This is a genomic window from Micromonospora sp. NPDC050980 (assembly GCF_040653835.1).
Lineage (GTDB): Bacteria > Actinomycetota > Actinomycetes > Mycobacteriales > Micromonosporaceae > Micromonospora.
On sequence record NZ_JBFAGS010000013.1, the window covers coordinates 1 to 57,151 of the forward strand.

A 57,151-nucleotide genomic window follows, 5' to 3' on the forward strand; every position below is an offset into this window, starting at 1 on the left:
CGACGCCGCGCAGACCGTGCAGGTCTCCGCCTACCCCGACGCCTACGCCCAGTGGGAGCAGCAGGCCACCGACCTCGTCCACCAGCACTGGAACAGCTGAGAACCACACCGAAGGCCGGCACCCCGAAGCACGGGAGTGCCGGCCTTTCGGCGTTTCGGGGTATTCACGAGGCGTGCCGGTCTTTCCGCCGCACGTCACGCTGGGGACAATCGGGTGATGGATCATCCCCCCGAGCTCACCGTCGAGGCGCCCCGGGTCTGGGACCGGCCGGTCGTCTCCGTACCGGTGCTGATCTGCCTGTCCCTGGTCGGTGGCCAACTGCCGTCGTTCTCGACCGCGGCGAACCTCTACATTCTCGGCGCCGGCGGAGGGCTGATCTGGGTCGGCCTGAGCAACCGGGTTCCCCGGCGGCCAGCGCCGCGCCGGCTGCCGTCGGCCGCGCTGTGGTGGCTGGTGCCGGTCACCGTCTTCGGGGTCTTCGAGGGGGCGACCTTCGTGCTCTCCGTCGGCGACGACTTTCCCACGTTCTCCCGGCTGGCCGATCCGCTGCTCGAGGACCACATGGCCCGCTCGGCGGCCTGGTTCGCCTGGCTGGCCGCGTTCTGGGGACTGGTCCGCCGGTGATGCGCGCGCTGGCCGTCGGCGGCTTCCTGACCGCCCTGCTGCTGTTCGTGGCCGTCGAGTGGGCGGCTCGCCGGGAGGGTTCGCGGATCCCGTCCCTGGCCGACGTCTGTGCCTTCGTCATGCGATACGAGGTGGGGCCGGTGCCGGTGGGCCGAATCGGTCTGTTCGGCTTCTGGTGGTGGCTGGGCTGGCACTTTCTCGCCCGCTGAGACGCCGCCGAAAAGGGGTTCCCCTGTCCGCATTGCGGGAACCGTGGGCAGTATCTGGAAAGTGAACGTTAATTTGGGTGAGTGATCGGCGCTTCCCGGCGCTGGTCACGGGCGGTGGCACCGCACCCGGTGCCATCTCCCTCCAGGGTCAGATCGACCCGGGCTCACGCTGCCAGGCGAGCCGCTCCGGTGATCCCGGACCGCTGCCGGGCGCGCAGCAGGCCGACGACTCCGGTCGCGGCGCGGCGGTCGTCGCGTCGTCGAACAGGAGAGCGCCGGGTGCCCGTAGGGCCGCCGCTCCCCGGTGGCCCACACCCTGGAAGGACACACCATGCCGAGCAAGCGCAAGCCGCAGAACGACACCACCACCGACGAGGCGCGCGAGCAGATGCGTCGCGCGCTGCAGACCTCGATGGACACCCGTCAGTGACGCGGGCCGTCCGGCGGTGACGCCGGCCGGTCGGGGCGTTCGCAGCATCGTGAGCGACCCCACCGCCCGCGTCACCGCCGCACCGGCCGTCCAGGCCGGCGCGGCTACCTACTGGCTCGCCGCCGACCCCAGCCGGACCGAGCAGGCATCCCGTCGGCCGGGGTCGGTGACGTCGCCGCGCCGCGCAGCAACGGCGCTACCGTCACCCGATGCGCCGCATCCTCGTCGCCGGCAGCTCGGGCGCCGGCAAGAGCACGTTCGCCGGTGAGCTGGCCCGGCGACTCGACCTACCCCTGATTCACCTCGACCGTCACTACTGGCGGCCCGGCTGGGTCGCCCCTACCGGCGACGAGTTCCGCGCCGAGGTGGCCGCGCTGGCGGCCCGCCCGGCCTGGGTGATGGACGGCAACTACGCCAGCACCCTCGATCTCCGGCTGCCCCGCGCGGACCTGCTGGTGCTCTGCGACCCGCACCGGCTGCGGTGCCTGGTCCGGGTGCTGCGCCGCCGTTGGGCCCACCGCGCCGCGCCCCGGCCCGATCGTCCCGACGGCTGCCCGGAGCGCGTCGACCTCGACCTCCTGCGCTACGTCTGGCGCTACCCGCGTCACTCCCGTCCCCGGGTGCTCGGCGCCGTCGCCGCCCACGCCCCGACGCTGCCGGTGCGCCGGCTGCGCGGCCGGCGCGACGTGGCGCGCTTCCTGACGGGGCTGGGTAAGCAGCCCTAGGGGTTGCGGCCCTTACTGGCCGCGTGCCAGGATCGGCGCGATGAGCAGCCTCGCCACCCCCGCCACCGCCGTCTCGCCACGGCGGATCGCCGCGCTCGCGCTCCCCGCCCTGGTGGTGCTGGCCGCGGAGCCGCTCTACGTCCTCGTCGACACCGCGGTGGTCGGCCACCTCGGCCGGGTGCCGCTCGCCGCGCTCGCCGTCGGCGGCACGGTCATGACGCTCACCGCGTGGATCGGCACCGTCGTGGCGTACGGCACCACGGGGCGATCGGCCCGCCGGTTCGGCGCGGGCGACCGGGCCGCCGCGGTGGCCGAGGGCGTCCAGGCGTCCTGGCTCGCGCTGACCGCCGGCCTGCTGGTGGCGGTCGCCATCGGCGTCGGCGGGGGCGCGCTGGCGCGTACCCTCGCCGGCGGTCCGGGCGAGGTGGCCGACGCCGCCGCCGGGTGGCTGCGGATCGCGGCGCTCGGCGCGCCCGGCCTGCTGCTCGCCGCCGCCGGCAACGGCTGGCTGCGGGGCATCCAGGACACCCGCCGGCCGCTGCTGTTCGTGCTCGGCCCCAACCTGCTCTCCGCGGTGCTCTGCCCACTGCTCGTCTACCCGGCCGGGCTCGGTCTGGTCGGCTCCGCCGTGGCCAACGCGGTCGCGCAGACGCTCTCCGGCGGGCTCTTCGCCGCCGCGCTGGTGCGCGAGCGGGTCGCCCTGCGGCCCCGGCCGTTCGTGATCGGGCGGCAACTGGTGCTCGGTCGGGACCTGCTCGTGCGCGGCGTCGCCTTCCAGGCGAGCTTCCTGTCGGCGACCGCGGTGGCGGCCCGCTTCGGCGCCGCCGCGGTCGGAGCGCACCAGATCGCCGTACAACTCTGGTTCTTCACCGCACTGGTGCTGGACGCCCTCGCGATCGCCGCGCAGGCGCTGGTCGGCGCCGCGCTCGGCGGCGGCGACGCGGCCGGCGCGCGGTTCCTCGCCCGCCGCGTCGCAGTGCTCGGCGGCCTGTGCGGCGTGGCGTTCGCGGTGCTGATCGCCGCCGGCGCCGCCGCCGTGCCGTCGTTGTTCAGCTCCGACCCGCTGGTACGCGAGCAGGCAATGGTGGCGTGGCCCTGGCTGGTGGCGCTGCAACCGATCGGCGGCGTGGTGTTCGCCCTCGACGGGGTGCTGATCGGCGCCGGCGACGTGCGCTACCTGCGCAACCTCACCATCGTGGCCGCGTTCGGCGGGTTCCTGCCGGCGATCTGGCTGGCCTACGGCCTCGACCTCGGGCTGGGTGGCATCTGGGCCGGGCTGACGCTGTTCGTGGTGCTGCGGCTGATCGCGCTGCTGCTGCGGCTGCGCTCCGGCGCCTGGGTGGTGATCGGCGCGGTCCGCTGACGCCCGTCAGCAGGGCTGGTACGACCCTGGGCCGCCCATCCACGGCTCGACGACGAAGAAGCCTTCCCCCAGCCGGGCGCAGTCGGCGTTGCTGGTGGTCGCCTCCGCGGAGACGAGCCAGAGGCCGCGCTCGGCCGCGGGCAGTCCCTTCGGCCGGGGGACCTCCCACACCACCCGGTCCCGGATGGTGGCGATTCCGGCCCGACCCGGCGTCGTCCTAGGCACGTCGAAGGCGTACATCCAGACGTATTCCGTCAACCCGGGCGCGGTGCGGCCCGGTCGGCGGAGCGGTGCTCATGGCGTTCCCTGTCGGTCGTGCGGGAAGGGACGGGGTCGTGCGGGAAGGGACGGGTCGCGCGGTGCGGGGTCAGCAGGTGTCCGGCAGGTCGAGGGTCTTGTCCGGGTCGAAGACCGCGTCCGGGTCCGGGTCCGGCTCGGCGGGACCGCCGAACGACGGCCGGCCGAGCCCGAGCAGGCCCTTGTCCCAGGCCGCGCAGTCGATGTTCAAGGCGTACGAGTCGGCCTTCCTGATCCACAGTCCGGTGGAGTTCGGGCGCACGTCGTCGGGGTGCGGCACGCTCCACACCACCGTGTCGTGCACCACCACCACATCGGCGGCCGGCACCGCGCTCTCGGTGCGGAAGGCGTACGCCCAGACGAAGTTGGAGGTGATCTCCAGGATCCGGATGCCGTGGGGGTCCCTGGTGGTCCGGTAGCTGATCCGCCCCTTGACCCGGGGCTGGTCGGCGGTGAGCCGGGCGCCCGGGGCGAGCCGGGTGGCGTAGCTGCCCGCAGTGCCGGCGCGGAAGTCCTCCCGCAGGTCGTTCCGGGCGTCGGGCGCGAGTTGGCGGACCAACCGCTCCGGGTCCTGCGCGGCGAGGAACGCGCGGTCCAGCCGCCCGGTCACCAGGGCCTTGCGCACCCTGGCCAGCGCGTCGGTCACCTGCTTGGCGGTGAACGGGCCGGTGCGCTTCGCCCGGGGCAGCGCGATCCCGGCCGTGCCCGGCGGGAAACCGGCGGCCGGGGTGCCGTCGAACGGGCCGGCGGCCGGTGGCGGCGACGCCGAGGTGACGGCCTGTTCCCCGCTCGGCGGGCTGATCGTCGGGTGGGCCACCGGGGCCGCCCGCCGGCGCTGGAAGCCCTGGTAGCCGGCCGTGCCGACCAGCCCGAAGCAGGCGAGCAGCGCCAGAGCGACCGCGCCACCGAGCAGCTTGCCCGAGTGCCGCCCCAGGGCGATGCGCCAGCGTACGAGGCGGCCGGGCTCGGCTTCCGGAGCGGCCTGGCGGAGCCAATCGGGGACCCGCCCGAGGGCGTCCGCGGACAACGGGTCGGCGGAGTCGGGCTGGGGGGTGGGGCGGTGGTCGGTCATCTGGCTTCCCGGGGCGGCGGGACAAGGGCGCATGATCTTGGCATCGGAGCGGGGCGGGGCGGTATCCCCCGCAGGGTTGATCACCGCCGTCTGGCAGGCTTGGCGGTCGTGAGCGCAGACGGTCTGATCGTGGTCGACAAGCCCGGCGGCATGACGTCGCACGACGTGGTGGCCCGCATCCGGCGGTTGGCCCGGACCCGCCGGGTGGGGCACGGCGGCACGCTGGACCCGATGGCCACCGGAGTCCTGGTGATCGGCGTCGGGCGGGCGACCCGGCTGCTCACCTACGTGATCGGCGCGGGCAAGAGCTACGCCGCCACGATCCGGCTCGGTCAGGCCACGGTCACCGACGACGCCGAGGGTGACGTGGTCGCGAGCACGCCGGCCGGCACGGTCACCGACGACGCGGTGCGTATTGTGCTGGCCGCGCTCACCGGCGAGATCGACCAGGTGCCGAGTGCGGTCAGCGCCATCAAGATCAACGGTGAGCGGGCGTACAAGCGGGTCCGGGACGGGGAGGCGGTCGAGCTGCCGGCCCGCCGGGTCACCGTGTCCCGGCTGGACGTGCGGGAGATCCGCCGGGACCTGCCCGACGTGGTGGACGTGGACGTGGACGTGACCTGCTCGTCCGGGACGTACATCCGGGCCCTCGCCCGGGACGCGGGCCTCGCGCTCGGCGTCGGCGGCCACCTCACCGCGCTGCGCCGCACCGCGGTCGGCGGTTTCGACCTGACCGAGGCGGCCACCCTGGCGCAGCTCGAAGAACGCGCGCCGGAGGTGGTGAACCTGCCGCTGGACGCCGCCGCCGAGCGGTTCTTCCCGCGCCGGGACGCGACCGAGGCGCAGGCGCGCACGCTGTCGCACGGCGGCCCGCTCGACCCGGCCGGGATCGCCGGGCCGTACGCGGTCTTCGACCCGGCCGGCGGGTTGATCGCTATCGTCAGCGAGCGGGACGGGCGGGCCCGCGCGGAGATCGTCCTGGCCCCGGCCTGACGGCGCGCGGGCGGACAGGGGAGGAACGGCATGCAGCGGTGGCGGGGGTACGAGGCGGCGCCCGGCGGCTGGGGACGCTCGGTGGTCACCATCGGCGTCTTCGACGGCGTGCACCAGGGGCACCAGGCGACCATCGGCCACACCGTGACGCGGGCCCGCGAGCTGGGCGTCAAGTCGGTGGTGGTGACGTTCGACCCGCACCCGGCCGAGGTGGTGCGACCCGGCTCGCACCCGGCGGTGCTCACCGAACCGGCCCGCAAGGCGGAGCTGATCGAGGCGCTCGGCGTGGACGTGCTCTGCGTGGTGCCGTTCACCGTCGAGTTCTCCCGGCTGCCGGCCGAGGCGTTCGTGCACGACATCCTGGTCGAGCACCTGCACGCCGCGCTGGTGGTGGTCGGCGACAACTTCCGGTTCGGGCACCGGGCCGCCGGCGACGTGGCCCTGCTGGAGCGGCTCGGCCGCACCTTCGGCTTCGGCGTGGAGGGCGCGCCGCTGGTCGCCGAGGCGGGCACGGTCTTCTCGTCCACGTACATCCGGTCCTGCGTCGACGCGGGCGACGTGCGCGCGGCGGCGGCGGCGCTGGGCCGTCCGCACCGGGTCGAGGGCGTGGTGGTCCGCGGTGACCAGCGCGGACGTGAGCTGGGTTACCCCACCGCCAACCTGCTGACCCACCGCTACGCCGCGGTGCCCGCCGACGGGGTGTACGCGGCCCGGCTGGTGCGCCGGGGCGGCGAACCGCTCGCGGCGGCGGTCTCGATCGGCACGAACCCGACGTTCTCCGGGCGGGAGCGCCGGGTGGAGGCGTACGCGCTGGACTTCAGCGGCGACCTGTACGGCGAGCGGCTGGCCCTGGACTTCGTGGCGCACCTGCGCGAGCAGCGGACGTACGACGCGATCGAGCCGCTGGTCGCCCAGATCGCCGAGGACGTGGAGCGGACCCGCCGGGCGGTGTCCTGACCGCACGCCAGCCGTCCCGGGGCGGGGCTGGTAGGCTGGCCGTGACGTCGGCTGACCGACGGGGGCCTCGCGTGCCTGCACGACGCCGCGGGTGCGAGGAACCGGGTTGTCGCACCGGTCACCACGACCGCTCCGACAGACCTCACCGAACGACCCACGAAACAGGGAGAACATGGCGCTCGACCAGGAAGCCAAGGCCAAGATCCGCCAGGAGTACGCGACCGCCGAGGGCGACACCGGTTCGCCGGAGGTGCAGGTCGCGGTCCTGACCAAGCGGATCGCGGAGCTCACCGAGCACCTGAAGGTGCACAAGCACGACCACCACAGCCGCCGTGGGCTGCTGCTGCTGGTCGGCCGGCGCCGCCGGCTGCTCAACTACGTCCAGAAGAAGGACATCAACCGCTACCGGTCGCTCATCGAGCGGCTCGGCCTGCGCCGATGACCTGACGGGGGAGTGGCCGCTGCGCCGCTCCCCCGTTCCGGTACCACCAGAAGAACCCGGCCGCGCGACGACCCGAGAGGGAGCCGGTCAGCACCGGTCTCCGGTAGTGGCCCCCGGGAATCCCGGCGACAAGCCGGCCCACCCGGGCGCTTCGATCGAAGACCGGCCGCCTGAGCAGTTCCCGTGTCGTCGGCCGACGACGCGAAGGAGCACCACAGCACATGACCGAGACCAACCTCGGCACCGAATCCCGCACCGCCGTGATCGACAACGGGTCCTTCGGCACCCGTGAGATCACCTTCTCCACCGGCCGGCTGGCCCGGCAGGCCGCCGGCTCCGTCGTCGCCCAACTCGGCGAGACGGTCGTCCTCTCCGCCACCACCGCCGGCAAGCAGCCGCGCGAGTCGTTCGACTTCTTCCCGCTGACCGTCGACGTCGAGGAGCGGATGTACGCCGCGGGCCGCATCCCCGGCTCGTTCTTCCGCCGCGAGGGTCGGCCCAGCGAGGACGCCATCCTCACCTGCCGGCTGATCGACCGGCCGCTGCGCCCGTCGTTCGTCAAGGGCCTGCGCAACGAGGTCCAGGTCGTCGAGACCGTGCTGGCGCTCGACCCGCAGCACCCGTACGACGTGGTGGCCATCAACGCCGCCTCGATGTCGACCAAGCTCTCCGGCCTGCCGTTCTCCGGCCCGATCGGGGCGACCCGGGTCGCGCACGTGGACGGCCAGTGGGTCGCCTTCCCGACCCTGGAGGAGCTGGCCCGCGCCACCTTCGACATGGTCGTGGCCGGCCGCGCCCTGGCCGACGGCGAGGTCGCGATCATGATGGTCGAGGCCGAGGCCACCCCGAACGCGGTGACCCTGATCTCCGGCGGCGCCACCGCGCCGACCGAGGAGATCGTGGCGAGCGGCCTGGAGGCCGCCAAGCCGGCCATCCGTGAGCTGTGCCGGGCGCAGAGCGAGCTGGCCGAGGTGGCCGCCAAGCCGGTCAGCGAGTTCCCGGTCTTCCTGGACTATCAGGACGACGCGTACGACGCGGTGGCCGACGTGGCCCGCGCCGAGGTCGCCGAGGCCCTGAAGATCGCCGGCAAGGCCGACCGCGAGGAGGCCCTGGACCGGATCAAGGCCAAGGTCGCCGAGGAACTGACCGGCCGCTTCGAGGGCCGCGAGAAGGAGCTGTCCGCCGCCTTCCGCTCGCTGACCAAGTCCGAGGTCCGCAACCGGGTGCTGCGCGAGCAGGTCCGCATCGACGGCCGCGGCCCGCGTGACATCCGCCCGCTGACCGCCGAGGTCGGCGTGCTGCCGCGGGTGCACGGCTCGGCGCTGTTCGAGCGCGGCGAGACCCAGATCCTGGGCGTCACCACGCTGAACATGCTGCGCATGGAGCAGATGGTGGACACGCTCTCCCCGGAGAACCGCAAGCGCTACATGCACAACTACAACTTCCCGCCGTACTCCACCGGCGAGACCGGCCGGGTCGGCTCGCCGAAGCGGCGCGAGATCGGTCACGGCGCGCTGGCCGAGCGGGCGCTGATCCCGGTGCTGCCGTCGCGCGAGGAGTTCCCGTACGCCATCCGGCAGGTCTCCGAGGCGCTCGGCTCCAACGGCTCCACCTCGATGGGTTCGGTCTGCGCCTCGACGCTGGGCCTGCTCTCGGCCGGTGTGCCGCTGAAGGCGCCGGTCGCCGGCATCGCCATGGGCCTCATCTCCGACGAGGTCGACGGCAAGACGCAATACGTCACGCTCACCGACATCCTCGGCGCCGAGGACGCGTTCGGCGACATGGACTTCAAGGTCGCCGGCACCCGTGACTTCGTCACCGCGTTGCAGCTCGACACGAAGCTCGACGGCATCCCGTCGGACGTGCTGGCCGCCGCGCTCCAGCAGGCGCACGAGGCCCGGCAGACGATCCTCGACGTGATGCAGCGGGCCATCGAGGCGCCGGCCGAGATGTCGGACTACGCGCCGCGGGTCACCACCGTCAAGATCCCGGTCGACAAGATCGGCATGGTGATCGGCCCGAAGGGCCAGACCATCAACGCCATCCAGGACGAGACCGGCGCCGAGATCTCCATCGAGGACGACGGCACCATCTACGTCGGCGCGACGAACGGCCCGTCGGCCCAGGCCGCGGTGGACCGGATCAACGGCATCGCCAACCCGACCCTGCCGAAGGTGGGGGAGCGGTTCCTCGGCACCGTGGTGAAGACGGCCGCGTTCGGCGCCTTCATCTCGCTCCTGCCCGGCCGCGACGGCCTGCTGCACATCTCCAAGGTGGGCGACGGCAAGCGGGTCGAGAAGGTCGAGGACTTCCTCAACGTCGGCGACAAGGTCGAGGTCGAGATCGCGGACATCGACGCCCGCGGCAAGATCTACCTGGACAAGATCCGTCCGGAGGGCGCCGAGGCACCGGCCGCCGGTGAGGCCGCCGGCGGCGAGCGTCCGGCCGGCCGGGACCGCGGCGGCGACCGTGGCCCGCGCGGTGACCGTGGCGGCGACCGTGGCGGCGAGCGCCGCTCGGAGGGTGGCGAGGGCGGCGACCGGCCGCGTCGCCGCACCCGGCACAGCTGATCACCGACCGGCCCGGGTGACGCACGCGCGTCGCCCGGGCCGGCCCACGGCTCCAGGTCGCGCTGCGGACTGGGGCCGTCGTTCGTCCCACCCACCCTTCGTGGCACGGAGAGCAGGTCTGTCGTGAGTTCGTCCTCCCCGGCACGGGCGGTCACCCGCACCCTCAGCGACGACCCGCTCGGCGGCACCGTCCGCCGCACCGTGCTGCCCAGCGGGCTTCGGGTGCTCACCGAGGCGATCCCGGCGATGCGCAGCGTCTCGTTCGGCATCTGGGTGGCGGTCGGCTCCCGGGACGAGAACGGGCCGCAGGCCGGCGCCGCGCACTTCCTGGAACACCTGCTCTTCAAGGGCACGAAGAAGCGCAGCGCGCTGGAGATCTCGGCCGAGATCGAGGCGGTGGGCGGCGAGACCAACGCGTTCACCACCAAGGAATACACCTGCTACTACGCGCGGGTGCTGGACGAGGACCTGCCGCTGGCCATCGACGTCATGTGCGACGCGGTCGCCGACTCGGTGCTGGCCGCCGCCGACGTGGAGACCGAGCGCGGGGTCATCCTCGAAGAGATCGCCATGCACGACGACGAGCCCGGCGACGAGGTGCACGACCTGTTCGCCCGCGCGGTCTACGGCGACCACCCGCTGGGCCGGCTGATCTCCGGCACCGAGGAGACGGTCACGCCGATGACCCGGCGGCAGATCCAGGGCTTCTACCGCAGCCGGTACACCGCGCCGCAGATCGTCATCGCCGCCGCCGGCAACCTCGACCACGCCGCCGTGGTCAAGCTGGTCCGGCAGGCGCTGCGCGGCACCCCGCTGGACACCGACCCGGCCGCGCCGGCGCCGCACCGCCCGCGGACCCCGGCGGTACGCACGCAGCCGGCCGCCACCCTGGTCGAGCCGAAGGAGACCGAGCAGGCGCACGTGCTGCTCGGCTGCCCGGCCATCGACCGCACCGACGACCGGCGCTTCGCCCTGGGCGTGCTCAACAACGTGCTCGGTGGCGGCATGTCCAGCCGGCTGTTCCAGGAGATCCGGGAGCAGCGCGGGCTCGCCTACTCGGTCTACTCCTACGCCAGCCAGTACGCCGACAGCGGCGTGTTCGCCGTCTACGCCGGCTGCGCGCCCGGCAAGGTGGACGAGGTGCTGGCCCTGACCCGCGCCGAGCTGGCCCGGGTGGCGACCGACGGCGTCACCGAGGCCGAACTGGCGCGGGGCAAGGGGATGAGCAAGGGCTCCTTCGTGCTGGGGCTGGAGGACACCGGGTCGCGGATGAGCCGGCTGGCCAAGGGCGAGCTGCTCTACGGCAACCTGATGCCCGTCGACGAGCTGCTGGCCCGGGTGGACGCGGTGACCCTGGCCGACGTGAACGGCCTGGCGGCCGAGCTGTTGGCCCGGCCGATGTCGCTGGCCGTGGTCGGCCCGTTCGACTCCGGCGCTTTCACCGTCGGTCGCTGACCGGTCCGCCCGGTGGGGCGCGTCCCGATTGGGATAGGTTGTGCCCCGTGACTGACGTGCGGGAGAAGGACCCGGCCGAGGTGGCCCGGGTCGGCGTGCTGGGTGCCCGGGGCCGGATGGGCATGGAGGTCTGCAAGGCGGTCGACGCCGCGTCCGACCTGGCACTGGTCGCGGCCGTCGACCAGGGCGACGCCCTCGACGCGGTCGCCGACGCCGGCGTGGTGGTCGACTTCACCACCCCCGACGCCGTCATGGACAACCTGCGCTGGTGTGTCGAGCGGGGCATCCACGCCGTGGTGGGCACCACCGGCTTCACCGAGCGGCGGCTGGACCAGGTGCGGGAGTGGCTGGCCGGCCGGCCCGGCGTGGGCGTGGTGATCGCCCCCAACTTCGGCATCGGCGCGGTGCTGATGATGCAGTTCGCGGCCCGCGCGGCCCGGCACTTCGAGTCCGTCGAGATCGTCGAGCAGCACCACCCGCGCAAGCTGGACGCGCCCAGCGGCACCGCCACCCACACCGCCCGGCTGATCGCGGCGGCCCGGGCCGTGGCCGGGCTCGGCCCCGCGCCGGACGCCACCCGCGACGAGGTGGCCGGCGCCCGCGGCGCCGACATCGACGGGGTACGCGTGCACGCGGTGCGCGCCACCGGTCTGGTCGCCCACCAGGAGGTGCTGTTCGGCACCACCGGCGAGACGCTCACCATCCGGCACGACTCGTACGACCGGGCCTCGTTCATGCCCGGCGTGCTGCTGGCGGTGCGCGAGGTCGGCCGCCGGCCCGGTCTGACCGTCGGCCTGGACGCCCTGCTCGACTGACTGTGCGTAAGGAGGGGCCCCCTGTTAACGCATTCTGCATAACAGGGGGCCCCTCCTAACACGTCCGCGACCGGGCTCGGCGGTCCGTAGGTGCGCAACGGCGGTCAAGCGGCACCGGCCACGCCGGGTGCAGGCTGGGCGCATGAACCGGAACGACGGACTCACCATCCTCCTCGACGTCCTCCAAGCGGCGCTCGACGATCCGTCGGCGGGCCCGGCGGGGCTGGCCGCCCGGGCGCACCTGTCCCGGTTCCACTTCGACCGGCTGGTCGCCGCGGCCACCGGCGAGCCGCCGGGCGCGCTGCGCCGGCGACTGCTCCTGGAACGGGCGGCGCACCGGCTCGTCACCAGCGACCGGACCGTCCTCGACATCGCCGTCGAGGCCGGATACGGCTCGCACGAGGCGTTCACCCGCGCCTTCCAGCGGTCGTACGGTTTCGTCCCGACCGCGGTCCGGCGGCGCCGGCCGCTGACCTTCCGCGAGCTGGAGCTGCCCTGCCCCAGCGGCGTCCACTTCCAACCGCCCGGTGGCCTGCGGCTGCCGGCCGCGCGTCAGGAGACCACGATGAACGTTCTCCAACACCTCGTCGACCACCACGTCGAGACACTCACCGCGATCATCGACCGCGCCGGCGGCCTCGACGAGCGGGTGCTCGACCAGCCTGTCACCGTGTCCGTGGAGACGATCGACGAGCAGCCGACCCTCCGCTCGCTGATCAACGCCATGGTCACGCAGGAGGAGCACTGGCTGTCCGCCCTGCGCGGTGGCGACTGGCCCGACGAGAGCGACCGGTCGGTGCGCGGTCTCGCCGCCCGGCACGCCGTCGCCGGGCGGGACTGGCGGGCGTTCGTGGCCCGGACGCTGGCCGCCGGCTCCCTGGCGGACACCTTCGTCGACACCACCTGCGCGCCCCCGACCACCCACACGCTCGGCGGCACCATCGGCCACGTGATCACCTTCGCCGCCGTGCGCCGGACCCTGGCCATCGGGGCCCTGCGCAGCGCCGGTGTCACCGACCTTGGCGCCGGCGACCCTCGCCCGTACCTCGACCACGCCGCCCGCGCGTAAGGAGGGGTCCCCTGTTAACGCATTCCGCATAACAGGGGGCCCCGCCTAACCCGCCTGCCGCCCCGGCTCGGTGAAATGGATGGTCGGCGGGTGGGGGTGGTCCTAGGCTGGCGGTCATGATCGACTCTGGAGAGCGTGACCGCCTCGGTCGCCGGGTGACCCTGCGCCCGGTGGGCGACGACAACTGGCGGCCGGTGGCCGACGTGGCGCCGCGCGACGACCAGCGCGCCTTCGTGGCGGCGCTGGCCGCCCGCTACCTGCTGCTGACCGCGCACTCGGACGTCTGGAACTCGCTGGCCGTCTACGCCGGCGAGAACGTGGTCGGGCACGTCATGTGGGGTGTGGACGACGACGGCTCCCGCTGGATCGGCGGCATGGTGATCGACGCCGCCGAGCAGGGCCGGGGCCTGGGTCGCGCCACGGTGCGCACGCTCACCGGCTGGCTCGCCGAGGCCGGTCACCCGATCCGCCTGAGCTACCACCCCGACAACACCGCGGCGGCAGCCCTCTACATCTCCCTCGGCTTCCACCCCACGGGAGCCATGGAGGACGACGAACTGGTAGCCGAACTCCTCCCGTCCTGACCCGTGATCAAGGAGTTTGCGTCAACCCTGGGCCGCCGGGACGGCACAAACTCCTTGATCGACCGCAGTGGGGGAGATCCACAAGGCCGCCAACTTCATCATCGACGCATCGGTGCGGGGGAGAGGGGGGTGCGGGGGGTGGGGATGTGGGCGGGCTTGAGGGCGGGGGGGAGGTCCTTCAGGGTGGGGTGGCCGGCGTGGTCGACCGCCGCGGTGACCGGGGTGCCGGCGATGCGCAGGTTGGCGGCGCTCAGCGCGCCCAGTTCCGGGCCGGCCAGCGGACGCAGGTCGACTCGGCCGTTCGGCACGTCGGGATAGACACCCAGACCGGCCTGGAGCAGCAGCACGGACGCCGCCGCGGACCACGCCTGCGGACGGCAGGCGGCCGGGTAGGGCACCGGCCGGCCCAGCGTCGCCCGGTCGTCGCCGCCGTACAGCTCGGGCAGCCGGTAGTCGAACGCCTCGGCGGCGGCGAGCAGACCGTCGGCGAGGCGTAGCGCCGCTTTCCGGTGCCCGTCGCGGGCCAGCCCGGCGAGCACGATCGCGGTGTCGTGCGCCCAGATCGAACCGCAGTGGTACGACAGCGGGCTGAACCCGGCGTCGTCGGCGGACATGGTGCGCAACCCGAAGCCGCCGGCCATCGCCTCGGTCGACAGCAGCGCCGCGACCTGGGCCGACTCGTCGTCCGACAGCAGTCCGGTGCCGAGCAGGTGGCCGATGTTGCTGGTCAGTGAGTTCACCGGACGCTTGTCGCGGTCCAGGGCCAGCGCGGGCTGCGGGCCGTGGCGGCCGTCGACCCAGAACGTGGACCGGAACCGTTCGGCGAGACGCTCGGCGTGGCCGCGCCAGCGATCGGCGCCCGGGCGGCCGAACGCGTCCAGCAGGTCCGCTCCGTCCGTCGCGGCCCGGTACGCGTACCCCTGCACCTCGGCCAGCACGATCGGCGGCGCGGCCAGCCGGCCGTCGTGGAAGCGCACCGCGTCGCCGGAGTCCTTCCAGCCCTGGTTGGCCAGGCCGTGGCCGGTGGTGTCGACGTACTCGACGAAGCCGTCACCGTCGGCGTCGGCGTGCTCGCCGAGCCAGCGCAGCGCCGCCTCCAGGTGCGGCAGCAGCGGCTCGATCTGGTCGGCGGGCAATCCCCAGCGCCAGGCGTCGTGCAGCAGGCTGACCCAGAGCATCGTCGCGTCGACGGTGCCGTAGTAGGCCGGCGGCAGCCGGAGCCCCTCGTTCGGGGCGAACTCGTGCCGGCGCAACTCGTGCAGGATCTTGCCGGGCTGTTCGCCGGTGGCCGGGTCGACCCGGCTGCCCTGCCGGCGGGCCAGCACCCGCAACGTGCCGGCGGCCAGCTCGGTGCCGAGCGGCAGCATCATCCGAGCGGCCCAGAGGCTGTCCCGGCCGAACAGGGTGAGGAACCAGGGCACGCCGGCGCCGAGGAAGACGTCCTGCGGGTGGGCCGGTTCGGCCAGCCGCAGCCCGCGCAGGTCGGCCAGGGAGCGGTCGAGCAGCCGCACCAGGCGGCGGTCGTCGGCGTCGACCCGTGGCTCGGCCCAGCCGGCGTCCGGCGGTGCGGCGGTCACCACCGCTCGCGGGTCGGTGACGGCGAGCCGCCAGCGCAGCGTGGCCGGGCTGCCGGGGGTGACGCTGACCGGCCAGCTCAGCCGCGGCGCGGCGGCCCGCTCGCCGGTGGCGTCGACGGTGGCGTCCTCGCCGGTCACGGTGACGGTCAGCCCGTCGGCGACCCACCGCACCCGGCCCGGCCCACCGGACTCGGCGGCCAGCGGCGTGCCCGGCTGGCCGACCTTCACCTGTTCGATCGGGGCGAGGTCGCAGGCCAGGTCGACGGTGACGGTGGCGCGCACCGGGTCGGCGGCGGTGGAGGACACCACGATCTCCTCGGTGAGACCACGCGGGCCGGCCTGCCGGGTGCGCTCGACCCGGACGGTCGGGTCGGGAACGGCGTCACCGAGCCAGCGGGCCAGGCCGACGAAGCGGGCACCGTGCGGGCCGGCGGCGCCATGCCCGATCGGCTCCGGCTCCCGTTCGTCGAGGCGCAGCTCGGCGCGGGAAAGCACCCGGGCGTCGGCGTGGAAGACGCCCTGCACGCCGTGCGCCCGGAGCTGACCGGCCGCGTCGCCCAACGTGCTCGTGGGGGCGTGCGCCACGCCGACCAGGTCGTGCAGCAGCGGTTGCAGGTGGCGATCGGTCACGGGTGACTCCTGGTGCTGATCGGGTGGCCGCGGACGTCTTGACAGATGGCCGCGACCGGGTGCACAGTGCGAAACATTCCAGAAACTTTGAACGATCTAATCCTGCCCCATCAGCATTGGATCGTTCAAGGCGGCGAGAGGGATTTCGTGGGAGAAAAGGTAACCATTGCCACGGTGGCGCGGCATGCCCAGGTAAGCCGGCAGACCGTCTCCAACGTGCTCAACGCGCCACACATCGTGCGCGAGGACACCCGGCGGCGGGTGCACGAGGCGATCACCGCGCTCGGCTACCGGGCCAACCAGGCCGCACGGCAGATGCGGACCGGGCGGTCCCGGCTCATCGCGGTCCGCATCGAACCCACCCGCGACGGCATCAACGGCTCGGTCCTCGACCGCTTCCTGCACGGCCTCACCGAGACCGCCGACGCCTCCGGCTACCGGGTCCTGCTCTACACCGCCCGCGGCGACGAGCAGGAGATCGCCACCTACGACGACCTGCTCGGCGCGTACGACCTGGACGCGTTCGTGCTCACCGGCACCAAGCACGGCGACCCGCGCACCGCGTGGCTGGCCGAGCGGCAGGTGCCGTTCGTGACCTTCGGCCGGCCCTGGGACACCCCCGAGGCGCACCCCTGGGTGGACGTCGACGGCGCCGCCGGCACCGCCCAGGCCACCCGGCACCTGCTCGCCGCCGGCCACCGGCGGATCGCCTTCGTCGGCTGGCCCGCCGGCTCGGGCGTCGGCGACGACCGGCGCGCCGGCTGGCGTACCACGATGGCGGAGGTCGGCCTGCACGACGCCGCACCGGACCGCGAAACCGAGGACGGCATCGCCGAGGGGCAGCGTGAGGCGCGCGCGCTGCTCGCCCTCGACGCGCCGCCGACCGCGGTGCTCTGCGTCAGTGACTCGCTCGCCCTCGGCGCCTGGCAGGCCGCCCGCGACGCGGCGGCCGACCTCGCCGTCATCGGCTTCGACGACACCCCGGTGGCCGCCGCGGTCGGGCTGAGCAGCGTCAGCCAACCGCTCGGCGAGGCCGCCGCCCGCTGCGTCGAGCTGCTCACCGGGCTGCTCGACGGGCAGCGACGCGACCCCCGACTGCTGCTGAACCCTTCGCTGGTGCTCCGGCACTCGGCGTGACCCCATCCCCCACCAGGAGAAACAGATGACACCTCGCACGCTCACCAGGGCCGCGGTGGCCGGCCTCGCCGCCGTGGCGCTGCTCGGCTCCGCCGCCTGCGGCAGCGGCTTCGACGACTCGGCCGACACCGAGCAGTCCAGCGGCCCGGCCAGCCTCCAGATCCTGATCGGCTCCTCCGGCGACGCCGAGACCACGGCCGTCAAGGACGCCGCCGCCAAGTGGGCCGGCTCCTCCGGCAACAGCGCCACCGTCACCCCGGCGCAGGACCTCACCCAGCAGCTCGGGCAGGCGCTCGCCGGCGGCACCCCGCCGGACGTGTTCTACGTTGACGCGGCCCGCTTCGCCGACTACGCCAGCGTCGGCGCCCTGGAACCGTACGGCGACAAGATCAGCAACTCCGACGACTTCTACGAGAGCCTGCGCACCACGTTCACCTACGACGGCAAGCTCTACTGCGCGCCGAAGGACTTCTCCACCCTGGCGCTCCAGATCAACACCGACCTCTGGGCGAAGGCCGGCCTGACCGACGCGGACGTGCCCACCACCTGGGACCAGCTCACCGCCGTCAGCCAGAAGATCAAGGCGAAGGGCCAGGTGGCGCTCGCGCTCGGCGACACCCGGGACCGCATCGGCGCGTTCCTGGTGCAGAACGGCGGCTGGCTGATGAGCGACGACGGCAAGCAGCCGACCGCGGACACCCCGGAGAACGTCCAGGCCCTCCAGTACGTCAAGTCGCTGCTCACCAACGGCTACGCGAAGTACCCGAAGCAGCTCGACTCCGGCTGGGCCGGTGAGGCGTTCGGCAAGGGCAAGGCCGTGATGACGATCGAGGGCAACTGGATCAAGGGTGCCCTGCAGAACGACTTCCCCAACGTGAAGTACAAGGTCGCCCCGCTGCCGGCCGGCCCGGCGGGCAAGGGCACGCTCTCCTTCACCCAGTGCTGGGGCGTCGCCGCCAAGTCCAAGTACAAGGAGCAGGCGATCAAGTTCGTCGAGGCGATGACCGCCGGCGATCAGCAGATGGCCTTCGCCAAGGCGTTCGGCGTGATGCCGTCCCGCCAGTCGGTGCGCGACCAGTACACCAGCGCCTTCCCGGCGGACCAGCCGTTCATCGACGGCGTCGAGTACGCCCAGGGCCCGGTGAACGCCCCCAAGATGGACAGCGTGCTGCGTGACCTGGAGGCCGGCCTGCAGGGCCTGGCCACCGGCGACCCGAAGACGATCCTGGCCAACTTCGACAAGAACGCCAAGGCGGCGCTCGGCGGCTGAGGTGTGAGGAGGGGCCCCCTATTAACAGACGGGTGTTAACAAGGGGCCCCTCCTTCCACCTCCCCCGAGCGAAGGAGGAGGGAATGGCAACGGACACGCTCACCACGCCCGGCACCGCGTCGGCCCGCCCACCACGCCGCCACCGGGGCGGCATCCGCGGCAACGAGAACGTCGCCGGCTGGCTCTTCGTCGCGCCGGTGATCGTGATCCTCGGGCTCTTCCTGCTGCTGCCGATCCTGATGGCGCTCTGGGTGAGCCTCACCGGCTGGAACGGCCAGGGCAGCCCGTTCACCGGCGACGTGCCGTTCGTCGGCGGGGACAACTACAGTCGGCTGTTCGCCGAGGACGGCCTCGCCCGCCGCGACTTCATGACCGCCATCCGCAACAACGTCTACTACGTCGGGATCGTGGTGCCGGTGCAGACCGCGCTCGCGCTCGGTCTCGCCCTGGTGGTCAACAACCGGCTGCTCCGGGGGAAGGGCTTCTTCCGCAGCGCGTTCTACTTCCCCTCGGTCACCAGCTCGGTCGCGATCAGCGTGGTGTTCCTCTTCCTGTTCGCCAACTCCGGCGCGGTCAACCGGCTGCTCGGCCTGCTCGGCATCACCGGGCCGGAGTGGTTCGCCGACGGCCGGGGCGTGCTGCACCTGCTGCTCGGCGCGTTCGGCGTCGACAGCGCGCCGGCGGCGCTGGCCTCCGGCGGCCCGTTCGGGCTGAGCTGGTGGGAGTGGCTCTCCGGGCCGAGCGTCGCGATGACGTCGATCATCTGCCTGGTCATCTGGACCACCTCGGGCACGTTCATGCTGATGTATCTGGCCGCGTTGCAGAACGTGCCGGTGGCGCTCGACGAGGCCAGCACGCTCGACGGGGCGAGCCGCTGGCAGCGGTTCCGGTACGTCACCCTCCCGCTGCTCAAGCCCACCACGTTCCTGGTGGTCACGCTCGGACTGATCGGCTCCTGGCAGGTCTTCGACCAGGTGTACGTGATGAGCCAGGGCAACCCGGCCAAGACGACGCTCACTCCGGCGTACCTGTCGTACCGCACCGCGTTCCGGGACTTCGACTACGGCTCCGGCGCGGCCATCTCGTTCGTGCTGTTCCTGATCATCATCCTGCTCACCCTGTTCCAGCGCCGGCTGATGGCCGACCGGGACGGCCCCCGGCGTGGCCGGTGGTGGCGGCGACGCGTACCGGAGGGGTCCTGACATGGCCGTGCTGACCGACCGGCCGGCGCCCGTCGCGCGCCGCGCCGACCGCGGGCCGCGGGCCCGGGTCAACCGCCTCCTGGGGTACGCCGTCCTGGTCTTCTTCGGGCTGGTCTACCTCTACCCGTTCGTGATCCAGCTCGGCAACTCGCTCAAGACCGAGCCGGACGCGGCGGCCAACCCGCTTTCGCCGTGGCCCGACCCGCTCACCCTGGCCGGCTTCGAGCGGATCTTCGCCGGCACCAACTTCCCGCTCTGGCTCGGCAACTCGCTGCTGGTCACCGTGCTGGTCACGCTCGGCCGGGTGTTCTTCGACTCGCTCGCCGGCTACGCGCTGGCCCGGCTGCGGTTCCGGGGGCGGGCCGGGCTGTTCGCCGCCGTCATCGCGGTGATGGCGGTGCCCGGCGTGGTGCTGCTGATCCCGAAGTTCCTGGTGCTCAACCAGCTCGGCCTCTACGACAGCTACGCCGGCCTGGTCGTGCCGCTGCTCGCCGACGCGGCCGGCGTCTTCATCATGAAGCAGTTCTTCGAGTCGGTGCCGGTCAGCGTGGAGGAGGCGGCCCGGATCGACGGCGCCGGGGTCTTCCGGACGTTCTGGTCGGTGGTGCTGCCGATGGCCCGGCCGGCCCTGATCACGTTGACCATCCTGTCGTTCCAGGGCTCCTGGAACGAGTTCCCGCACAGCCTCGTCTCGGTGCAGGACCCGGACCTGTTCACGCTGCCCCGCGGCCTGGCCGACCTGGTCAGCGGCTCACTCGGCTCGGGCACCCAGTATCCGCTGAAGCTCGGCGCGGCGCTGCTGGCCACCATCCCGGTCGCGGTGCTCTTCGTGATCTTCCAGCGCTACTTCGTGCGCGGCGCCAACGACGGCGCGGACAAGGGGTGACCGGCGGCCGGGCGGAAACTCAACGCTGCGCCGGCACGACTTCCGGTGGCACCGCCACGTGCAGCCGGAGCTGGGGGACCAGCATGTCGTCCACGTCCAGCGCCCGGGTCGCGCCGTCCGGCTCCCAGCCGGTCGAGGCGAGGAACGCGCGGGTCGCCGCGTCCGCGTCGAACGCCCACGCCAGCGCGCGGTCGAAGCCGTCCGCGCGCCAGTGCTCCACCGCGGCGGCGAGCAGTCGGCTGCCGTGCCCGCGCCGGCCCCAGCGGGGCTCGACAAGCAGGTCGGTCACCGCCGCCACGCCCGCCGTGAGCGCGTCCGCCGGCTCGCCCGGGGCGAGTGCCTCGGCGTCGGCCGGACCGGAGGCGGCGAACCCCACCAGATAGGATTGCGCGGCCTGTTCGACGGCGACCAGCACCCGGTGCGCGCCCGAGGGCGGCTCCTGCACCGCCGCGGCCCACCGCCGGGCGAGGTACGCCTCGTCCAGGTTGTCGAGCACGTGCCGGGGCAGGATCCGGCGGTACGCGACCCGCCAGGTCGCGAGCTGGATGCGGGCGATCTCGGCGACGTCCTCGGGACGCGCGGGGCGGACGTAGCCTTCAGCCATGGCACGTGAGCCTACGCAGGGCGAGGAGGGTGACGGTGGCGCAGGGTGCCGGGCGGACGGCCGCGCAGGTCGTCGCCGTGGCGGCGCTCGCCGCGGCGGTCACCGTGTTCCTCGCCGTGGCGGCGGTGCGGCACGGCTTCTTCGACCTTCAGGTCTACTACGGCGCGCTGACCTACTGGGCGCGTGACGGCGGGGAGATCTACGACTTCCTCCGGCCCAACACCCAGTACGGCTTCACCTACCCGCCGTTCGCCGCGCTGCTCATGCTGCCCATGGCGTACCTGCCGTGGGGTGTGGTGATCGCGGTGAGCGTGACGGCGACGGTGCTGGCCAGCGCCGTGGTGATCTGGTGGCTGCTGGACCCGGTCGCCCGCCGCGCCGGCTGGACCCGCTGGTTCACCCTCGCCGTCGCGCTCTGCCTGGCCGCCGCGTACGAGCCGATGCGCGAGACGGTCAACTTCGGCCAGGTCAACATGCTGCTGCTGTTCCTGGTGGCGGCGGACCTGCTCCGGCTGCTGCCGGCGGGCAGCCGCTGGGCCGGCGTGGGCATCGGCCTGGCCACCGCGATCAAGCTGACCCCGGGCATCTTCATCGTCTATCTGCTGGTGACCGGCCGCTGGCGGGCCGCCGCCACCGCGGTCGGCTCGGCCGCCGCCGCCACGCTGGTGGCCGCCGCGCTCTTCCCGGACGCGTCCCGGGAGTTCTGGACCGCGGCGCTGTGGAACACCGACCGGGTCGGTGAGCTGGCGTTCGTCTCCAACCAGTCGCTGCGCGGGGTGGTGGCGCGGCTCGACCCGGAGCACCCGAGCACCCTGGCCTGGCTGGTGCTCGTGCTGGCCACGCTCGTCGGGTGGGGCTGGCGGTGCCGGGCCGCGAGGGCCGCCGGTGACGAGGCCGCCGGCCTGGCCCTGACCGGTGCGGTGATGTGCCTGGTCAGCCCCGTCACCTGGGTGCACCACCTGGTCTGGTTGCTGCCGGGCCTGATCCTGCTGGTCGACCACGGCACGGCGGCGCCCGCGCGGAGCCGCCGGCGCCGCGTGCTGCTGGCCGCCGCGCTGATCGGGTACGCGCTGCTGTGCAGCCGCATCGTCTGGGCCTGGGAGAAGGACTTCACCGGGGTGGACGGCTTCCTCGGCAGCAACACCTACGTCTGGATCAGCCTGGCGCTGCTGCTGGGCCTGCCGATCCGGGGCGGGGCGACGCCCACCGGCGGCGGCCGGGGGGCCGTGGACCGGCCGGACGGGTCAGCCGGTTCCGTCGTCGAGCCGGGCGGTGTAGCGCAGTTCGCGCAGGACGACCGGGTCGAGCCCGCCGTGCCGCGGCACCGGGTAGGTCGACTCTTCGCCGTCCGGTGAGTGCCCGGCCCGCTCGTAGAAGCGGCGGGCCCGGGCGTTGTCGGCGAGCACCCAGAGCCGATATTCCGTCCACCCCCGCTCGGCCAGGCCGGCCCGGGCCGCCGTGAGCAGCGCCCGGCCGGCGCCCGAGCCCCACTGCGCCGGCTCCAGGTAGATGGCCAGCAGCTCGCCGTACGCCGGGTCGAGGTCGCCGCGGTCCTGGTTGTTCCGGTAGGGCCCGAACGTGGCGAAGCCGGCGATCACGCCATGTGCCTCGGCGACCAGCGTGGTGAACGGGTGTTCCGGGTCGGCGGTGCCGAGGTCGCGGCGGCGCTGCGCCCAGGCGGCCGGGTTGAGCCGGCGCAGCACCTCGTCCGGCATGATCCCGGCGTAGCCGGCCTGCCAGCCGTGGATGTGCACGAGGGCGATCGCCTCGGCGTCGCCCGGCTCCTCCCGGCGGATGGTGAGCACCTGTCCGTTGTATGCCCCGACGGGCGGAGGGTCCAGCCGCCGCACCGTCGACGTCGTAGGTGTGGATTAGGGTCGCCGACGATGGCCGCACCGGAATCGCTCTCGCTCGCCCAGGCCCGCCGGATCGCCCTGGCCGCCCAGGGCTTCGCCGACCCGGCGCCTGCCGGCGTGCCCACCCGCCGGCACCTGCGCCGGGTGCTGGACCGGGTCGGGCTGATCCAGATGGACTCGGTGAACGTGCTCCAACGCGCGCACTACCTGCCGCTCTACAGTCGGCTCGGGCCCTACCCGACCGCCCTGCTCGACACCGCCGCCTACCGTCGCCCCCGCGAGCTGTTCGAATACTGGGCGCACGAGGCGTCGCTGGTCCCGGTCAAGCTGCACCCGGCGCTGCGCTGGCGGATGGCCAAGGCGCGCGACGAGGCATGGGGCGGGATGCGCCGGATCGCCCGGGAGCAGCCCGAGCTGGTGGCGTGGGTGCGCGACGAGGTGGCCGCCCGGGGCCCGCTCACCGCGGCCGAGATCGAGCACGACGCGCCCCGGGAGACCGGCAACTGGGGCTGGAACTGGTCGGCCGTGAAACGGGCGTTGGAGTTCCTGTTCTGGGCCGGCGAGGTCACCGCGGCGGACCGCACCAACTCCTTCGCCCGCCGCTACGACCTGCCCGAGCGGGTCCTGCCGGCCGCCGTGCTGGACGCGCCCACCCCGACCGACGCGCAGGCGCACCGCACGCTTGTCGCGATCGCGGCCCGGTCGCTCGGCGTGGCCGCCGAGCCGGAGCTGCGCGATTACTTCCGGCTGCCGGTGGCCGGCGCCCGGCAGGCGGTCGCCGAGCTGGTCGAGGCCGGCGAGCTGACAGCGGTCACGGTCCAGGGCTGGCGGCAGCCGGCCTACCTGCACGCCGAGGCCCGGTTGCCTCGCTGGGTGCGGGGCAACACCCTGGTCAGCCCGTTCGACCCGTTGGTCTGGGAGCGGGCCCGCGCCGAGCGGCTCTTCGGCTTCAGCTACCGGATCGAGATCTACGTGCCGGCGCCGCAACGGGTCCACGGCTACTACGTGCTGCCGTTCCGCCAGGGCGAGCGTTTCACCGCACGGGTCGATCTCAAGGCCGACCGGAAGGCCGGCCTGCTGCTGGTGCCGGCCGTCTGGGCCGAGCCGGGCGTCGACCCGGGGGAGACCGCGATGGCGCTCGCCGCCGAGCTCTACCGGCTCGCCGGCTGGCTCGGCCTGGACGCGGTCGCCCCGCCCGCCGCCGGCGACCTCGCGGCCCCGCTGGCCGCCGCGCTGGTGGGCGTGGCGGGTGTACGGTGAGCGCGTGACGAGCGTTGACCGGCCTGCCCCCACCGCGTCCGAACCGCACGCCGACCCGCACGCGCACGCCGACCCGCACGCGCACGCCGACCCGCACGCGCACGCCGACCCGGTTCGGCGCGGTGAGCCGCACCCGCCCGCCGCGGCGGCCGGGCCCGACGGGGGCCCGTGGCCGGCCGGGGTGGCCTACCAGCCGGTCGAGCCGGACCGGTTCACCGCGATGGTGCTGCGCCTGCACGCCCGCGCCCCGCGTTGGGCGGTGCCGTTGGCCGCGCTGGGCTGTGTCGGTCTCGGCTTGACATACGCGTTGATCAGCGATCCCACCCGGAGCGACCCGGACGCCCGGCCGACCTGCCTGCTCAAGCTCACCACCGGGCTTGACTGCCCGGGCTGCGGCGGCACCCGCGCCCTCTGGTACGTCCTGCACGGGGACCTGCCGGCCGCCGCCCGGCACCACTTCCTGTTCGTTTTCGCGCTGCCGTTCCTGGCCTGGCTCTTCGTCGCCTGGGCCGGCAACCGGGCGTTCGGCTGGCGGCTGCCCGAGTTGCAGTTCAGCCCGAAGGTGATCGGCGGCTTCCTGGCCGCCTGGGTGGCCTTCTCCGTGGTCCGCAACCTGCCCTGGGCGCCGTTCCCCTCGCTCTACGTCTGACGGCTCCGCCCATCCCGCCTGCCGTGGTGGCGGGGCGGAGGCGTCCGGTCGGCGGACCATTGCTTCGCGACGCCTTTCGGGCTGAGTCGTTCCTGATATCGGCTACACCGCGCGCCACTGGCGTCCCGGGACCTGCTGCCACGATCCGACCGCCACGAAAGGTCTTGGTGCGTGGCGGCCCCGGGTCGTTCCACACCAAGATCCCGGAGCCGGAGCCGGTGATGTCACGAACGACTCAGCTCCAAAGGCGCGCCGGCGGGTAGTGCCCGGTCCCGCGAGAACGCGGTGACGGCGCGGCTGCGACGGCGTCGACCCGGTCGCGTGCCCGATTTCCCCGGCGGGCGGGCGCCAACTACAGTCCTCGGCATGCCGGAGATGGTGCAGCCCCAGGTCAAGCTGATCGCGTGGACGCAGTTCCAGGCGCCGGACGAGGTGCCGTGGTCGACCGACGCCGACGGCGGGCAGGCGCTCGCCGAGTTCGCCGGCCGAGCCTGCTACCAGAGCTGGAAGAAGCCGAACCCGGCCACCGCGACCAACGCCGGCTACCTGGCGCACATCCTCGACGTCGGCCACCTCTCCGTGCTGGAGCACGGCTCGGTGAGCTTCTACTTCAGCGGCGTCTCCCGATCGTTCACCCACGAGCTGATCCGGCACCGGCACTTCTCCTACTCGCAGCTCTCCCAGCGCTACGTGCCGGAACGGGACGCGGCAATGGTGGAGCCGGCGGTGATCGCCGAGGATCCGGAGCTGCACAAGCGGTTCGTCGAGGCGTCCGAGGCGGCGGTGCGCGCGTACACCGATCTGCTGGAGGGGCTGGAGGCCCGCTTCACCGACGAGCCGAACCCGACGCTGCGCCGCAAGCAGGCCCGCCAGGCGGCCCGGGCCGTGCTGCCGAACGCGACCGAGACCCGGATCGTGGTGACCGGCAACTACCGGGCCTGGCGGCACTTCGTGAAGATGCGGGCCACCGAGCACGCCGACGTGGAGATCCGCGAGCTGGCCGTGGAGTGCCTGCGGCAGCTCTCACGCGTGGCGCCGAACGTGTTCGCCGACTTCGTGATCTCCACGCTTCCGGACGGCACCGAGGTGGCGGCATCGCCGCACGCCGAGTGACTCGTCGCCCTTCGCCGCCGGGGTGCCTGTGGTCGTCCGCTAGGTTGTGAACATGACGCACGACCACTCCGCCGCCTCGGACCGGGGCCCCTCGCGCCCGTTCGGGCGGGTGATCACGGCCATGGTGACGCCGTTCACCCCCGACGGCGCGCTCGACCTCGACGGCGCGGCCCGGCTGGCCCGCCACCTCGTCGACGAGCAGGGCAACGACGCACTGGTGCTCAACGGCACCACCGGCGAGTCGCCGACCACCACCGACGCGGAGAAGGAGACGCTGATCCGCGCCGTGGTGGAGGCGGTCGGCGACCGGGCCCGGATCGTCGCCGGGGTGGGCACCAACGACACCCGGCACACCGTCGAGCTGGCCGCGCAGGCCGAGAAGGCCGGCGCGCACGGCCTGCTGGTGGTCACGCCCTACTACAACAAGCCGCCGCAGGCCGGGCTGCTACGTCACTTCACCACCGTCGCGGACGCCACCGGGCTGCCGGTGATGCTCTACGACATCCCGCACCGATCCGGCGTGGCGATCGCCACCGAGACGCTGGTGAAGCTCGCCGAGCACGGGCGGATCGTCGCGGTGAAGGACGCCAAGGGCGACCTGATCGCCACCGCGGAGGTGCTGGCCCGCAGCGACCTCGCGTTCTACAGCGGCGAGGACGCGCTGACCCTGCCGTTGTTGTCGATCGGCGCGGTCGGCGTGGTCGGCACGTCCACGCACTTCACCGGCGTGCCGACGAAGCAGATGATCGAGGCGTTCGAGGCGGGCGACGCGGCCCGCGCGCTCGCCCTGCACCGTCGGCTGATGCCGCTCTACACCGGGATCTTCCGCACCCAGGGCACGATCCTGGTCAAGGCCGGGCTCGCCGCCCAGGGCCTGCCGGCCGGCCCGGTGCGACAGCCGCTGGTGGACGCCACCGGCGACGAACTGGCCACGCTGCGCGCGGACTGCGCCGCGGCGGGCCTGCCCCTGCCCGAATGACCCAACGACACGACGGACGCCGCGCGGCGGCGTCGCAGAATGAGGTGACGCGTGACCGAGGCGCACATCGAGGGTGAGCTGCCCCCGCCGCTGCCGGAGGGCGGCCTGCGGATCATGCCGCTCGGCGGACTCGGCGCGATCGGCCGGAACATGACCGTCTTCGAATACGACGGCAAGCTGCTCGTCGTCGACTGCGGGGTGCTCTTCCCCGACGTCGAGCAGCCGGGCGTGGACCTGATCCTGCCCGACTTCGGCCCGATCCTGGACCGGCTGGCCGACGTGCAGGCGATCGTGCTCACCCACGGCCACGAGGACCACATCGGCGCGGTGCCGTACCTGCTCGCCCACAAGCCGGACATCCCGCTGGTCGGGTCCCAGTTCACCCTGGCGCTGGTCGAGGCGAAGCTGGCCGAGCGGCGGATCCAGCCCTACACGCTCACCGTGCGTGAGGGCGGCCGGGAACGGCTCGGCCCGTTCGAGTGCGAGTTCTTCGCGGTGAACCACTCGATCCCGGACGCGCTCGCGGTGGCCATCCGCACCCCGGCCGGCCTCGTGCTGCACACCGGCGACTTCAAGATGGACCAGCTTCCGCTGGACGGCCGGATCACCGACCTGGCCGGCTTCGCCCGGCTCGGCGCCGAGGGCGTCGACCTGCTGCTGTCCGACTCCACGAACGCGGAGATCCCCGGCTTCGTCACGCCGGAGCGGGAGATCGGGCCGGTGCTCGACTCGATCTTCGCGAAGGCCAAGGGGCGGATCATCGTCGCCTCGTTCGCCTCGCACGTGCACCGGGTGCAGCAGGTCTTCGACTCGGCGGCCGAGCACGGCCGCAAGGTGGCGTTGATCGGCCGGTCCATGGTCCGCAACATGGGCATCGCCCGCGACCTGGGTCTGCTCAACATCCCGGCCGGCCTGGTGGTCGGGATCGAGGAGGCCACCAACCTGCCCCCCGAGCAGATCGTGCTGATGTCCACCGGCTCGCAGGGCGAGCCGATGAGCGCGCTCGGCCGGATGGCCAGCGGCGACCACCGGCACATCACCATCGCGCCGGGCGACACCGTGGTGCTGGCCTCGTCGCTGGTGCCCGGCAACGAAACCTCCGTCTACCGGGTGATCAACCGGCTGGCGCGGGCCGGCGCGGTGGTGGTGCACAAGGACGTCGCCAAGGTGCACGTCTCCGGGCACGCCCCGGCCGGCGAGCTGCTCTACCTGCTCAACGTGGTCCGCCCGAGCAACCTGATGCCGGTGCACGGCGAGTGGCGGCATCTGCGCGCGCACGCCCGGCTCGGCATCGAGTCCGGCGTTGCGCCGGACCGGGTGGTGCTCTGCGAGGACGGCGACGTCGTCGACCTGGTCGAGGGCCGGGCCAGCCTGGTCGGGCACGTGCGCAGCCGCTACGTCTACGTCGACGGCCTCGCCGTCGGTGACGTCAGCGAGTCGCTGCTCACCGAGCGTCGCATCCTCGGCGACGGCGGTTTCATCGCCACCACTGTGGTGGTCGACTCGGTCACCGGCAAGGTGGTCGCCGGCCCGACCGTGTCGGCGAAGGGCTTCTCCGAGGACCCGGACGCGTTCAACCCGGTGGTGCCACTGGTCACCGAGGCCCTGAACCGGGCCGCCGCGGACGGCGTCACCGACCCGCACCAGCTCCAGCAGATCGTCCGCCGGACGGTGGGCCGCTGGGTCAACGACGCGTACCGCCGTCGCCCGATGATCGTGCCGACCGTCGTCGAGGTCTGACCCGACAGTTTCGCGCGCCGGCCCACCGTCCGCGGTGGGCCGGCGCCGTCGCGTTCCGGGTACGCCTCGACACACCGCGTCGAAACCGGATGTCGCCGTTCAACCGATCGGCGCGCGTCTGCGTACATCTTCCCGACCGGCGTGCCCCCGCGCCGGTCGGAGGAGCGTGGCGGATGGACCGCAGACGGATGACAGCCATCGAGCGGCAGTCGCGGTTCAGCGCAGCGCGGCGACCGCGTCGGCGTAGGCCGTGCCGGTGCGGATCGCGGCGGCGACCAGCACGGCGAGCTGGGTCGGGGCGACACCGCAGGACAGGTCGGTGGTGATGCCGGCGGCCAGCACCAGCGTCCCGTCGCCGGGCTCGTGCACGTAGGCCGCGGGCAGCAGCCGGTCGTGGTTCCAGACGTTGCAGAACGCGTACGCCTCGGCGCGGCGGGCGGCCGGCAGCCGGCACGCCGCCACCACCCGGGCGTGCAGCACGTCGCCCTGCCGGCCGAGCCGGCGGAACTGGATCGTCGCCTCACCCCACCGCCCGACCAGCGTGCCGTCCGGCTCCACCGTGTACGCCTCGCCGCGGCCGTCCAGCGCGGCGGTGAGCGCTGCCACGTCGAGCGGGGCCGGCTCGTCCGGGCCGGGCGGTCCGGGTTCGGCCTCCTCGACGTCCGGCTCGTCGTCGAACTCGCTTTCGGCGGCCAGCGACACCGGCCCGGCGACCGGCCGCTCGGCCAGCCAGGAGGCGATCCGCCCGGACTGGTGACCGGTGCCGTTGCGGGCGTCGAAGCTGCCGGCCAGCGCGGTGGCCAGCGCCTGGAGCTGCGTGCCCAGCGTGGCCACGTCCACCTCGGCCGCCGGCCGCGAGCCCTGTCCGGGGCGGTGGATCCGCCGACCGCCGAGACCGGCCTCGGTGGCCAGCCCGCAGAGCAGCGCGCCCGCCGCGGCGAACTCCATCGCGGACAGGTCGTCGGCCGGGTGGTCCAGCCGGGGCAGTTGCTCGGTCAGCAACTCCAGGCCGCGGTGCGGGTAGCCGCCCAGCGCACAGAACCGCAGGTGCGCGGCGAGCAGCGGAAACGCGGCACGTTCCCGGCGGTGCCGGCGGTACGCGCGCACGTGGGCGCGGGCCGCCTCCACCACCGCGCCGGTGCGCAGCCACGGGAGGAGCCCCGCCGCGAGGGACCGTTCGGGCTGGTCGGTGCAGCCCGCCGGGTCGGTCGCCGCCAGGGCCGCCAGCGCCGACGCCGGCTCACCCCAGCCGCTGAGCAGCTCGGCCCGCCGCGCCGGGGCGCAGCCCGGGCAGCCGCCCACCGGATCCGAGGCGGCGCCGGCCGTCCAGCGCGCGTACGCCTGCCGGGCGGCCGGCTCGTCGCCGAGGTGGTCGGCGAGTCGGCACCGCAGCTCGGCGACCGGGGCGGCCCGCGGGCCCAACTCCTCGGCGAGCGTGTCCAGCTCCGACCGGGCCTGCTCCAGCCCCACCCGGGGGGTGCCGAAGAGCGCCTCGACCGCCTGCCGCTGGTGCCGGCGCAGGCGGATCAACTCGTCGGGGTGGGCGTCGAGCAGCCCGGGGTGCCGGGCCAGCGTGGCCCGCAGGTGGCCCACCGGCTCCACGATCCGCCACCGCTCACCCAGGTGCAGGTACGCCTCGACCAGCGCGAACCGCGCGGACAGGGCGGTACGCGGGTCGCCGGTGGCGTCGGCCCGGGCGGCGATCCGCGCCAGCTCGGCGCACCGCTGCTCACCGTCGGGCCGGTCCCGGGCGTCGGCGAGCGCGACGGCCAGCCCCTTGTCGCGGGCCGTGGTCACCGGACCGACCCGCCGGGCAGCTCGGCGACGGCGTCGGCGAGCTGGCAGCCGGTGGTGACGCCACAGTCGACCAGCCGGTCGAGCTGGTGCGGGGTCACCCCGCGCTCCAGGTCGGTGGTGACCTCGCCGCAGACCTGGGCCGTCCCGTCGTCGGCGACGTGCACGTACGCCTTGGGCCAGAGCCGGTCGTGGTTCCAGGTGTTGCAGAACGCGTGCAGCTCGGGCACCCGCTCGATGCCGAACCGGGGCGTGGCGACGGTGCGTACCTGGAGCAGCTCGCCGGCTGCGCCCCGCCGGTGGAACCAGATCAGGCTTCGTTCCCAACGGCCGACGAGGGCATCGCCGGTTTCGTCACCGGCTTCCTTGACCACCGCGTACCCCTGATGGGTCAGCACGGCGGCGATCAGCTCGCCGGTCAACGGTCGCAGCGCCTGGGGGTGCCCGGCCAGCGGACCGTCCGGACCGTCCTCGATCTCCGGCGACGCCATCGGGCATCCCTTCTGAGGCGAATAACACAAACGACGGTCCGATCCGTGCTGTGACACGCGGACGCGACCCGGAAAAGCGGCGTTCCACCGGGCACCGCCGTTACCGTGACTCTATGGCGGGCCGTACCTCTCAGGCGAGCCGGCGACGCGGCGCGTCGCCACGTGGCTCCACGAACAACCGTGCCCGTCAACCGGCGAAGAAGGCGGCGCGCAAGCCCGCGCGGCGGCGGCCGGCGCCGGGGCCGAGCCCGGCGGCGTTCGTCGGCCGCGCCGTCAACGCCCTGTGGATGGGGCTGGCGCACTCGGTCGGGTGGGCGTTCCGGGCCGCCGGCCGGCAGGCCGCGTCCACCCGGGACCTCGACCCGGAGCACCGCCGCGACGGCGCCGGCCTGCTGCTGTTCGGGTTGGCCATCCTCGCCGCGGTGGGCATCTGGGGCGGCGGCGCCGGGCCGGTGGGCCGGCACCTGGCCGACACCGTGCGCCTGTTCGTCGGGGCGATCTCGATCGTGCTGCCGGTGCTGCTGATGGTCGGCGCGTGGCGGCTGATGCGCACGCCCGTGGACCCGGAACACCGCGGACGCGGCCTGGTCGGCTGGGGTTCGATGCTGCTGGCCACGGCCGCGATGCTGCACATCGGGCAGAACCCGGTCGACGAGGTTCAGCGCGACTACGCCGGCGGCCTCGTCGGCGCCGGTGTGGGCGACCTGCTCGAGTCGGCGGTGACCGCCTGGGTGGCCATGCCGCTGCTGCTCCTGCTGCTGGTGTTCGGCCTGCTGGTGGTCACCGCGACCCCGATCAACCGGATCCCGGAGCGGCTCGGTCTGCGCGCCGGCCCGGCCGCGGCCGACGCCGCCGAGGCGGAGGTCGACGACGTCGAGGCGCCGCCGAAGCCGGCGCGCAAGCGGCCGGCGAAGCGGCTTCCGCCGCCGGCCGGCCCGCTGGACCCGCTCGACCCGGACGACGAGTTGGCCGGCGTCGATCTCCAGGACACCATCGTGCTGCCGCGCAAGTCGCCGAAGGTGCCGGCGAACCGGAAGCCGGCGGAGCCGCCCGAGCACTCGCCGCTGCCCACCCGTGCCGAGCAGCTCGCGCTCACCGGGTTGGCCGGCGACTACACGCTGCCGCCGGCCAACATGCTCGGCGCCGGAGCCGCGCCGAAGACCCGGAGCAAGGCCAACGACGAGGTGATCGCGGCGTTGACCGGCGTCTTCGACCAGTTCGGCGTGGACGCCGAGGTCACCGGCTTCACCCGCGGCCCGACCGTCACCCGCTACGAGGTCGAGTTGGGACCGGGCGTCAAGGTGGAGCGGATCACCCAGCTCTCCCGCAACATCGCGTACGCGGTGAAGTCGCCGGACGTGCGGATCCTCAGCCCGATCCCGGGCAAGAGCGCGGTCGGCGTGGAGATCCCGAACACCGACCCGGAGAACGTCTCGCTCGGCGACGTGCTGCGTTCGCGGCCGGCGACCAGCGACCACCACCCGATGGTGGTGGCGCTCGGCAAGGACATCGAGGGCGGCTACGTGGTGGCCAACCTCGCGAAGATGCCGCACATCCTGATCGCGGGCGCCACCGGCGCCGGCAAGTCGAGTTGTCTAAATAGTCTGCTCGTGTCTATTTTGACCAGAGCCACGCCGGACGAGGTGCGGCTGCTGCTGATCGACCCGAAGCGGGTCGAGATGACCGGCTACGAGGGCATCCCGCACCTGGTCACGCCGATCGTCACCAACCCGAAGAAGGCGGCCGACTCGCTGGAGTGGGTCGTGCGCGAGATGGACATGCGCTACGACGACCTCGCCGCCAACGGGGTCCGGCACATCGACGACTTCAACCGTAAGGTGCGCAACGGCGAGATCAAGGCCCCGCCCGGCAGCGAACGGGAGATGCGCCCCTACCCCTACCTGCTGGTGATCGTGGACGAGCTGGCCGACCTGATGATGGTCGCGCCGCGCGACGTGGAAGACTCGGTCGTCCGGATCACCCAGCTCGCCCGCGCCGCCGGCATCCACCTGGTGCTGGCCACCCAACGCCCGTCGGTCGACGTGGTCACCGGCCTGATCAAGGCGAACGTGCCGTCCCGGTTGGCGTTCGCCACCTCGTCGCTGGCCGACTCCCGGGTCATCCTCGACCAGCCGGGCGCGGAGAAGTTGCTCGGCCGGGGTGACGGGCTGTTCCTGCCGATGGGCGCGTCGAAGCCGGTGCGGATCCAGGGCGCCTGGGTGACCGAGCGTGAGATAGCCGACGTGGTCAAGTTCTGCAAGGACCAGCGCGAGCCGGAGTTCCGCCCGGACGTGCTCGCCCCGGCGCAGGACAGCAAGAAGAAGATCGACGAAGACATCGGCGACGACCTCGACCTGCTGGTGCAGGCGGTGGAGCTGGTGGTCACCTCGCAGTTCGGCTCGACCTCGATGTTGCAGCGCAAGCTGCGGGTGGGCTTCGCCAAGGCGGGCCGGCTGATGGACCTGATGGAGACCCGGGGCGTGGTCGGCCCGTCCGAGGGCTCCAAGGCCCGCGACGTGCTGGTCAAGCCGGACGAGTTGGAAGAGGTCCTGGCCGGCCTGCGCGGCGGCGACTGACGGCGGACACGCCACGGGCCCGCCGGACGACCGGCGGGCCCGTGCGACGTGGTGTCCTCAGCCGTTGAGGACGGCGTAGCTGATGATCATGCCGAGCACCGCGCCGGCCACACTGGCGGCGGCGGCGTACCAGCCGAGCGGCTTGTCGCCCAGCACCGCGCCGACGATGCCCAGCACGAGGCCGACCAGGCCGAACAGCGGCGGCAGGATGAAGATCGCGATGGCCGCGAAGACGAACGCGATGATGGTGCAGATGCGGGCGGCGCCGCTGCGCGGACGGGCGGTGGCGTGGACGTCGGCCATGGGTTCCTCCGTGGGGTGATCTTCTCGGTGAGCTGCGGATCACCTACCCCGACCGCCCGGCCGTCCAAACCGGATCACGTATCGATCAGTGGAACAGTTTCAGGCCGACCACGCCGGCCACCACCAGCAGCAGGCAGGCGATCCGGGGCAGGTTCACCGGCTCGCCGAGCGCGAGCATGCCGACCAGCGCGGTGCCCACCGCGCCGATCCCGACCCACACCGCGTAGCCGGTGCCGACCGGGATGTCGCGCAGCGCGTACGCCAGGCCGGCCATGCTGCCGACCAGGGTGACGGCGAAGACGGCGGTGGGGAGGGGGCGGGTGAGGGCGGCGCTGCGGTCCAGGGCGATCGCCCACGCGGTCTCCAGCAGTCCGGAGAGCACCAGCACGATCCAGGCCATGGTGTCACCTCTGACGGGCGGGCCCGGCCTGTCGCACCGGGCGGTGGTCGTTTCCGCGGGGCGTCGTGCCTGACCGGGTACGCCCACCACTCGTCCGGGACGGCCCGAGGGCCGTCGTGGCCGACGCTAGCACCGGTCGGGCGGAACCGGAGGCGTGGTGAGAAGGCCCACCATCGCTGGAGTTCACGCGAACTTCAGGTTGCAGGATGGGCGACATGACCGTGCTCTACTCCGACGAGGACGTCGCGGCGGCCCTGGACGCCCCGCTCACCGTCGCCGCGATGCGGGACGCGCTGCTCGCCGCGTACGCCGGTCGGCTGATCGCCCCGCCCCGGGCGTCCGCCCCGCTCGGCGGCGGGCGGATGGTGCTCACCGCCGGCCACCTCACCGGTGAGTGGTACGGCTTCCGCTCCTACGACACCTTCGGGCATCCGGAGAGCGGGCAGCTCGTCGTGCTGCACGACGCCACCACGGGCGCGGTACGCGCCATCGCCGTCGGCGAGGAGCTGGGCTCCCGACGTACCGGGGGACTGGGCGGCGTGGCCGTGGACGCGCTGGCCCGCCCGGACGCCGCCACGCTCGGCGTCGTGGGCTCCGGGCGCCAGGCGTGGACCCAGGTCTGGGCCGCGGCGGCGGTCCGGCCGCTGCGCGAGGTGACCGTGCACAGCCGCTCGGCGGCCCGGCGGGACGCGTTCGCCGCCCGGGTCCGGGCCGAGCTGGGCGTGCCGGCCCGGGCCGTCGACTCGCCCGCCGCGGCGGTGCGCGACCGCGATCTCGTGGTGCTCGCCACCACCAGCACCACCCCGGTGCTGGCCGCCGCCGACCTGGCCCCCGGCACGCACGTCAACACCGTCGGCTTCAAGCAGGTCGACCGGCACGAGTTCGGTGTCGACCTGCTCGACGCCGCCGACCTGCTGGTCACCGACTCGCCGGGGCAGGCTGCCGCGTACGCGCCGCCGATGCTCGCCGCCGTCGAGCCGTACGCCGGGCGGCTGCGCGACCTGGGCGCGGTGCTGGCCGGCGCGGTCCCCGGCCGGACCGGCGCGGACCAGATCTCGGTGTTCTGCTCGACCGGCCTGGCCGGCACCGAGGTCTTCCTCCTCGCCCGCCTCGCCCGCGCGCTCACCTGGGCGCGGTGAGAGGGGAACCCTTCTCTACCGCAGGCGTTAACAAGGGGCCCTTCCTTACACCTGTACCCTCGGATGGTGTCTGATACTTCCTCCTTTGACGGGCGGCGGGTTGCGCTGCTGACCCTGGGCTGTGCCCGCAACGAGGTCGACTCGGAGGAGTTGGCCGCCCGGCTGCACGCCGACGGCTGGCAGGTGACCACCGACGGCGAGGGCGCCGACGTGGTGGTGGTGAACACCTGCGGTTTCGTCGAGAAGGCCAAGCAGGACTCGATCCAGACGCTGCTGGCCGCCGCCGACACCGGCGCCAAGGTGGTCGCCGCCGGCTGCATGGCCGAGCGGTACGGGCGTGAGCTGGCCGACAGCCTGCCCGAGGCGCAGGCCGTGCTGAGCTTCGACGACTACCCGGACATCGCGGCCCGGCTCGACGCGGTGGTGGCCGGCGAGGCGATCGACGCGCACACCCCCCGTGACCGGCGCGAGCTGCTCCCGCTGACCCCGGTGCAGCGGCGTGGGGCGGCGGTGTCGCTGCCCGGCCACGGCACCCCGACCCGGGTCGCGCCGGAGACCGACGCGCACACCCCGGCGCACCTGCGGCAGGTGCTGCGGCACCGCCTCGACACCGGCCCGGTGGCCTCGCTGAAGCTGGCCAGCGGCTGCGACCGGCGGTGCGCGTTCTGCGCCATCCCGGCGTTCCGCGGGGCGTTCGTCTCGCGTACCCCGGACGAGCTGCTCGCCGAGGCCGAGTGGCTGGCCAAGACCGGCGTGCGTGAGCTGGTGCTGGTGAGCGAGAACTCCACCTCCTACGGCAAGGACCTGGGCGACCCGCGCGCGTTGGAGAAGCTGCTGCCGCAACTCGCCGCGATCGACGGGATCGTGCGGGTACGGGCCAGCTATCTCCAGCCCGCCGAGACCCGGCCCGGCCTGGTCGAGGTGATCGCCACCACACCCGGCGTGGCCGCCTACTTCGACCTGTCGTTCCAGCACTCCAGCGAGCCGGTGCTGCGCCGGATGCGCCGGTTCGGCTCCACCGACCGGTTCCTGGAGCTGCTGGCCTCCGCCCGGGCGCTGGCGCCGGAGGCGGGCGCGCGCAGCAACTTCATCGTCGGCTTCCCGGGCGAGACGAAGCAGGACGTGGCCGAGCTGGTCCGGTTCCTGACCGAGGCGCGGCTGGACGCGATCGGCATGTTCGACTACAGCGACGAGGACGGCACCGAGGCCGCCGGGCTGCCCGGCAAGGTCTCCGCCGCCACGGTCAAGCGGCGCTACGACAAGCTCAGCGCGCTCGCCGACGAGCTCTGCTCGCAGCGGGCCGAGGAGCGGCTGGGTTCGACCGTGGAGGTGCTGGTGGACTCGGTCGCCGACGGGGTGGTCGAGGGCCGGGCCGCCCACCAGGCGCCCGAGGTCGACGGTTCGACCACGCTCGTCGCGCCGGACGGCGGCGGGGTCGACCTGGCCGCGCTGCGCCCGGGTGACCTGGTGCGGGCCCGGGTGACGGCGAGCGAGGGCGTCGACCTGGTCGCCGTGCCGGATGAGATGATCTCGGCGGCGCCCGGCGCGGCACGGTGACGGCGGGCCCGGACGGAGCGGGGAAACCACGTGGGGCGAGGCCGGACATGACCGGGGCGGAGTCGACGGTGTCCGCGCCCGTGCCGCTGCTCAACGCGGCGAACCTGCTGACCGCGGCGCGGCTGGTGCTGGTGCCGGTGTTCGCGGTGACCGTGGTCGCGTCCGGGATGAGCCACGCCGGCTGGCGGATGGCGGCCTGCCTGATCTTCGTGGTGGCCTCCGCGACGGATCTGGTCGACGGCTGGATCGCCCGCCGGTTCGGGCTGGTCACGTCGCTGGGCAAGGTCGCCGACCCGATCGCCGACAAGGCGCTCACCGGCGCCGCCCTGGTGCTGCTCTCCTGGTATGACCGGCTGCCCTGGTGGGTGACCGTGGTGATCCTGGTCCGGGAGCTGGGCATCACCGCGATGCGGTTCTGGGTGATCCGGCACGGGGTGATCGCGGCCAGCCGGGGCGGCAAGATCAAGACAGCTCTCCAGATCCTCGCGATCACCTGGTACCTCTGGCCGATGCCGGCCGCGCTGGCCCCGGTCGGCCCGTGGATCATGGGCGCGGCCGTGCTGGTCACCGTGGCCACCGGCTTCGACTACGTCGCCCAGGCGCTGCGCCTGCGCCGTCCCGCCCGTTGATCCGGACAGCCGACGAGTAAGCCGGCGCGACGCGGGAAGAAGGGGCGGTCATGGACGACACCGACGCGAGGCACCAACGGCCCGCCGGCAGCCCGGCGGCATCCGTGGTGCACCGCCTGCACGACCGCGGCGAGACACTGGCCACGGTCGAGTCGCTGACCGGTGGCCTGCTCGCCGCCGCGATCGTGGAGATCGCCGGGGTCAGCTCGATCTACCGCGGCGGGCTCGTGGTCTACGCCACCGAACTCAAGGCGACGCTGGCCGGCGTACCCGAGGACCTGCTGGCGGCGCGCGGGCCGGTGGACCCGGAGGTGGCCGCCGCGCTCGCCGAGGGCGGACGGCGGCGCTGCGGCGCGGTCTGGGGGCTGGCCACCACCGGGGTCGCCGGCCCGGAGCCGCAGGACGGCAAGCCGGTGGGCCTGGTCTACGTGGCGGTCGCCGGCCCGGCCGGCGCCGAGGTGCGCCGGCTCGACCTCGACGGTGGTCGCGACCACATCCGCACCGCCGCGGTGTTCGAGGCGCTGCGCATGCTCGCCGAGCGGGTCCAGGTGACCCGCGACGGCGAGCCCGTCGACCCGGCGGGCGCCGGCCGGCGGTGATCCCGGTCCGCGCCGACACGCCCGGGCGCGGGCGCGTGGCGCCGGCCGGTTCGGCCGGATTGGACAGGCGGGGTGGGATGTCGTCGTGGCGGTCAACGGGTACGGTTGCGGGAAGGCTCCGGCGGGCGCTGCCGGTCGGGCATGGTGACCCGTTTCAGGGGGAGGTGCGATGGTCCTGCTACGCCGGGTGATCGGTGACGCACTGCGGGCGCGCCGGCAGGGGCAGCACCGCACCCTCCGCGAGGTCTCGTCCGCCGCCAACGTCAGCCTCGGTTACCTCTCCGAGATCGAACGCGGCCAGAAGGAGCCGTCCAGCGAGCTGCTGGCCGCGATCTGCGACGCGCTCGGCGCCCGCCTGTCCGAGCTGCTGCGTGAGGTGAGCGACACGGTCGCCCTGGCCGAGCAGATGCCGGGGGTGTTGGTGCCGGTGGTCGACGAGCCGGTCGAGTCGACGCCGGTGGCCCCGCCCGCCGTGCGCAAGGCGACCAACCGCGGGGTCCGGCAGGTCACCTCCGACGGCGCGGTGGCCGTCCAGGTCCGGCAGGACTCCCCGCTCAAGGCGACGCTGCGCAGCACCCGGGTGCGCCCCGCCGAGCGGGACGTGGTCTGCGCCGCCTGACCTCGCCCGAGTCGCGCATGGCCGCCACTGGCGCTCACGTCGTAATGTTGATCAGGGTCGTACGGGTGCCGGGAGTGGCGTCCGACTGGGACGATGTAGGCGCGACGCTACTGTGAGGGGACGAGGCGGAGATGGCTAACCCGTTCGTCAAGGGTTGGAAATACCTGATGGCGGCCTTTGGCGCGAAGATCGACGAACACGCCGATCCGAAGGTGCAGATCCAGCAGGCGGTCGAGGAGGCGCAGCGGCAGCACCAGGCCCTGGTCCAGCAGGCGGCGGCGGTGATCGGCAACCAGCGTCAGCTGGAGATGAAGCTGTCCCGGCAGATCACCGAGGTGGAGCAGCTCCAGGGCAACGCCCGGCAGGCGCTCGCGCTGGCCGATCAGGCCCGGGCGAGGGGCGACGAGGCCGAGGCCGGCCGCTTCGAGCAGTCCGCCCAGATGCTCGCCACCCAACTGATCTCCGGCGAGCAGGCGCTGGAAGACCTCAAGACGCTGCACGACCAGGCGCTCAACGCGGCCGGGCAGGCCCGCAAGGCGGTCGAGAACAACTCGATGATCCTCCAGCAGAAGCTCGCCGAACGCACCAAGCTGCTCAGCCAGCTGGAGCAGGCCAAGATGCAGGAGAGCGTGGCCCGCTCGCTGGAGTCGATGTCGTCGCTCACCGCGCCGGCCAGCACCCCGTCGCTGAACGAGGTGCGCGAACGGATCGAGAGCCGCTACGCCACCGCCATGGGCCGGGCCGAGCTGGCCGGCAACTCGGTCGAGGGCCGGATGCTGGAGATCCAGAAGGCGTCCCTCGACTCGGCCGGCTCGGCCAGACTGGAGCAGATCCGGTCGAGCATGGCCGGCGAACAGCTCGGCGGTCGGCAGGAGCGCCCGGCGGTGGGGCAGCCGACCGACCCGGCGGCCGCGGCCAAGCTGGACGAGATCCGGGCCAGCATGAGCCGGGATCGCGGCGCCGGGGAGAGCACCACCGGCTGACGGACGGGGGAGACCCATGGTGGACGAGCGGGCGCGACACTTCCGCCGGTTGAGCCGGCTGCGGCGCTCGGCGCGGCGGTGGAGCGTCCTGGCCGGCGGGCTCGGCGGCGCCGCCGCGGTGCTCACCCCGTACGCCGGGCTGGGTCTGCCGGACGCGGCCTGGGCGGGCGCCGCGGGCAGTGCGATCGCTGTCGCGTTCTGGCGTTGGGCCGACCACCGGGCGCTCGCCGCCGTGCCGGCCCCGCCGGCGCTCGACCCGGCGGCGGCCGCCGCCCGATCCCGCGCCCGGCTGGTCGCCGCCGTCGAGCGGCTGCCCGTGGGCCCGGGCGTCCTCGCCGAGGTGCGCCGGGTCCGGTCCCGCCTCGCGCTGCGGGGCACCGCCGCGGCCGAGCCGTGGGCCAGGCTGGACCGGGCCGCGCTCACCCTGGGTGGCCTGGCCGGCCGGCTGACCGGGCTGGCCGAGCCGGCGGTCCGGGAGGCGGCCGAGGCGGATCGCTCCCTGCGCGAGTTGGCCACCCGGGTGGCGAGCGTGGAGGGCGCGCTCAAGCTGGCCCCGCGGGGGCCGCTCGCCGAGGTGCACGCCAAGCTCGTCACCCAGTTGGAGGACGGGGTGGCCGCCTACGAGCGGCTGGTGGTCGCCGCGGCCGGCTACGTGGCCGAGGACGCCCGGCCGGACACCCCGCACCCGGCCGCCTCCCGCCTCGCCGAGGCCACCGACCTGTTGCACGGCGTCGCCTCCGCCCTGGCCGAACTGCGCGCCCCGCTGCGCACTCCCTGACCGCCCGCGCCCGCCCGGCGGCGCGTCCCGCGTCGGCCGGGTCAGTCCGGGGTGGTCACCGGGATCGGCGGGGCCCAGGGGGAGATGCCGACGACGTTCGTCGCGCGTACCCGGTAGTGGTAGGTGACGCCGCGGGCCAGGCCGGTGTTGGTGAAGCCCCGGCCGGTCACCCGGAAGGTGGCCGGCTCCCGGGTGAAGCCCGGGTCGGCGGCGCGCTGCACGACGAATCCGGCGCCCGGCCCGGCCGGCATCTCGGCCGACCAGCTCAGCGTCACCGTGGCCGTGTCCCCGGACGGCGTGCCGGCGGTGGCGGTCACCCCGGTCGGCGCGGCCGGCCGGGGTGGGATGCGCACCGTGGCCACCGTGGACCAGGGTGACGCCGCACCCAGGTACGTCGTGCGTACCCGGTAGTAGTAGGTGGTGTCGGGGGCGACGGTCGGGTCCAGGTGGCTCTCGCCGACGGCGATCGCCGTGGTGCCCGGTCCGCTGGTGAACGTCGGATTGGTGGCCCGTTGCACGTCCACCCCGGTGGCGAAGGAGCGGTTCGCCCAACGCAGCGCCACCCGTGCCGGCGCGGCCGGCGGCACCGACGCGCTCAGCCGGGCCGGCGCGGCCAGCCGCACCGAGGCCGGCGCGCTGTTCGACCAGGCCGAGCAGCTCACCGCGTTCTCGGCCCGGATCCGGTAGTGGTAGGTGACGCCGGGGGTGACCGTCGCGTCCGTGTAGCGGGTGGCGGTGGCGGCCACGGTGATCTCGGTGCGGCCGGCCGTGAAGGCGCTGTCGGTGGCGCGTTGCAGCCGGTGGCTGGTGGCCGGCGGGCGGCTGCCGTTGCCGGTCCAGGCCAACGCGATGGCGGGCAGCGCGGTGGCCGTGCCCGGGGCCGGGGTAGCGGTCAGCCCGGTCGGCGCCCGGGGCGTCACCCGCAGCACCAACGGCCGGCTCATGCCCTGGTCGCGCAGCCCCGCCGAGCGGGTCTGCCAGCGGTACTCCCAGCCGAGGTTGACCAGTTGGTTGACCACCACCGCAGGCCGGCCGTCGGCCGGACTGACCCCGCCGGAGTCCAGGCGCGCGCCGGCCGGCCGGGTCGGGTCGAGCAGCCGTACGCTGTCGCCGATGGTGAACGGCAGGCCGGGCGCGACGGGACGCAGCGCCACGATCACGTCCTCCCGCGGATTGACCCGGACGGTGTCCTTCCACCCCAGTTCGCCACCGTCCGGCGGGCGCAGCGTGCCGTCCCAGCCGACCCGGTTGACCAGCTGCACGTCGCAGCCCTCGACGTGCACCGGGTGGGTGCGGTCCGCGCCGCCGACGATCCGCCAGAGCTGCGTGCCGTCGCCCGGCGCGCCCACCGGCACGGCCGGGTCGGTCACGAACAGCACCTCGGTGGCCGGTTCGGCGGGACCGAGCGGCAGGACGGCCGGGGCGAGCGGGCCACCGATCGGGTGGCCGACCCCGAGTCGCCCGACGGCCCGGCCGTGCCGGGGCTCGAACACCTGCCCGACCGACTTCACCGACAGCGGCAACGTCACCGGGGCGGACGCGCCGGCCGGGGTGAAGGTGACCGAGGTGGCCCGCGCCGGGACGAGGGTCGGGCCGGCGGTGCGGGTGCCGAACGCCGGGTCGTACGCGGGTTGCGGCACGATCGGCGGCGGCTGGCTCTGCGCGTACGCGCCGGGCAGCCGGGCGGCGAGGCGCCGCCTGTCGAAGCGGGCCGCCGGGGTGCCGGTGACCCGGATCTGGAGCAGCGTGCGGGTGTTCGGGCCGTAGCCGGGATGCGCCGGCGGCGGGCCACCCGAGGCGGTGCGGTCCGCCGCGCCGGTGTGGTGGTCGTGGCGGCTGTCGAACCGGGGCAGCGGCGCCGGGCAGTCGTTGTAGAGGATGAGGGTGCCGCCCGGCGGCACGGTGGAGAAGTCCACCACCACGTCGGCGCGCTCGCCGGGGGCGAGCAGCAGCGCGTGCCCGTCCACGTTGAGCACTGTCGGGTCCTGCCGGTCGTACCGGTAGCCGACCGGCCGGTTGGCCCGCACCACCGGGGCCGGCAGGAGGCCGGCGTCGTTGCCGATCTGGATCAGCTCCGGCCCGGCGGCGGCCGGGTCGGGCACGCCGCCGTCACGCCCGTCGACCGGCCAGCACGCCGGTCGTCCGGCCGCCCGGACCGCCTCGACCATCGGCACCTCGCCGGCGAGCGGGTCGGCCGCGCCGCCGTCCGGCGCCCACATGGGTGCGTCCGCGGCGGCCCGGTAGAGCTGGAGGTTGAGCGCCCGGTCGACGCAGGCGTTCAGGATCCGGAACCGGTACGCCCGCGGAGCCACCTCCAGGTACGGGTAGGCCACCCCGTTGACCAGCGGCGTGTCCCCGTACGCCTCGGGTACCGCCGACGGGTGCGGCACGCCCGGGACCAGCGGCGGCTCGTCCGGGTCGGTGACCGGGTCGTGGTGCGGGTTCGGCACCGGCGCGACCCACGGACTCGCCCCGCCGTCCGGATCGTGGGTCCACGGCCCGTAGTCCCAGCGGCCGGTCGGGTTGGTGCCGCTGAGCCGGTACGGGTTCTGCCGGGGCTGGTAGACGTGCGGGTGCCAGAGGCTGCCCTTGGCGCCCCAGCGGTAGCGATCCCAGGTCGGGTCCTGGGCGGCGAGCTGGGCGTCGTCCGGCACGAACGTCTTGTCCTCGATCACCAGCGGAAGCTGGTCGGCGGGCAGCACGCCGTCGTCGACCAGCCGTTCCTCGGCCGGGTCGGTGAGCAGATAGAGCGCGAGCTGCCCGGAGTAGACGGTGAGCCGGGACAGGCCGAGGGTGTTGTCGTGCAGCCACATCAGCCGGCCGCTCTGGTCGTTGGGGAAGTAGAGCGTGGTGGCGCCCGCGCCGGGGTCCGGCATGTCGGGCACCGGCGTCACGCCCACTCCCACCCGGTACGGGGTGATCTCGCCGGCCGGGGTCACCCACTGCCACGGGTTGCCGGCGCTGATCCATCCGGTCCGTGCGCCGGCCAGGTGTGGCACCGCCCGGTTCTGCGGATAGGGGGCGGGGCCACCCAGTGGTCCGGTGCCGGCCCCGTCGACCGTCTCGTCGACCGGCAGGAACAGCTCCCCGGCGCGGCCGGTGGGGAGCTGGTTGATGAACTTGATCCGCACCGGTCGGCCTCGTCGGGCCACGATCATCGGACCGAGGTGCCAGGGCCGGTCGGGCGGGCTCACCGTGTTGTGGCCGGAGCCGTCGGTGCCCAGGTTGAGCTGGCGGTAGCCGCGCAGCCGGGTGGCGGGCAGGTCCCGGTGCAGGCGCTGCGCGTACTCCTGGAGGCCGATCTCGTAGTAGTCGCAGCCCGGCCAGGTGATGGTGTCCGGCACGGCGACCGGCAGCCGGGCGCCGAGCCCGGCGGTGGCCGGGCGGCCGGGCAGCGGCAACGGGTCGACGAACTTGCGGATGCCGGTGCCGGGCACCGGACGGCCGGCCGGGTCGAGCGCGGGCAACGGGCTGCCGGCGGTGTTCGGCACCGGCCCGAACAGGCGCGGCGCGGCGGCCGGGTCCAGGCTGGCCGGTCCGACCGCCGCCTGCGCTACCGGTGCGACCGGCTCGGCCGGCCGGTGGTCCGCGGCGCGGGCGGCGGGAACGGCGGGTGGGGTCTCCTCGGCGACGTCGGCCCGGTCCGGCCGACCGGCCCGGAGTCTGCGGAACAGCACCATGGCTCTCCCCGGGATCGGGGCGCGCCGGCCGTCACCCCGGCGTGGCGGGCGTACGCGCTGCTGACGATCGGTGAGCGGTCCACAGCAGCATGCGACACCGAACGCGTGGGAGGGAATTACCCAATCGTCCGTATCTCAGGTGATCTTATATGGTTCGTAGAAGTTCCACGTCAGTCGCGTTCCGGTTGGCAGACCGGACACCAGTAGGTGACCCGCTCACCCAGCTCCTCCTTGCGGATCGCCGTCCCGCAGCGCCGGCAGGGCTGCGCCCGGCGGCCGTAGACGTAGCTGGTCCCACCCCGGCGCAGCACTCCGGTGGTGCTCTGCGTCCAGCGGCCCCGGTTGGCCGCCAGCAGCCGCTGGGCCAGCCCGACCGTGCCGGGCAGGTCGGGCACCGCCCGCACCGGCGTCCACGGGGACACCCCGCGCAGGAAGAGGACCTCGCACTTGTAGAGGTTGCCCACCCCGGCCAGGTTGCGCTGGTCGAGCAGCGCCTCGCCGATGCTCCGCTCCGGCTGCGCGGCCAGCCGGCGGACCGCCTCGTCCGGATCCCAGTCCGGGCCGAGCAGGTCCGGGCCGAGGTGCCCGACCAGCGAGGTCTCCTCGGCGGTCGGGACCAGCGCCAGCTCGTGCAGGTGGTAGCCGACCGCGACCGCGTCGGGGGACCGCAGCACGACCCGGATCAGGTGGGCCGGCCGCACGCCCCACCGCTCGCCCGGCGCGTACGCCCGCCAGGCGCCGTCCATCCGCAGGTGTGAGTGCAGCGTCCGATCCTCGCCGGCCGGGTCGCGCAGGCGCAGCAGCAGGTGCTTGCCCCGGCTGGCCGACTCGCGGACGGTCCAGCCGGTCAGGTCGGCGGTGGCGAGCTGCGGCACCCGGAAGTCCGACCCGGTGAGGCGGACCCCGGCCAGCGCGCGCTCCAGCACGCGGGCGGTGTTCCAGACGGTGTCACCTTCGGGCACGTGACCATTCTCCCTGACCGAGTGAAATTCATGAATTTCGCTATTTGTACCTATGTTCCCATTCATCCTTGGGGCGGCAAGGATCAGGGGGTTCTGAGGAGAATCCCATGGCCCGTGCCCGCCGTACCCTGATCGCCCTGACCGCCCTGCTCACCCTGGCCGCCGGCGTGCCCGGCACCCCCGCGACGGCCGCCCCACCGGCCGCCGCCGCGCCGTCGGGCACCGCCGCGCCCGGCGCCGAGCGCTGGTCCGCCGACCTCGCCGTCGCCGGCGGCGACGACGTCAACGTCACCTGGCGCGCCGGCCGCCTGCGGCTGACCGACCCCCACCCCGCCGCCCGCACCCGGCCCGCCGCGGCGTCCGGGCCGGTCGCCGAGGGCATCCTGCTCTCCGCGCCCCGCGCGCTGGACCGGCCCGCCACCCGGGTACGCGCCCGGCTCGCCGCCCGCACCGGCGACGGCGGCACGGCGACGGCCCAGGTGCGCGGCTGGCGGTCCGGCCGCTGGACCGAGTGGCGCGACGCCGCCGAAGCCGTCTTCGGCCAGCCGGTCACCCGGGTCCAGGCCCGCGTCGTGCTGACCGCCCCGGGCCCGGCGGCGCAGGCCACCGTGACCGGGCTGACGCTCGCCGCCGACCAGGCCGCCCCCACCGCGGCCCTGCCGACCGCCGCCCGCACCTACCGGGCGTACGCGACCAGGATCGGTCTCGTCGGCGGCGTCACCGCAAACGGGCACACCGTCGGCGTCCGCGACCACTTCGCGGCGCTGCCCAGCCGACGTGGCCTCGCCCCGCGCGGGACCGGCGACTACACGGTCAAGGTCTGCACCACCGGCGGCAGCCGCTGCGAGTACGCGCCGGTCTGGGACGTCGGCCCGTGGAACACCCGCGACGACTGGTGGAACCCGCCGGCCGTCCGGGAGAACTGGAAGGACCTGCCGCAGGGGCTGCCCGAAGCCCAGGCCGCCTACCAGGACGGCTACCACGGCGGGCGGGACCAGTTCGGGCGGACCGTGCGCAACCCCGCCGGCCTCGACCTGGCCGACGGCACGTTCACAGACGGGCTGCGGCTCACCGACAACGCCTGGGTGGACGTGACCCTGCTCTGGACCGGCGGCGGGGCGCGGGCGATCGTCGGCTCCGGGCCGCTGAACCTGCGCACCGGGGCGGGCACCGCCCACCCCAGCCGGGGCCTGGCCGCCACGTCCGCCCAGGTGCCGGTGCAGTGCTACGTGACCGGCCAGCGGATCGCCGGGACCTACCGCACCACGACCAGGTGGTACCGCCTGGTCGGCGGCGACTACGTCAGCCACGCCTACCTGTCCTCGGTCTACGGCGGCACCGTGCCCCGCTGCTGACCGGGACTCAGGAGGTGGTCACGGCGATCACGTCGCCGGGGGCGACGTCGAGGACACCGGCGGCGTGGCCGGTGCGCACCGCCACGGCCACCAGGCCGGCCGAGTCGACGTAGACCACCAGCCCACCCGGCTCCGCGTCGGAGAACGTGCGGCCGTGCACCGCCACCCGACCGGACACCCGCACCCGGGCCGGCAGCCCGTCGAGCAGCGCGCCGGGCGCGGCGAGCTGGACGTTGCCGAAATGGTCGACGGTCAACACCTCGGCGGTGAACCCGCCGGCGTCGGCTCGCACCACCGGCTCCGGCAGCCGGACCAGGGCCGCCGGGTCGACGGCCGGCCCGGCACCGGACAGCGGCGCGCCGAGCGCCAACCGGGCCGCCACCGGCACGAACACGTCCCGCCCGTGGAAGGTGCGGGACACGGTGGGCGCGAGCCACTCCGGGTTGGTCAGCTCCACCGCCCCGGTCACCCCGCCGAGCGCCTCCGCCGCCGGCAGCAGCAGGCCGTTGTCCGGCCCGACCAGCAGCCCACCGGGCGTGGCCAGCGCGACCCCGCGCCGCTCGGTGCCCACCCCCGGGTCGACCACCCCGACGTGCACCCCGGGCGGCAGGTAGGGCACCGTCTGCGCCAGCACCGTCGCGCCCCGCCGGACGTCGGCCGGCGGCACCAGATGCGTCACGTCGATCACCCGCGCGGCCGGTGCGAGCCGGGCCAGCACCCCGTGACACGCCGCCACGAACCCGTCGGAGAGCCCGTAGTCGGTGGTCAGTGAGACATGCGGCCCGCTCGTCGGGTGACGTGCCATCGGCTTCCTCCTCGGCGTCGTCCGGACTGGTCGGCAGGGGCGGGTCAGCCGCGCAGGCGCAGCCCCCGGGGAGTGGCCCGGAAACCGGCGGCGGTGAGCGCGTCGCGCAACGGGGAGGCGTGCACCGCCTCGCCGTCCGCGCGCTCCACCGAGATCGCGCCGAGCGCGCCCGAGTGCACCGCGTCGGCGAGCGCCTTGCCCGCCGCGCCGAGCGTGTCGGTGTCGTCGGTGAACGACAGGATCGTCCGCCCGCCCCGTTCGACGTAGAGCACCAGATCGCCGCCGACCAGCACGACAAGTGCCCCCGCCTTGCGCCCGGCCCGGTGGCCGGCGGCCGGGGCCGTCCCGTCCCCGGAGTCGACCACGCGGTCCGGCCAGGGCAGCGCCGCGCCGTACGGGTTCGCCGGGTCGGTCGCGGCCAGCACCACGGTCGGCCCGCCGCCGCTCCGGCCGCCATCCGCCGGATCGGCCAGCGCCCGGATGCGGTCGACCGCGCCGGGCACCGCGAACTGCGCCGCGCCCAGACCCTCGACGAAGTAGCCGCGCCGGGCCGCCCCGCGTTCCTCCAGCGCGGCCAGCACCGGGTAGACCGCGGCGAAACCGCCGGTCACCTGCTCGGCCACGACCGCGCCCCGGGTCACCACGCCGTGCCGCTCCAGCAGCAGGTCGGCCAGGGCGGCGGCTCGACGGGTCGGGTCCAGGTCGCGGTCGGGCAGCCGGGACCAGCGCCCGGCCATGGTCGGCGGGCCGCCCCGGCTGGGCAGCGCCACCCGGCCGGGGCGGCGGTAGCGGGTGCGCGGGGCCGCCGGCCGGGACCGGTGCGCCCCGCCGGCGCCCAACGCGGCGCGCAGCGGCGCCAGCGTGTCGTTGGTCAGGTGGCCGGCCCAGACCAGATCCCACACCACCGCCGACAGGGCGGCGTCGTCGGTGGCGCCGACCCGGTCGGAGAGCGAGCGGAAGAAGAGCGCCTGCCCGTCGGCGAGCGCGTCGAGCACCGCCTCGTGGGTCGGGGTGAGCGTCAGCGCCTCGTCCGGCGGCGGCAGCAGCAGCGGCGCGACGTCGGCGTACGCCAGCGTCACCCACCCGTCGCCGCCGGAGATCGCCCCGGCGCCGGCCCACACCACCTCGCCGCCGGCGCACAGCTCGTCGAGCTGCGCGGGCGAGTAGTCGGCCACCCGGGCGGGCAGCACCAGCCGTTCCAACGCGGACGCCGGCACGGTCACGCCCTGCAACTGCTCGACGGCGGCGGCGACCGCCTCGACACCGCGGGCCGACGAGCCGACCTGCTGCCAGCGGGGCAGGAACGCGGCCAGCGCGCGGGGCGGCACCGGCTCGATCTCCCGGCGCAGCGCCGCCAGGGAGCGGCGGCGCAACATGCGCAGCACCTCGGCGTCGCACCACTGCGTGCCGACGCTGTCCGGGGCGAACTCGCCGGAGACCACCCGACCGTTGGCCGCCAGCCGGCGCAGCGCCTGCTCGACCACGAACACGCCGAGCCCGAACCGGGCCGCGCAGGTGGCCGCCGCGAACGGACCGTGGGTGCGGGCGTACCGGGCGACCAGGTCGCCGAGCGGGTCGGCCACCGGGGCGAGGTGGGCGTCGGCCACCCCGACCGGCAACGCCACCCCGAGCGCGTCGCGCAGCCGGGCCGCGTCCTCGACGATCACCCAGCGCTCCTCGCCGGCGATCCGCACCCGCAGCACCCGGCGGGCCGCCGCCAGCTCCTCGGGCCAGGCCGCCGGCACGCCCCGCTCGGCCAGCTCGGCGCCGCTCAGGTCACCGACCACCCGGAGCAACTCGACCACGTCCTCGGCGTCGCGGGGACGCCGCTGCCCGGTGCGCCACCGTAGCTGCCGTTCGGTCTCGGCGAGCACCGCCGGGTCGAGCAGCTCCCGCAGGTCGACCCGGCCGAGCAGCTCACCGAGCAACCCGGAGTCGAGCGCCAGCGCGGCGGCACGCCGCTCGGCCAGGGGCGCGTCGCCCTCGTAGAGAAACGCCCCGACATAGCCGAAGAGCAGCGACCGGGCGAACGGGGACGGGCGCTCGGACTCCACTTCGACCAGGCGCACCTTGCGGGCGGCCAGGTCGCGCATCAGCTCGGCCAGGGCCGGCTGGTCGAAGACGTCCTGCAGACACTCCCGGGCGGCCTCCAGGGTGACCGGGAAGTCGGCGTACTCGCGGGCCACGTCGAGGAGCTGCGCGGCCCGCTGGCGCTGCTGCCAGAGCGGTTGCCGGCGGCGCGGGTCACGGCGCGGTAGCAGCAGCGACCGGGCCGCGCACTCCCGGAACCGGGAGGCGAACAGCGCCGACGTGCCGACCGACTCCTCGACCAGCTGGGCGATCTCGTCCGGCTCGAAGACCACCACGTCGGCGCCGGGCGGCTCCTCGGCGGTGTCCGGCAGCCGGACCACGATGCCGTCGTCGGAGGGCATGACCTGGGCGTCGACGCCGTAGCGCTCGGCCAGCCGACGGCCGATGGCGAGCGCCCACGGCCCGTTGACCCGCGCGCCGAGCACGGAGTGCACGGCCAGCCGCCAGTCGCCCAGCTCGTCGCGGAAGCGTTCGACCACCACCGTCCGGTCGTCGGGCAGCGAGCGGGTGGCCGTCTTCTGCTCGCGCAGGTAGGTCATCAGGTTGCCGGCGGCCCAGTCGTCCAGCCCGCCGGCCCGCAGCGCCGCCACCGCGTCGGCGTCGGACTGCCGCAGCAGCGCCCGGACCCGGGCGCCGATCGCCCGGCCCAGCTCGACCGGGCGGCCGAGCTGGTCGCCCTTCCAGAACGGCATCCGGGCGGCCTGGCCCGGGGCGGGGGAGACCAGCACCCGGTCGGGGGTGATCTCCTCGATCCGCCAGGACGACGAGCCGAGCAGGAACACGTCGCCGACCCGCGACTCGTAGACCATCTCCTCGTCCAGCTCGCCGACTCGGGCGGCCCGCTCGGCCCCGGCCAGGAAGACCCCGAACAGGCCCCGGTCGGGGATGGTGCCACCACTGGTCACGGCGAGCCGCTGGGCGCCGGGCCGCCCGGTCAGCACGTCGGCCGCCCGGTCCCAGACCAGCCGGGGGCGCAGCTCGGCGAACGCGGTGGACGGGTAACGGCCGGAGAGCATGTCGAGCACCGCGTGCAGCGCCGAGTCGGGCAGCTCGGCGAAGGGCGCCGCCCGGCGGACCAGCACGGCCAGGTCACCGAGCCGCCACGGCTCCAGGGCGACCATGGCGACGATCTGTTGCGCCAGCACGTCGAGCGGGTTGCGCGGGTAGTGCAGCTCCTCGATCGCGCCCACCCCCATCCGCTCGGCGACCACCGTGCAGGAGAGCAGGTCGCCGCGGTGCTTGGGGAAGACCACGCCCCGGGAGACCGCGCCCACCTGGTGCCCGGCCCGGCCCACCCGTTGCAGCCCGGCCGCCACGCTCGGCGGCGCCTCGATCTGCACCACCAGGTCGACCGCGCCCATGTCGATGCCCAGCTCCAGGCTGGAGGTGGCGACCACGGCGGGCAGCTGACCGGACTTGAGTGCCTCCTCGATGTGCTTGCGCTCCTCCCGGGAGACGCTGCCGTGGTGCGCGCGGGCGATCACCGTGGGCGCGCCGGCCGCCGCGCCGGACTGCGCCATCACCTCGGCCGGCTGCCGGGGCGCGCGCACCGGCCCGACCGGCCCGCCGAAGGCATCCGCGCCGCGCCGCGCGCCCAGGCCCGCCGGGCCCGCGCCGCGGCCGGTCGCCGGGCCCGCGCCGTCGGTCGCGCCGCCGCCGGTCGCCTCGCCGCCGGCCGGTGGGCCGCCGTCGCCGGTCGCCGGGCCGTCGCGGCCGGGCAGGAGATCGGATACGCGCACCGGAGCCCCGCCCCGGGCCACGCGGGCGGAGCCCGGGGCGGCCGGCGCCTCGACCTCCTCGGCGGCCAGCTCGTTGAGGCGGGCGCAGAGCCGTTCGGCGCCGCGCCGGGAGTTGGTGAAGACGATTGTGGACCGGTGCGCGCGGATCAACGCGAGCACCCGCTCCTCGACCGCGGGCCAGATCGACGGCCGGCGTGGGCCGAGCCCGCCCAACTCGTCCTCCGGCGGCTCCTGCTCGTCGAGGCGGGTCATGTCCTCCACCGGGACCTGGACGCTGACCTCGATGGTCTTGTCGGCCGCCGGCTGCACCACGTCGACCGGGCGCGCGCCGCCGAGGAAGCGGGCGCAGACGTCGATCGGCCGCACCGTGGCGGAGAGCCCGATCCGCTGGGCGGGCCGGTCGAGCAGCGCGTCGAGGCGCTCCAGGGAGAGCGCCAGGTGGGCGCCGCGCTTGGTGCCGGCCACCGCGTGCACCTCGTCGACGATCACCGTGTCCACCCCGCGCAGTGAGTCGCGGGCCGCGGAGGTGAGCAGCAGGAACAGTGACTCGGGGGTGGTGATGAGGACGTCCGGCGGGGTGCGGGCGAAGGCCCGTCGCTCGTCGGTCGGAGTGTCACCGGTGCGCATCCCGACGGTGATGTCGGGCGGAACGAGGCCGAGCCGGGTGGCGGCCTGGCGGACGCCGATGAGCGGGGTGCGCAGGTTGCGCTCCACGTCGACGGCGAGCGCCTTGAGCGGGCTGACGTAGAGCACCCGGCAGCGCCGCCGGGGATCGGCCGGCGGTGGCTCCTTGCCGAGCCGGTCGAGCGACCACAGGAAGGCCGCCAGCGTCTTGCCGGAACCGGTCGGGGCGACCACCAGGGCGTTGCGGCCGGCGGCGACGGAGCGCCATGCCCCGGCCTGGGCGGGGGTGGGCGCCGCGAACGCCGCGGTGAACCACTCCCGGGTCGCCGCGCCGAATTCCGCCAGCGCCCCGCCTGTCGGTGCCACCTCGTCCGCCACGCCACCATCCTGCCGCGCCGGTGTGACATCGGACCCGCCCCGGGTTTGGTTCTGTCCCACCGACGCGGTTGAAGGGGGGTCTATAGGTCTTTAATCCGTTAAGTCTCACTTAACTGCTTGCTTGCAACCCACAACATAAAGTAACTTCACTCGCGACGTGGCGCGAGCTGGAGGCATGGATGACCGTTGACGAGCGAGGCTCCGGGCTCGGCACCGACGTGCTCATCCGCAAGGTCGACAGTCGGCTCGCGACGCTCCGCACCGGTCTGCACGGCACGGAGCTCGAACTGGCCGAGGAACTGGCCCGGCGCCTGCGCGAGCTGGTCGTCGCCACCGCCTGTGCCAGCGCCGCCGACCGGGCGCTGGTCCGCGCCGCGGTGCACTACTTCGTCCTGCGCCGGGAGAGTCGGGACGCCCGGCTGCCGGTCCGCTCGCTTGCCGACGCGCAGCGCGTCGTCGATCGCACCGCCCGCCAGCTCGCCGGCTCGGACCCCACCGCCGCGTCCCGCCGCGACCCCGCCCCGCTGCGCTGACTGGGTCCCCGGTCCGCGACCTGACACCCGCACCACCTCGCTCCGGTCGCGCACGGCCGGCTGTTCCGCAACAAGAGAGCACTGTCCCACATGTTGAGGAAGATGAAGATCTTGGAAGCAAACGGCCCCTATGGGGGCCGATTCACACCAAGATCTCGCCGAGCGCCGAGCGCCGAGCGCCGAGCGCCGAGCGCCGAGCGCCGAGCGCCGAGCGCCGAGCGCCGAGCGCCGAGCGCCGAGCGCCGAGCGCCCGGGTTGTGAGGAGGTGCGGCGGTCGGGCGGGTTTCCGGAAAAGCGGCGCGGCCGGGTGGGAAGTGGCGTGTGATCGGTCGTGCCCCCAGCGTGCGCCGCCGCGCTGTCACCTCGACCGGGAGTGTTAGTGCTCGTCCTGCTGATCCTGCACCTGGTGGCGGCGCTGTTCGCCCCGCTGCTGGTCCGCAGGTGGGGCCCGCGCGCCTGCCTGCTGCTCGCGGCCGTCCCGGCTGCCGGGGCCGGCTGGGCGGTGGCGCACACCGGCGCGGTACGCGACGGCGGCGCGGTGGTCGAGACGTACCCCTGGATCGCCCAGCTCCGGTTCGACCTCGCGCTGCGGGTCACCACGCTGTCCTGGCTGATGATGCTGCTGGTCGGCGGCGTCGGCGCGCTCGTGCTGGTCTACTCCGCCCGCTACTTCCCGCCCGGCTCGGTCGGCCTGGGCCGGTTCGCCGCGGTGCTGGTGGCCTTCGCCGGCGCGATGCTGGGCCTCGTCGTCTCCGACGACCTGCTGCTGCTCTACGTCTTCTGGGAGCTGACCACGGTCTTCTCCTACCTGCTCATCGGGCACAGCACCGAGCGCCGGGCCAGCCGGTGGGCCGCCGCCCAGGCACTCACCGTCACCACGCTGGGCGGGCTGGCGATGCTTGTCGGTTTCCTGCTGCTCGGCCAGCACGCCGGAAGTTACCGCTGGTCCGCGGTGACTGCCGCGCCGCTGCCCGGCGGCGGCTGGCTGACCACCGCGGTGCTGCTCGTCCTGGCCGGCGCGTTGGCGAAGTCCGCGGTGTTCCCGTTCAACGCCTGGCTGCCGGTGGCGATGGCGGCGCCCACGCCGGTCAGCGCGTACCTGCACGCCGCCGCGATGGTGAAGGCGGGCGTCTTCCTCATCGGGCTGCTCGGGCCGGCGCTCGCCCCCGCCGGGCCGTGGCGACCGGTCACCGTGGTCGCCGGGCTGGTCATCCTGGTCGCCGGCGGCTGGGCGGCGCTGCGCCAGTGCGACCTCAAGCTGCTGCTGGCGTACGGGACGGTCAGCCAGCTCGGCCTGCTCGCGGTGGTGCTCGGGGCCGGCACCCCGCACGCGGCCCTGGCCGGCGTCGCCATGCTGGCCGCGCACGCGCTGTTCAAGTCCGCGCTCTTCCTCGTCGTCGGCATCCTCGACCACGAGGCGGGCAGCCGGGACCTGCGGGACCTGTCCGGGGTGGGCCGGGCCGCGCCGGTGCTGGCCACCGTCGCCACGCTGGCGGCGGCGTCGATGGCCGGGGTGCCACCGCTGCTCGGGTTCGTGGCCAAGGAGGCGGTGCTCGCCGCGTTCACCGACCACCCGTGGGTGCTGGCGGCGCTGGTCGTCGGCAGCGCGTTGACGGTGGCCTACACCATCCGCTTCCTGTGGGGCGCGTTCGGCACCCGACCCGGCGTCGCAGACACCGAGGTGCACCGGCCACCCGCCGCGATGCTCGTGCCGCCGGCGCTGCTCGCCGTCACCGGGTTCGCCGCCGGGCCGGCCGCCGGGTGGCTGAGCGGCCTGCTCGAACCGTACGCGGAGCTGTTCGGCCCGGTCGACGAGCACCTGGCGCTCTGGCACGGGCCGACCACGGCGCTCGGCCTCTCCGCCCTGGTGCTGGCCGGCGGCGCGGCGCTGCACCTGGTCCGCGGCCCGCTCGCCCCGGCGCTGACCCGGCTGCGCTCGCCGGTCTCCGGCAGCCAGGGGTACGAGTGGGTGGTCAACCGCTTCGACCGGGTCGCCATCGAGGTCACCAGCGTCACCCAACGCGGCTCGCTGCCGCAGTACCTCGGCACCGTCCTGGCGGCGCTGGTGCTGGTGCCGGGCGGGGCGGTGGTGGCCACCGCGCCGTGGCGGGTCGAGCTGGTGCCCTGGGACAGCCCGACCCAGCTCGTGGTCTGCGTGGTGCTCGCGGTCGCCGCGGTGCTCGCGGTCGGCGCCCGCCGCCGGCTCACCGCGATGCTGCTGGTGGGCGTCACCGGCTACGGCACGGCGATGATGTTCGTCCTCTACGGCGCGCCGGACCTGGCGCTCACCCAGTTCCTGGTGGAGACCGCCACCATCGCCGTCTTCGTGCTGGTGCTGCGGCGGCTGCCGGAACGTTTCTCGGCCCGCCCGCTGCGCCGCAGCCGGTGGGTGCGCCGGGGCGTCGGGGCCGCCGCCGGGCTGGTGATGGCCGCTCTGGCGCTGGCCGCGGCCGGGGCCCGGCGCGCGCCGTCGATCTCCGCGGCCTTTCCCGACCTCGCCGTCGCCGAAGGGTACGGCCGCAACGTGGTAAACGTGACCCTGGTCGACATCCGCGCCTGGGACACCATGGGCGAGATCTCGGTGCTCGTGGTGACCGCGACCGGGGTGGCCAGCCTGATCTTCGAGCGGTCCCGCACCGGCCCGCGCCCGCGTCGGCTCCGCCCCGAGCTGCCGCGCCCCGGGTCGACCGTCTGGCTCCGGGGCGGCCCGACGTTGCGCGAGCGGCGGCGCTCGATCGTGTTCGAGGTGGTCACCCGGCTGATCTTCCACACCGTGCTGGTCTTCTCGCTGTTCCTGCTCTTCTCCGGGCACAACGCCCCGGGCGGCGGGTTCGCCGGCGGACTGGTCGCCGGCCTCGCGTTGACCCTGCGCTACCTGGCCGGCGGCCGGTACGAGCTGGCGGAGGCGGCGCCGGTCGGCGCGGGCACGGTGCTCGGCGCGGGCCTGGCCGTCTCGGTCGGCGGCGGCGTGCTCGGCCTGCTGCTTTCCGGCGCGGTGCTGCAGAGCGTCAAGGTGAACCTGTGGCTGCCCCTGATCGGCCACTTCTATGTGGTCACCTCGCTCTTCTTCGACATCGGCGTCTATCTGGTGGTGGTCGGGCTGGTGCTGGACATCCTGCGCAGCCTGGGCGCCGAGGTGGACCGGCACGTCGAGGCCGCCGGCGAGCCGGGCCGCGGCCTGACCATCCAGCGCGAGGGGCCCTCATGAACCGGCGGGCGGCGTGACGCGGGGGGCGGCCGGGCCGACGCTGGTGCTGGTGCTGGCGGTCGGGGTGCTCGTCGCCACCGGCGTCACGTTGATGCTGGAGCGCAGCCTGACCCGGATCCTGCTCGGCGTCATCCTGCTCGGCAACGGGGTCAACCTGCTCATCCTGCTCGGCGGGCGGGCCGGCGGCGCCCCGCTGGCCGGTACCGCGCCGGCCGGGGGATTGAGCGACGCGCTGCCGCAGGCCATGGTGCTCACCGCCGTGGTGATCATGTTCGGGTTCACCGCGTTCCTGCTCGCGGTCGCCTACCGGAGCTGGCACACCAGCGGCGACGACGAGGTGCAGGACGACCTGGAGGACCGGCAGATCGTCCGGCTGGCCGGGCGCGACGAGGTGGCCGCCGCGGACCTGGGCGGGGAGGGCGCGGACGACGACCCGGAGCAGGTCGACCCGGAACAGGTCGACCCGGAGCCGGCCCGCCGGCGGCTGCGCCGGGGCGAGGAGTCATGAGCGCGAGGAGTGAGCCGGGGCTGCGAGCCCCGCAGTCGCGAATCGTGGCGGCACCATGAGCGGGCTGGTGCCACTGCCGGTGGTGGTGCCGCTGCTCGGCGCGGCGCTCACCCTGCTCCTGTCCGGGCGGCCCCGGCTGCAACGCTCGGTAAGCGTGCTCTGCCTGGCGAGTGTGCTGCTGGTCGCGGTGGTGCTGCTGGTCGGGGCGTACCGGCACGGGCCGCTGGTGACGCGGGTGGGTGGCTGGCCGGCGCCGGTGGGCATCGTGCTGGTGGCCGACCAGTTGGCGGCGCTGATGCTTGTGGTCTCCTCGGCGGTCACGCTCTGCGTGCTGCTCTACTCGATCGGGCAGGGCCGGGCGGAGACCGGGGAGACCGCGCCGGTGAGCATCTTCCACCCCACCTATCTGGTGCTCACCGCCGGCGTGACGAACGCCTTCCTGGCCGGTGACCTGTTCAACCTCTTCGTCGGGTTCGAGATCCTGCTGGCCGCGAGCTTCGTGCTGATCACGCTGGGCGGCACGGAGGCCCGGCTGCGCTCGGGTTCGACGTACGTGGTGGTCAGCATCCTGTCGTCGCTGCTCTTCCTGTCCGCGGTGGGTCTGGTGTACGCGGCCACCGGCACGCTGAACATGGCGCAGCTCGCCGGCCGGCTGGACGCGGTGCCGTCCGGCGTACGCCTGACCCTGGAGCTGATGCTGCTGCTGGCGTTCGGCATCAAGGCGGCGGTCTTCCCGGTGTCGGCCTGGTTGCCGGACAGCTACCCGACCGCGCCGGCGCCGGTCACCGCCGTCTTCGCCGGCCTGCTGACCAAGGTCGGCGTGTACGCGATCATCCGCACCGAGACGTTGCTCTTCCCCGGTGGCCGGGTGTCCGGCCTGCTGATGGTGGT

The 57,151-nt window shown here is 74.3% G+C and carries 48 protein-coding genes and 1 riboswitch (1 of these 49 cut by a window edge); of the genes, 35 read left to right on the forward strand and 13 right to left on the reverse strand.

Going from position 1 to position 57,151, the window contains the following annotated elements; all coding sequences use genetic code 11:
* The first annotated feature begins 217 nt into the window (after positions 1–217).
* From AB0H28_RS19820 to AB0H28_RS19835, 4 genes are all read left to right on the forward strand, one after another.
* Positions 218–625: a hypothetical protein gene (locus AB0H28_RS19820; RefSeq protein WP_358041908.1), complete on the forward strand. Its 408-nt coding sequence runs from the start codon at positions 218–220 to the stop codon at positions 623–625.
* Positions 625–834, forward strand: a complete 210-nt coding sequence (locus AB0H28_RS19825; RefSeq protein ID WP_358041911.1) for a DUF6186 family protein — start codon at positions 625–627, stop codon at positions 832–834. Before AB0H28_RS19820 ends, AB0H28_RS19825 begins: the two co-directional genes overlap by 1 nt.
* A 639-nt stretch (positions 835–1,473) precedes the next feature.
* A complete protein-coding gene (locus AB0H28_RS19830) occupies positions 1,474–1,989 on the forward strand; it encodes an adenylate kinase (RefSeq protein ID WP_358041914.1) in 516 nt (171 codons plus the stop codon).
* 40 nt (positions 1,990–2,029) lie between these two features.
* On the forward strand, positions 2,030–3,352 hold the full coding sequence (locus AB0H28_RS19835) for an MATE family efflux transporter (protein WP_358041917.1): 1,323 nt from the start codon (positions 2,030–2,032) through the stop codon (positions 3,350–3,352).
* Between the two features lie 6 nt (positions 3,353–3,358).
* Here the strand turns inward: AB0H28_RS19835 and AB0H28_RS19840 are convergent, their stop codons facing one another.
* Complete coding sequence (locus tag AB0H28_RS19840; RefSeq protein ID WP_358041920.1) at positions 3,359–3,610, reverse strand: hypothetical protein; 252 nt, start codon at positions 3,608–3,610, stop codon at positions 3,359–3,361.
* A gap of 109 nt (positions 3,611–3,719) precedes the next feature.
* The gene (locus AB0H28_RS19845) at positions 3,720–4,721 is read right to left on the reverse strand and encodes a hypothetical protein (protein ID WP_358041923.1); all 1,002 of its coding nucleotides are present in this window, start codon (positions 4,719–4,721) and stop codon (positions 3,720–3,722) included.
* Between the two features lie 108 nt (positions 4,722–4,829).
* Between AB0H28_RS19845 and truB the strand changes: the two genes are divergently transcribed.
* The 8 genes from truB to AB0H28_RS19885 all read left to right on the forward strand — a co-directional run bounded on the left by truB (position 4,830) and on the right by AB0H28_RS19885 (position 13,606).
* Positions 4,830–5,714: a tRNA pseudouridine(55) synthase TruB gene (gene truB / locus AB0H28_RS19850; protein ID WP_358041926.1), complete on the forward strand. Its 885-nt coding sequence runs from the start codon at positions 4,830–4,832 to the stop codon at positions 5,712–5,714.
* Between the two features lie 30 nt (positions 5,715–5,744).
* Positions 5,745–6,671, forward strand: a complete 927-nt coding sequence (locus tag AB0H28_RS19855) for a bifunctional riboflavin kinase/FAD synthetase (RefSeq protein ID WP_358041929.1) — start codon at positions 5,745–5,747, stop codon at positions 6,669–6,671.
* A 172-nt stretch (positions 6,672–6,843) separates the two neighbouring features.
* A complete protein-coding gene (gene rpsO / locus AB0H28_RS19860) occupies positions 6,844–7,113 on the forward strand; it encodes a 30S ribosomal protein S15 (protein WP_013284678.1) in 270 nt (89 codons plus the stop codon).
* 221 nt (positions 7,114–7,334) lie between these two features.
* Positions 7,335–9,683, forward strand: a complete 2,349-nt coding sequence (locus AB0H28_RS19865; RefSeq protein WP_358041932.1) for a polyribonucleotide nucleotidyltransferase — start codon at positions 7,335–7,337, stop codon at positions 9,681–9,683.
* A 123-nt stretch (positions 9,684–9,806) separates the two neighbouring features.
* Positions 9,807–11,138, forward strand: coding sequence for a pitrilysin family protein (locus AB0H28_RS19870; RefSeq protein WP_358041935.1), 1,332 nt, complete (start codon positions 9,807–9,809; stop codon positions 11,136–11,138).
* A gap of 47 nt (positions 11,139–11,185) precedes the next feature.
* The gene (dapB, locus tag AB0H28_RS19875) at positions 11,186–11,953 is read left to right on the forward strand and encodes a 4-hydroxy-tetrahydrodipicolinate reductase (RefSeq protein ID WP_358041938.1); all 768 of its coding nucleotides are present in this window, start codon (positions 11,186–11,188) and stop codon (positions 11,951–11,953) included.
* 142 nt (positions 11,954–12,095) lie between these two features.
* Positions 12,096–13,022 (forward strand): AraC family transcriptional regulator, encoded by a 927-nt coding sequence (locus tag AB0H28_RS19880; protein ID WP_358041941.1) that lies wholly within the window; start codon positions 12,096–12,098, stop codon positions 13,020–13,022.
* A gap of 116 nt (positions 13,023–13,138) precedes the next feature.
* Positions 13,139–13,606: a GNAT family N-acetyltransferase gene (locus AB0H28_RS19885; RefSeq protein ID WP_358041943.1), complete on the forward strand. Its 468-nt coding sequence runs from the start codon at positions 13,139–13,141 to the stop codon at positions 13,604–13,606.
* 98 nt (positions 13,607–13,704) lie between these two features.
* Here the strand turns inward: AB0H28_RS19885 and AB0H28_RS19890 are convergent, their stop codons facing one another.
* On the reverse strand, positions 13,705–15,813 hold the full coding sequence (locus AB0H28_RS19890; RefSeq protein WP_358041946.1) for a glycogen debranching N-terminal domain-containing protein: 2,109 nt from the start codon (positions 15,811–15,813) through the stop codon (positions 13,705–13,707).
* Between the two features lie 174 nt (positions 15,814–15,987).
* On the opposite strand from AB0H28_RS19890, the gene AB0H28_RS19895 reads away from it, so the two are divergent.
* The 4 genes from AB0H28_RS19895 (at position 15,988) to AB0H28_RS19910 (ending at position 20,308) form a co-directional block, all read left to right on the forward strand.
* Positions 15,988–16,950, forward strand: coding sequence for a LacI family DNA-binding transcriptional regulator (locus tag AB0H28_RS19895; protein WP_358041949.1), 963 nt, complete (start codon positions 15,988–15,990; stop codon positions 16,948–16,950).
* 25 nt (positions 16,951–16,975) lie between these two features.
* Positions 16,976–18,220, forward strand: a complete 1,245-nt coding sequence (locus AB0H28_RS19900; protein ID WP_358041952.1) for an extracellular solute-binding protein — start codon at positions 16,976–16,978, stop codon at positions 18,218–18,220.
* Positions 18,221–18,303: 83 nt separating this feature from the next.
* A complete protein-coding gene (locus tag AB0H28_RS19905; RefSeq protein ID WP_358041955.1) occupies positions 18,304–19,422 on the forward strand; it encodes a sugar ABC transporter permease in 1,119 nt (372 codons plus the stop codon).
* A 1-nt stretch (position 19,423) separates the two neighbouring features.
* Positions 19,424–20,308 carry a carbohydrate ABC transporter permease gene (locus tag AB0H28_RS19910; RefSeq protein WP_358041958.1) on the forward strand — a complete coding sequence of 295 codons (885 nt, stop codon included), beginning with the start codon at positions 19,424–19,426 and terminating at the stop codon, positions 20,306–20,308.
* Positions 20,309–20,327: 19 nt separating this feature from the next.
* Here the strand turns inward: AB0H28_RS19910 and AB0H28_RS19915 are convergent, their stop codons facing one another.
* Complete coding sequence (locus AB0H28_RS19915) at positions 20,328–20,912, reverse strand: GNAT family N-acetyltransferase (protein ID WP_358041961.1); 585 nt, start codon at positions 20,910–20,912, stop codon at positions 20,328–20,330.
* A 35-nt stretch (positions 20,913–20,947) separates the two neighbouring features.
* Between AB0H28_RS19915 and AB0H28_RS19920 the strand changes: the two genes are divergently transcribed.
* Positions 20,948–22,267 (forward strand): glycosyltransferase family 87 protein, encoded by a 1,320-nt coding sequence (locus AB0H28_RS19920; RefSeq protein WP_358041964.1) that lies wholly within the window; start codon positions 20,948–20,950, stop codon positions 22,265–22,267.
* On the opposite strand, the gene AB0H28_RS19925 is transcribed toward AB0H28_RS19920, so the two are convergent.
* Complete coding sequence (locus AB0H28_RS19925; protein WP_358041967.1) at positions 22,157–22,717, reverse strand: GNAT family N-acetyltransferase; 561 nt, start codon at positions 22,715–22,717, stop codon at positions 22,157–22,159. The two genes, AB0H28_RS19920 and AB0H28_RS19925, sit on opposite strands and share 111 nt — an antisense overlap.
* 81 nt (positions 22,718–22,798) lie before the next feature.
* Here AB0H28_RS19925 and AB0H28_RS19930 point away from each other — a divergent pair, with 81 nt between their 5' ends.
* The 5 genes from AB0H28_RS19930 (at position 22,799) to AB0H28_RS19950 (ending at position 28,509) form a co-directional block, all read left to right on the forward strand.
* Positions 22,799–24,028 (forward strand): crosslink repair DNA glycosylase YcaQ family protein, encoded by a 1,230-nt coding sequence (locus AB0H28_RS19930; protein ID WP_358041970.1) that lies wholly within the window; start codon positions 22,799–22,801, stop codon positions 24,026–24,028.
* Positions 24,018–24,677 carry a DUF2752 domain-containing protein gene (locus tag AB0H28_RS19935; RefSeq protein ID WP_358041972.1) on the forward strand — a complete coding sequence of 220 codons (660 nt, stop codon included), beginning with the start codon at positions 24,018–24,020 and terminating at the stop codon, positions 24,675–24,677. The genes AB0H28_RS19930 and AB0H28_RS19935 overlap by 11 nt, the downstream gene beginning before the upstream one ends.
* 375 nt (positions 24,678–25,052) lie before the next feature.
* Positions 25,053–25,790 (forward strand): FAD-dependent thymidylate synthase, encoded by a 738-nt coding sequence (gene thyX / locus AB0H28_RS19940; protein WP_358042285.1) that lies wholly within the window; start codon positions 25,053–25,055, stop codon positions 25,788–25,790.
* A 52-nt stretch (positions 25,791–25,842) separates the two neighbouring features.
* Positions 25,843–26,769 carry a 4-hydroxy-tetrahydrodipicolinate synthase gene (gene dapA, locus AB0H28_RS19945; protein ID WP_358041975.1) on the forward strand — a complete coding sequence of 309 codons (927 nt, stop codon included), beginning with the start codon at positions 25,843–25,845 and terminating at the stop codon, positions 26,767–26,769.
* Between the two features lie 51 nt (positions 26,770–26,820).
* On the forward strand, positions 26,821–28,509 hold the full coding sequence (locus AB0H28_RS19950; RefSeq protein ID WP_358041978.1) for a ribonuclease J: 1,689 nt from the start codon (positions 26,821–26,823) through the stop codon (positions 28,507–28,509).
* A gap of 216 nt (positions 28,510–28,725) precedes the next feature.
* Here AB0H28_RS19950 and AB0H28_RS19955 read toward each other — a convergent pair whose 3' ends face one another.
* Together AB0H28_RS19955 and AB0H28_RS19960 are read right to left on the reverse strand one after the other, a co-directional pair.
* A complete protein-coding gene (locus AB0H28_RS19955; RefSeq protein WP_358041981.1) occupies positions 28,726–30,306 on the reverse strand; it encodes a YbjN domain-containing protein in 1,581 nt (526 codons plus the stop codon).
* Positions 30,303–30,794, reverse strand: coding sequence for a YbjN domain-containing protein (locus AB0H28_RS19960; RefSeq protein WP_358041984.1), 492 nt, complete (start codon positions 30,792–30,794; stop codon positions 30,303–30,305). The genes AB0H28_RS19955 and AB0H28_RS19960 overlap by 4 nt, the downstream gene beginning before the upstream one ends.
* Positions 30,795–30,907: 113 nt before the next feature.
* On the opposite strand from AB0H28_RS19960, the gene AB0H28_RS19965 reads away from it, so the two are divergent.
* Positions 30,908–33,370, forward strand: a complete 2,463-nt coding sequence (locus AB0H28_RS19965; protein ID WP_358041987.1) for a DNA translocase FtsK — start codon at positions 30,908–30,910, stop codon at positions 33,368–33,370.
* 57 nt (positions 33,371–33,427) lie between these two features.
* Here AB0H28_RS19965 and AB0H28_RS19970 read toward each other — a convergent pair whose 3' ends face one another.
* The gene (locus tag AB0H28_RS19970) at positions 33,428–33,673 is read right to left on the reverse strand and encodes a hypothetical protein (RefSeq protein WP_358041990.1); all 246 of its coding nucleotides are present in this window, start codon (positions 33,671–33,673) and stop codon (positions 33,428–33,430) included.
* Between the two features lie 85 nt (positions 33,674–33,758).
* Entirely contained in the window at positions 33,759–34,073 is a 315-nt protein-coding gene (locus AB0H28_RS19975) for a multidrug efflux SMR transporter (RefSeq protein WP_358041993.1), read from the reverse strand.
* A gap of 54 nt (positions 34,074–34,127) precedes the next feature.
* Positions 34,128–34,192: riboswitch (guanidine-III (ykkC-III) riboswitch) on the reverse strand.
* Positions 34,193–34,288: 96 nt separating this feature from the next.
* On the opposite strand from AB0H28_RS19975, the gene AB0H28_RS19980 reads away from it, so the two are divergent.
* From AB0H28_RS19980 to AB0H28_RS20010, 7 genes are all read left to right on the forward strand, one after another.
* Complete coding sequence (locus AB0H28_RS19980) at positions 34,289–35,212, forward strand: ornithine cyclodeaminase family protein (RefSeq protein WP_358042287.1); 924 nt, start codon at positions 34,289–34,291, stop codon at positions 35,210–35,212.
* 63 nt (positions 35,213–35,275) lie between these two features.
* Positions 35,276–36,769, forward strand: a complete 1,494-nt coding sequence (rimO, locus tag AB0H28_RS19985) for a 30S ribosomal protein S12 methylthiotransferase RimO (RefSeq protein WP_358041996.1) — start codon at positions 35,276–35,278, stop codon at positions 36,767–36,769.
* A 47-nt stretch (positions 36,770–36,816) separates the two neighbouring features.
* Complete coding sequence (gene pgsA / locus AB0H28_RS19990) at positions 36,817–37,398, forward strand: CDP-diacylglycerol--glycerol-3-phosphate 3-phosphatidyltransferase (RefSeq protein WP_358041999.1); 582 nt, start codon at positions 36,817–36,819, stop codon at positions 37,396–37,398.
* Between the two features lie 50 nt (positions 37,399–37,448).
* On the forward strand, positions 37,449–37,997 hold the full coding sequence (locus AB0H28_RS19995; protein ID WP_358042002.1) for a CinA family protein: 549 nt from the start codon (positions 37,449–37,451) through the stop codon (positions 37,995–37,997).
* A gap of 169 nt (positions 37,998–38,166) precedes the next feature.
* On the forward strand, positions 38,167–38,616 hold the full coding sequence (locus AB0H28_RS20000; RefSeq protein WP_181572274.1) for a helix-turn-helix transcriptional regulator: 450 nt from the start codon (positions 38,167–38,169) through the stop codon (positions 38,614–38,616).
* Positions 38,617–38,747: 131 nt separating this feature from the next.
* On the forward strand, positions 38,748–39,599 hold the full coding sequence (locus AB0H28_RS20005; protein ID WP_358042006.1) for a PspA/IM30 family protein: 852 nt from the start codon (positions 38,748–38,750) through the stop codon (positions 39,597–39,599).
* 16 nt (positions 39,600–39,615) lie between these two features.
* A complete protein-coding gene (locus tag AB0H28_RS20010) occupies positions 39,616–40,377 on the forward strand; it encodes a hypothetical protein (protein WP_358042008.1) in 762 nt (253 codons plus the stop codon).
* 41 nt (positions 40,378–40,418) lie between these two features.
* Here AB0H28_RS20010 and AB0H28_RS20015 read toward each other — a convergent pair whose 3' ends face one another.
* Together AB0H28_RS20015 and AB0H28_RS20020 are read right to left on the reverse strand one after the other, a co-directional pair.
* On the reverse strand, positions 40,419–44,057 hold the full coding sequence (locus AB0H28_RS20015; RefSeq protein WP_358042011.1) for a multicopper oxidase domain-containing protein: 3,639 nt from the start codon (positions 44,055–44,057) through the stop codon (positions 40,419–40,421).
* 170 nt (positions 44,058–44,227) lie between these two features.
* Positions 44,228–45,019: a DNA-formamidopyrimidine glycosylase family protein gene (locus AB0H28_RS20020; RefSeq protein ID WP_358042014.1), complete on the reverse strand. Its 792-nt coding sequence runs from the start codon at positions 45,017–45,019 to the stop codon at positions 44,228–44,230.
* A 107-nt stretch (positions 45,020–45,126) separates the two neighbouring features.
* Here AB0H28_RS20020 and AB0H28_RS20025 point away from each other — a divergent pair, with 107 nt between their 5' ends.
* Positions 45,127–46,374 carry a hypothetical protein gene (locus AB0H28_RS20025; protein ID WP_358042017.1) on the forward strand — a complete coding sequence of 416 codons (1,248 nt, stop codon included), beginning with the start codon at positions 45,127–45,129 and terminating at the stop codon, positions 46,372–46,374.
* A 7-nt stretch (positions 46,375–46,381) separates the two neighbouring features.
* Here the strand turns inward: AB0H28_RS20025 and AB0H28_RS20030 are convergent, their stop codons facing one another.
* The gene (locus AB0H28_RS20030; protein ID WP_358042020.1) at positions 46,382–47,179 is read right to left on the reverse strand and encodes an SAM-dependent chlorinase/fluorinase; all 798 of its coding nucleotides are present in this window, start codon (positions 47,177–47,179) and stop codon (positions 46,382–46,384) included.
* A gap of 44 nt (positions 47,180–47,223) precedes the next feature.
* On the reverse strand, positions 47,224–52,011 hold the full coding sequence (locus tag AB0H28_RS20035; protein WP_358042023.1) for a DEAD/DEAH box helicase: 4,788 nt from the start codon (positions 52,009–52,011) through the stop codon (positions 47,224–47,226).
* 179 nt (positions 52,012–52,190) lie between these two features.
* On the opposite strand from AB0H28_RS20035, the gene AB0H28_RS20040 reads away from it, so the two are divergent.
* The 4 genes from AB0H28_RS20040 to AB0H28_RS20055 form a co-directional block, all read left to right on the forward strand.
* Entirely contained in the window at positions 52,191–52,544 is a 354-nt protein-coding gene (locus AB0H28_RS20040) for a hypothetical protein (protein WP_358042025.1), read from the forward strand.
* A gap of 379 nt (positions 52,545–52,923) precedes the next feature.
* A complete protein-coding gene (locus AB0H28_RS20045) occupies positions 52,924–55,752 on the forward strand; it encodes a Na+/H+ antiporter subunit A (RefSeq protein WP_358042027.1) in 2,829 nt (942 codons plus the stop codon).
* A gap of 13 nt (positions 55,753–55,765) precedes the next feature.
* Positions 55,766–56,260: a Na(+)/H(+) antiporter subunit C gene (locus AB0H28_RS20050; RefSeq protein WP_358042030.1), complete on the forward strand. Its 495-nt coding sequence runs from the start codon at positions 55,766–55,768 to the stop codon at positions 56,258–56,260.
* 55 nt (positions 56,261–56,315) lie between these two features.
* Positions 56,316–57,151 carry the 5' portion of a Na+/H+ antiporter subunit D gene (locus tag AB0H28_RS20055; RefSeq protein WP_358042033.1) on the forward strand. 670 nt of this gene lie beyond the right edge of the window, so 836 of the gene's 1,506 nt are visible here — the first part of the coding sequence; it begins with the start codon at positions 56,316–56,318; its stop codon lies beyond the right edge, outside the window.

What these genes read in the sequence shown, in the direction of transcription:
- AB0H28_RS19820 (WP_358041908.1), top strand. Translation starts at nt 218, where the DNA reads ATGGATCATCCCCCCGAGCTCACCGTCGAGGCGCCCCGGGTCTGGGAC.
- AB0H28_RS19825 (WP_358041911.1), top strand. Translation starts at nt 625, where the DNA reads ATGCGCGCGCTGGCCGTCGGCGGCTTCCTGACCGCCCTGCTGCTGTTC.
- AB0H28_RS19830 (WP_358041914.1), top strand. Translation starts at nt 1,474, where the DNA reads ATGCGCCGCATCCTCGTCGCCGGCAGCTCGGGCGCCGGCAAGAGCACG.
- AB0H28_RS19835 (WP_358041917.1), top strand. Translation starts at nt 2,030, where the DNA reads ATGAGCAGCCTCGCCACCCCCGCCACCGCCGTCTCGCCACGGCGGATC.
- AB0H28_RS19845 (WP_358041923.1), bottom strand. Translation starts at nt 4,721, where the DNA reads ATGACCGACCACCGCCCCACCCCCCAGCCCGACTCCGCCGACCCGTTG.
- AB0H28_RS19855 (WP_358041929.1), top strand. Translation starts at nt 5,745, where the DNA reads ATGCAGCGGTGGCGGGGGTACGAGGCGGCGCCCGGCGGCTGGGGACGC.
- rpsO (WP_013284678.1), top strand. Translation starts at nt 6,844, where the DNA reads ATGGCGCTCGACCAGGAAGCCAAGGCCAAGATCCGCCAGGAGTACGCG.
- AB0H28_RS19865 (WP_358041932.1), top strand. Translation starts at nt 7,335, where the DNA reads ATGACCGAGACCAACCTCGGCACCGAATCCCGCACCGCCGTGATCGAC.
- AB0H28_RS19880 (WP_358041941.1), top strand. Translation starts at nt 12,096, where the DNA reads ATGAACCGGAACGACGGACTCACCATCCTCCTCGACGTCCTCCAAGCG.
- AB0H28_RS19885 (WP_358041943.1), top strand. Translation starts at nt 13,139, where the DNA reads ATGATCGACTCTGGAGAGCGTGACCGCCTCGGTCGCCGGGTGACCCTG.
- AB0H28_RS19900 (WP_358041952.1), top strand. Translation starts at nt 16,976, where the DNA reads ATGACACCTCGCACGCTCACCAGGGCCGCGGTGGCCGGCCTCGCCGCC.
- AB0H28_RS19905 (WP_358041955.1), top strand. Translation starts at nt 18,304, where the DNA reads ATGGCAACGGACACGCTCACCACGCCCGGCACCGCGTCGGCCCGCCCA.
- AB0H28_RS19910 (WP_358041958.1), top strand. Translation starts at nt 19,424, where the DNA reads ATGGCCGTGCTGACCGACCGGCCGGCGCCCGTCGCGCGCCGCGCCGAC.
- AB0H28_RS19915 (WP_358041961.1), bottom strand. Translation starts at nt 20,912, where the DNA reads ATGGCTGAAGGCTACGTCCGCCCCGCGCGTCCCGAGGACGTCGCCGAG.
- AB0H28_RS19930 (WP_358041970.1), top strand. Translation starts at nt 22,799, where the DNA reads ATGGCCGCACCGGAATCGCTCTCGCTCGCCCAGGCCCGCCGGATCGCC.
- thyX (WP_358042285.1), top strand. Translation starts at nt 25,053, where the DNA reads ATGGTGCAGCCCCAGGTCAAGCTGATCGCGTGGACGCAGTTCCAGGCG.
- dapA (WP_358041975.1), top strand. Translation starts at nt 25,843, where the DNA reads ATGACGCACGACCACTCCGCCGCCTCGGACCGGGGCCCCTCGCGCCCG.
- AB0H28_RS19960 (WP_358041984.1), bottom strand. Translation starts at nt 30,794, where the DNA reads ATGGCGTCGCCGGAGATCGAGGACGGTCCGGACGGTCCGCTGGCCGGG.
- AB0H28_RS19965 (WP_358041987.1), top strand. Translation starts at nt 30,908, where the DNA reads ATGGCGGGCCGTACCTCTCAGGCGAGCCGGCGACGCGGCGCGTCGCCA.
- AB0H28_RS19970 (WP_358041990.1), bottom strand. Translation starts at nt 33,673, where the DNA reads ATGGCCGACGTCCACGCCACCGCCCGTCCGCGCAGCGGCGCCGCCCGC.
- AB0H28_RS19975 (WP_358041993.1), bottom strand. Translation starts at nt 34,073, where the DNA reads ATGGCCTGGATCGTGCTGGTGCTCTCCGGACTGCTGGAGACCGCGTGG.
- AB0H28_RS19980 (WP_358042287.1), top strand. Translation starts at nt 34,289, where the DNA reads ATGACCGTGCTCTACTCCGACGAGGACGTCGCGGCGGCCCTGGACGCC.
- rimO (WP_358041996.1), top strand. Translation starts at nt 35,276, where the DNA reads ATGGTGTCTGATACTTCCTCCTTTGACGGGCGGCGGGTTGCGCTGCTG.
- pgsA (WP_358041999.1), top strand. Translation starts at nt 36,817, where the DNA reads ATGACCGGGGCGGAGTCGACGGTGTCCGCGCCCGTGCCGCTGCTCAAC.
- AB0H28_RS19995 (WP_358042002.1), top strand. Translation starts at nt 37,449, where the DNA reads ATGGACGACACCGACGCGAGGCACCAACGGCCCGCCGGCAGCCCGGCG.
- AB0H28_RS20000 (WP_181572274.1), top strand. Translation starts at nt 38,167, where the DNA reads ATGGTCCTGCTACGCCGGGTGATCGGTGACGCACTGCGGGCGCGCCGG.
- AB0H28_RS20005 (WP_358042006.1), top strand. Translation starts at nt 38,748, where the DNA reads ATGGCTAACCCGTTCGTCAAGGGTTGGAAATACCTGATGGCGGCCTTT.
- AB0H28_RS20010 (WP_358042008.1), top strand. Translation starts at nt 39,616, where the DNA reads ATGGTGGACGAGCGGGCGCGACACTTCCGCCGGTTGAGCCGGCTGCGG.
- AB0H28_RS20015 (WP_358042011.1), bottom strand. Translation starts at nt 44,057, where the DNA reads ATGGTGCTGTTCCGCAGACTCCGGGCCGGTCGGCCGGACCGGGCCGAC.
- AB0H28_RS20025 (WP_358042017.1), top strand. Translation starts at nt 45,127, where the DNA reads ATGGCCCGTGCCCGCCGTACCCTGATCGCCCTGACCGCCCTGCTCACC.
- AB0H28_RS20030 (WP_358042020.1), bottom strand. Translation starts at nt 47,179, where the DNA reads ATGGCACGTCACCCGACGAGCGGGCCGCATGTCTCACTGACCACCGAC.
- AB0H28_RS20040 (WP_358042025.1), top strand. Translation starts at nt 52,191, where the DNA reads ATGACCGTTGACGAGCGAGGCTCCGGGCTCGGCACCGACGTGCTCATC.